This window comes from Pelorhabdus sp. sgz311001, assembly GCF_055901755.1.
This window is the reverse complement of record NZ_JBVXUT010000003.1, coordinates 1-57,671: the sequence shown is the minus strand read 5'-3', so window position 1 is coordinate 57,671 and position 57,671 is coordinate 1. Positions and strand designations below refer to the sequence as shown.

The 57,671-nt window shown below is 43.7% G+C and carries 54 protein-coding genes and 1 rRNA gene (1 of these 55 running past the window's edge); 51 read left to right on the top strand and 4 right to left on the bottom strand.

Annotated elements, in window-relative coordinates; genetic code table 11:
- The 4 genes from AC0MXB_RS09120 to AC0MXB_RS09105 all read left to right on the top strand — a co-directional run.
- Positions 1–827 carry the 3' portion of a sugar kinase gene (locus AC0MXB_RS09120; RefSeq protein ID WP_474039358.1) on the top strand. Its footprint begins 121 nt before the window's first position, so only the last 827 of its 948 coding nucleotides appear in the window; its start codon lies beyond the left edge, outside the window; its stop codon occupies positions 825–827.
- 41 nt (positions 828–868) lie between these two features.
- Positions 869–1,342, top strand: coding sequence for a NanQ anomerase/TabA/YiaL family protein (locus tag AC0MXB_RS09115; RefSeq protein ID WP_474039357.1), 474 nt, complete (start codon positions 869–871; stop codon positions 1,340–1,342).
- Between the two features lie 263 nt (positions 1,343–1,605).
- Entirely contained in the window at positions 1,606–2,997 is a 1,392-nt protein-coding gene (locus AC0MXB_RS09110) for a PhoH family protein (protein WP_474039356.1), read from the top strand.
- Between the two features lie 245 nt (positions 2,998–3,242).
- Positions 3,243–4,994 (top strand): methyl-accepting chemotaxis protein, encoded by a 1,752-nt coding sequence (locus AC0MXB_RS09105; protein ID WP_474039355.1) that lies wholly within the window; start codon positions 3,243–3,245, stop codon positions 4,992–4,994.
- Between the two features lie 48 nt (positions 4,995–5,042).
- Here AC0MXB_RS09105 and AC0MXB_RS09100 read toward each other — a convergent pair whose 3' ends face one another.
- Complete coding sequence (locus AC0MXB_RS09100; protein ID WP_474039354.1) at positions 5,043–5,303, bottom strand: hypothetical protein; 261 nt, start codon at positions 5,301–5,303, stop codon at positions 5,043–5,045.
- Positions 5,304–5,530: 227 nt separating this feature from the next.
- Here AC0MXB_RS09100 and AC0MXB_RS09095 point away from each other — a divergent pair, with 227 nt between their 5' ends.
- The 21 genes from AC0MXB_RS09095 (at position 5,531) to phoU (ending at position 25,785) form a co-directional block, all read left to right on the top strand.
- Positions 5,531–6,076 (top strand): YwiB family protein, encoded by a 546-nt coding sequence (locus AC0MXB_RS09095; RefSeq protein WP_474039353.1) that lies wholly within the window; start codon positions 5,531–5,533, stop codon positions 6,074–6,076.
- Positions 6,073–7,737, top strand: a complete 1,665-nt coding sequence (gene argS / locus AC0MXB_RS09090; RefSeq protein WP_474039352.1) for an arginine--tRNA ligase — start codon at positions 6,073–6,075, stop codon at positions 7,735–7,737. Before AC0MXB_RS09095 ends, argS begins: the two co-directional genes overlap by 4 nt.
- 32 nt (positions 7,738–7,769) lie before the next feature.
- On the top strand, positions 7,770–8,123 hold the full coding sequence (gene rpoE / locus AC0MXB_RS09085; protein WP_474039732.1) for a DNA-directed RNA polymerase subunit delta: 354 nt from the start codon (positions 7,770–7,772) through the stop codon (positions 8,121–8,123).
- 91 nt (positions 8,124–8,214) lie between these two features.
- Positions 8,215–9,828, top strand: coding sequence for a CTP synthase (locus AC0MXB_RS09080; RefSeq protein WP_474039351.1), 1,614 nt, complete (start codon positions 8,215–8,217; stop codon positions 9,826–9,828).
- Between the two features lie 71 nt (positions 9,829–9,899).
- Positions 9,900–10,841 (top strand): signal peptide peptidase SppA, encoded by a 942-nt coding sequence (gene sppA, locus AC0MXB_RS09075; RefSeq protein ID WP_474039350.1) that lies wholly within the window; start codon positions 9,900–9,902, stop codon positions 10,839–10,841.
- Positions 10,842–10,845: 4 nt separating this feature from the next.
- Complete coding sequence (locus AC0MXB_RS09070; RefSeq protein ID WP_474039349.1) at positions 10,846–11,430, top strand: YIP1 family protein; 585 nt, start codon at positions 10,846–10,848, stop codon at positions 11,428–11,430.
- A 103-nt stretch (positions 11,431–11,533) separates the two neighbouring features.
- On the top strand, positions 11,534–11,929 hold the full coding sequence (locus tag AC0MXB_RS09065; protein ID WP_474039348.1) for a response regulator: 396 nt from the start codon (positions 11,534–11,536) through the stop codon (positions 11,927–11,929).
- A gap of 84 nt (positions 11,930–12,013) precedes the next feature.
- Positions 12,014–12,655 carry a hypothetical protein gene (locus AC0MXB_RS09060; protein WP_474039347.1) on the top strand — a complete coding sequence of 214 codons (642 nt, stop codon included), beginning with the start codon at positions 12,014–12,016 and terminating at the stop codon, positions 12,653–12,655.
- A gap of 16 nt (positions 12,656–12,671) precedes the next feature.
- Positions 12,672–13,316, top strand: coding sequence for a fructose-6-phosphate aldolase (gene fsa, locus AC0MXB_RS09055; protein ID WP_474039346.1), 645 nt, complete (start codon positions 12,672–12,674; stop codon positions 13,314–13,316).
- 52 nt (positions 13,317–13,368) lie between these two features.
- Complete coding sequence (glpX, locus tag AC0MXB_RS09050; RefSeq protein ID WP_474039345.1) at positions 13,369–14,331, top strand: class II fructose-bisphosphatase; 963 nt, start codon at positions 13,369–13,371, stop codon at positions 14,329–14,331.
- Positions 14,332–14,451: 120 nt separating this feature from the next.
- The gene (locus AC0MXB_RS09045) at positions 14,452–15,168 is read left to right on the top strand and encodes a peptidoglycan DD-metalloendopeptidase family protein (protein ID WP_474039344.1); all 717 of its coding nucleotides are present in this window, start codon (positions 14,452–14,454) and stop codon (positions 15,166–15,168) included.
- Positions 15,169–15,180: 12 nt separating this feature from the next.
- The gene (locus AC0MXB_RS09040) at positions 15,181–15,594 is read left to right on the top strand and encodes a hypothetical protein (protein ID WP_474039343.1); all 414 of its coding nucleotides are present in this window, start codon (positions 15,181–15,183) and stop codon (positions 15,592–15,594) included.
- Position 15,595: 1 nt separating this feature from the next.
- Positions 15,596–15,835 carry an anti-sigma-F factor Fin gene (locus AC0MXB_RS09035; RefSeq protein WP_474039342.1) on the top strand — a complete coding sequence of 80 codons (240 nt, stop codon included), beginning with the start codon at positions 15,596–15,598 and terminating at the stop codon, positions 15,833–15,835.
- A gap of 96 nt (positions 15,836–15,931) precedes the next feature.
- Complete coding sequence (gene mfd / locus AC0MXB_RS09030; RefSeq protein ID WP_474039341.1) at positions 15,932–19,222, top strand: transcription-repair coupling factor; 3,291 nt, start codon at positions 15,932–15,934, stop codon at positions 19,220–19,222.
- Between the two features lie 70 nt (positions 19,223–19,292).
- Positions 19,293–19,862 carry a stage V sporulation protein T gene (gene spoVT / locus AC0MXB_RS09025; protein ID WP_474039340.1) on the top strand — a complete coding sequence of 190 codons (570 nt, stop codon included), beginning with the start codon at positions 19,293–19,295 and terminating at the stop codon, positions 19,860–19,862.
- A gap of 100 nt (positions 19,863–19,962) precedes the next feature.
- Positions 19,963–21,561, top strand: a complete 1,599-nt coding sequence (locus AC0MXB_RS09020; RefSeq protein ID WP_474039339.1) for a putative polysaccharide biosynthesis protein — start codon at positions 19,963–19,965, stop codon at positions 21,559–21,561.
- A gap of 7 nt (positions 21,562–21,568) precedes the next feature.
- Positions 21,569–23,050, top strand: coding sequence for a bifunctional methyltransferase/pyrophosphohydrolase YabN (gene yabN / locus AC0MXB_RS09015; RefSeq protein WP_474039338.1), 1,482 nt, complete (start codon positions 21,569–21,571; stop codon positions 23,048–23,050).
- Positions 23,051–23,151: 101 nt separating this feature from the next.
- Positions 23,152–23,427, top strand: a complete 276-nt coding sequence (locus tag AC0MXB_RS09010; protein WP_474039337.1) for an HU family DNA-binding protein — start codon at positions 23,152–23,154, stop codon at positions 23,425–23,427.
- 123 nt (positions 23,428–23,550) lie between these two features.
- On the top strand, positions 23,551–24,243 hold the full coding sequence (locus AC0MXB_RS09005; RefSeq protein WP_474039336.1) for a response regulator: 693 nt from the start codon (positions 23,551–23,553) through the stop codon (positions 24,241–24,243).
- Positions 24,244–24,346: 103 nt separating this feature from the next.
- Positions 24,347–25,102, top strand: a complete 756-nt coding sequence (pstB, locus tag AC0MXB_RS09000; RefSeq protein WP_474039731.1) for a phosphate ABC transporter ATP-binding protein PstB — start codon at positions 24,347–24,349, stop codon at positions 25,100–25,102.
- Positions 25,103–25,125: 23 nt separating this feature from the next.
- A complete protein-coding gene (gene phoU / locus AC0MXB_RS08995; RefSeq protein WP_474039335.1) occupies positions 25,126–25,785 on the top strand; it encodes a phosphate signaling complex protein PhoU in 660 nt (219 codons plus the stop codon).
- Between the two features lie 93 nt (positions 25,786–25,878).
- On the opposite strand, the gene pnpS is transcribed toward phoU, so the two are convergent.
- Positions 25,879–27,669 (bottom strand): two-component system histidine kinase PnpS, encoded by a 1,791-nt coding sequence (gene pnpS, locus AC0MXB_RS08990; protein WP_474039334.1) that lies wholly within the window; start codon positions 27,667–27,669, stop codon positions 25,879–25,881.
- A gap of 167 nt (positions 27,670–27,836) precedes the next feature.
- On the opposite strand from pnpS, the gene AC0MXB_RS08985 reads away from it, so the two are divergent.
- From AC0MXB_RS08985 to ftsH, 16 genes are all read left to right on the top strand, one after another.
- On the top strand, positions 27,837–29,699 hold the full coding sequence (locus AC0MXB_RS08985) for an EAL domain-containing protein (protein WP_474039333.1): 1,863 nt from the start codon (positions 27,837–27,839) through the stop codon (positions 29,697–29,699).
- A 79-nt stretch (positions 29,700–29,778) separates the two neighbouring features.
- Positions 29,779–30,642 (top strand): phosphate ABC transporter substrate-binding protein, encoded by an 864-nt coding sequence (locus tag AC0MXB_RS08980; protein ID WP_474039332.1) that lies wholly within the window; start codon positions 29,779–29,781, stop codon positions 30,640–30,642.
- Between the two features lie 165 nt (positions 30,643–30,807).
- A complete protein-coding gene (gene pstC, locus AC0MXB_RS08975) occupies positions 30,808–31,716 on the top strand; it encodes a phosphate ABC transporter permease subunit PstC (RefSeq protein WP_474039331.1) in 909 nt (302 codons plus the stop codon).
- Positions 31,716–32,576 carry a phosphate ABC transporter permease PstA gene (pstA, locus tag AC0MXB_RS08970; protein WP_474039330.1) on the top strand — a complete coding sequence of 287 codons (861 nt, stop codon included), beginning with the start codon at positions 31,716–31,718 and terminating at the stop codon, positions 32,574–32,576. The genes pstC and pstA overlap by 1 nt, the downstream gene beginning before the upstream one ends.
- A 265-nt stretch (positions 32,577–32,841) precedes the next feature.
- Positions 32,842–34,905 carry a methyl-accepting chemotaxis protein gene (locus AC0MXB_RS08965; RefSeq protein ID WP_474039329.1) on the top strand — a complete coding sequence of 688 codons (2,064 nt, stop codon included), beginning with the start codon at positions 32,842–32,844 and terminating at the stop codon, positions 34,903–34,905.
- Between the two features lie 46 nt (positions 34,906–34,951).
- Positions 34,952–35,905 (top strand): SpoIID/LytB domain-containing protein, encoded by a 954-nt coding sequence (locus AC0MXB_RS08960; RefSeq protein WP_474039328.1) that lies wholly within the window; start codon positions 34,952–34,954, stop codon positions 35,903–35,905.
- Between the two features lie 89 nt (positions 35,906–35,994).
- Complete coding sequence (yabP, locus tag AC0MXB_RS08955; RefSeq protein ID WP_474039327.1) at positions 35,995–36,276, top strand: sporulation protein YabP; 282 nt, start codon at positions 35,995–35,997, stop codon at positions 36,274–36,276.
- 31 nt (positions 36,277–36,307) lie between these two features.
- Positions 36,308–36,778, top strand: a complete 471-nt coding sequence (gene yabQ, locus AC0MXB_RS08950; RefSeq protein ID WP_474039730.1) for a spore cortex biosynthesis protein YabQ — start codon at positions 36,308–36,310, stop codon at positions 36,776–36,778.
- 59 nt (positions 36,779–36,837) lie between these two features.
- Complete coding sequence (locus AC0MXB_RS08945) at positions 36,838–37,119, top strand: FtsB family cell division protein (RefSeq protein ID WP_474039326.1); 282 nt, start codon at positions 36,838–36,840, stop codon at positions 37,117–37,119.
- Positions 37,120–37,218: 99 nt separating this feature from the next.
- Positions 37,219–37,647, top strand: coding sequence for a S1 domain-containing RNA-binding protein (locus AC0MXB_RS08940; RefSeq protein WP_474039729.1), 429 nt, complete (start codon positions 37,219–37,221; stop codon positions 37,645–37,647).
- A 195-nt stretch (positions 37,648–37,842) separates the two neighbouring features.
- On the top strand, positions 37,843–40,242 hold the full coding sequence (gene spoIIE / locus AC0MXB_RS08935) for a stage II sporulation protein E (RefSeq protein WP_474039325.1): 2,400 nt from the start codon (positions 37,843–37,845) through the stop codon (positions 40,240–40,242).
- Between the two features lie 149 nt (positions 40,243–40,391).
- Positions 40,392–41,144 carry a threonine/serine exporter family protein gene (locus AC0MXB_RS08930; protein WP_474039324.1) on the top strand — a complete coding sequence of 251 codons (753 nt, stop codon included), beginning with the start codon at positions 40,392–40,394 and terminating at the stop codon, positions 41,142–41,144.
- Between the two features lie 7 nt (positions 41,145–41,151).
- A complete protein-coding gene (locus tag AC0MXB_RS08925) occupies positions 41,152–41,610 on the top strand; it encodes a threonine/serine exporter family protein (RefSeq protein WP_474039323.1) in 459 nt (152 codons plus the stop codon).
- The gene (gene tilS, locus AC0MXB_RS08920; RefSeq protein ID WP_474039322.1) at positions 41,594–42,982 is read left to right on the top strand and encodes a tRNA lysidine(34) synthetase TilS; all 1,389 of its coding nucleotides are present in this window, start codon (positions 41,594–41,596) and stop codon (positions 42,980–42,982) included. The genes AC0MXB_RS08925 and tilS overlap by 17 nt, the downstream gene beginning before the upstream one ends.
- The gene (gene hpt, locus AC0MXB_RS08915) at positions 42,982–43,521 is read left to right on the top strand and encodes a hypoxanthine phosphoribosyltransferase (protein ID WP_474039321.1); all 540 of its coding nucleotides are present in this window, start codon (positions 42,982–42,984) and stop codon (positions 43,519–43,521) included. Before tilS ends, hpt begins: the two co-directional genes overlap by 1 nt.
- Before the next feature lie 133 nt (positions 43,522–43,654).
- A complete protein-coding gene (gene ftsH, locus AC0MXB_RS08910) occupies positions 43,655–45,604 on the top strand; it encodes an ATP-dependent zinc metalloprotease FtsH (RefSeq protein WP_474039320.1) in 1,950 nt (649 codons plus the stop codon).
- A gap of 81 nt (positions 45,605–45,685) precedes the next feature.
- Here ftsH and AC0MXB_RS08905 read toward each other — a convergent pair whose 3' ends face one another.
- Both AC0MXB_RS08905 and AC0MXB_RS08900 read right to left on the bottom strand, forming a co-directional pair.
- Positions 45,686–47,080 carry a sensor histidine kinase gene (locus AC0MXB_RS08905; RefSeq protein WP_474039319.1) on the bottom strand — a complete coding sequence of 465 codons (1,395 nt, stop codon included), beginning with the start codon at positions 47,078–47,080 and terminating at the stop codon, positions 45,686–45,688.
- The gene (locus AC0MXB_RS08900; RefSeq protein WP_474039318.1) at positions 47,077–47,748 is read right to left on the bottom strand and encodes a response regulator; all 672 of its coding nucleotides are present in this window, start codon (positions 47,746–47,748) and stop codon (positions 47,077–47,079) included. The genes AC0MXB_RS08905 and AC0MXB_RS08900 overlap by 4 nt, the downstream gene beginning before the upstream one ends.
- Positions 47,749–48,068: 320 nt before the next feature.
- Between AC0MXB_RS08900 and panC the strand changes: the two genes are divergently transcribed.
- The 10 genes from panC to AC0MXB_RS08850 all read left to right on the top strand — a co-directional run.
- Positions 48,069–48,959 (top strand): pantoate--beta-alanine ligase, encoded by an 891-nt coding sequence (panC, locus tag AC0MXB_RS08895; protein WP_474039317.1) that lies wholly within the window; start codon positions 48,069–48,071, stop codon positions 48,957–48,959.
- A gap of 53 nt (positions 48,960–49,012) precedes the next feature.
- Positions 49,013–49,990 carry a biotin--[acetyl-CoA-carboxylase] ligase gene (locus AC0MXB_RS08890; RefSeq protein WP_474039316.1) on the top strand — a complete coding sequence of 326 codons (978 nt, stop codon included), beginning with the start codon at positions 49,013–49,015 and terminating at the stop codon, positions 49,988–49,990.
- A 35-nt stretch (positions 49,991–50,025) separates the two neighbouring features.
- Entirely contained in the window at positions 50,026–50,790 is a 765-nt protein-coding gene (locus AC0MXB_RS08885; protein WP_474039315.1) for a type III pantothenate kinase, read from the top strand.
- Between the two features lie 126 nt (positions 50,791–50,916).
- Positions 50,917–51,876: a tRNA dihydrouridine synthase DusB gene (gene dusB, locus AC0MXB_RS08880; protein ID WP_474039314.1), complete on the top strand. Its 960-nt coding sequence runs from the start codon at positions 50,917–50,919 to the stop codon at positions 51,874–51,876.
- A gap of 89 nt (positions 51,877–51,965) precedes the next feature.
- A complete protein-coding gene (locus AC0MXB_RS08875) occupies positions 51,966–52,919 on the top strand; it encodes a quinate 5-dehydrogenase (RefSeq protein ID WP_474039313.1) in 954 nt (317 codons plus the stop codon).
- Between the two features lie 28 nt (positions 52,920–52,947).
- Positions 52,948–54,042 (top strand): shikimate dehydrogenase, encoded by a 1,095-nt coding sequence (locus AC0MXB_RS08870; RefSeq protein WP_474039312.1) that lies wholly within the window; start codon positions 52,948–52,950, stop codon positions 54,040–54,042.
- A 218-nt stretch (positions 54,043–54,260) separates the two neighbouring features.
- A complete protein-coding gene (greA, locus tag AC0MXB_RS08865; RefSeq protein ID WP_474039311.1) occupies positions 54,261–54,740 on the top strand; it encodes a transcription elongation factor GreA in 480 nt (159 codons plus the stop codon).
- A gap of 32 nt (positions 54,741–54,772) precedes the next feature.
- The gene (gene lysS, locus AC0MXB_RS08860) at positions 54,773–56,278 is read left to right on the top strand and encodes a lysine--tRNA ligase (RefSeq protein WP_474039310.1); all 1,506 of its coding nucleotides are present in this window, start codon (positions 54,773–54,775) and stop codon (positions 56,276–56,278) included.
- 127 nt (positions 56,279–56,405) lie between these two features.
- Positions 56,406–57,008 (top strand): LysE/ArgO family amino acid transporter, encoded by a 603-nt coding sequence (locus tag AC0MXB_RS08855; RefSeq protein WP_474039309.1) that lies wholly within the window; start codon positions 56,406–56,408, stop codon positions 57,006–57,008.
- A 359-nt stretch (positions 57,009–57,367) separates the two neighbouring features.
- Positions 57,368–57,671, top strand: a 16S ribosomal RNA gene (locus AC0MXB_RS08850); the annotation flags it as partial.

Sequence of the window (57,671 nt, the reverse complement as noted above, 5' to 3'; positions counted from 1 at the left end):
TTGCCGCCAGTCGACTTGGTCATACGGCAGGCTGGATTAGTCGTCTCGGTGATGATGAATTTGGTCTGTTTATTCGTAACTTTCTTCGCGGGGAAGGTGTTGATACAGAGCAAGTTGTGTTTGACGGACAGGCGCCTACGGCCGTCTTTTTTAAAGAACGTCGCGAAGGTGCCGAATCGCGCGTATATTATTATCGCAAGCTATCGGCAGCCAGCCGTTTGACACCGGCAGACCTTGATGAAGATTATATAAAGGCGGCTAAATTTCTCCATATAACGGGAATTACTCCAGCGCTTAGCGACAGTTGCCGAGAAACGGTTTTCGCTGCTGTGACGATTGCCAAAAAACATGGCGTACAGATATCTTTTGATCCAAATATTCGTCTGAAATTATGGTCTTTAGAAGAAGCGCGGCCGGTGCTGACGAAGTTAGCGGAACTATCTGATTATTTCTTCCCGGGCGAGAAGGAATTAGAGCAGCTTTATCCTGGACAAAAACTAGGCGATGTAGTTGCTGATCTTTTGGCAAAAGGCGTAAAAAAGGTAATTCTTAAAGAAGGAGAAACTGGTTGTACTATTTTTACGAAAGAAGAGCCGTTAAAGGTACCTGGCTGCCCAGTTACACTGGTAGATCCGATCGGTGCCGGCGATGGCTTTGCCGCCGGATTTTTAGCTGGGAAGTTACGTAATTTATCAGATTACGAGGCTGGTCGCCTTGGCAATGCTGTTGGCGCTATGGCCGTAACGGCTACAGGCGATATTGAAGGATATCCCACAGATCGCGAAGTACAGGCCTTTCTTTGCAATACGACGATTATTGAACGCTGAGAAGCGCAGTGCTTTTTATTATATGGAGGATGGTGGCAGCTATGATTATTGGCAGAGTAGATCAGACAGTAGAAGAAGTGAAGCGCTATGGCGAAGTTTTTCATTATGCTTTAAAGTATCTCAAAGATACGGACTTTTCTAGCTTACAGGAAGGACGCTATGAACTAGAAAAAGGCATTTTTGCTTTGCTGCAAAAGTATCAAGCAAAGTCCTTTGCTGAGAGTCGTCCCGAAAATCATGTAAAGTATATTGATATCCAATATATTGTAGCTGGTCAGGAACAGATCGGTTGGGCATTACTTACGCCAGCCGCCGTCGTGACTGAAGATTTGCTGCAGGATAAGGATCTCTGTTTTTACAGTACTGTCGAAACAGAAGTTATGACAACACTTACAGCTGGCATGTTCGCTATTTACTTTCCCGAAGATGTTCATCGGCCTGGGGTACGTGTTGGCGATCACGCTGATGTTGTGACAAAGGTCGTTGTTAAGATTCCGGTAGACTTAGTGAAATAACTGTTGCTTTGGAGCGATAAAAAGGAATTATTACGGTGAGACTGTCTTTTGATGAAGGCAGTCTCTTTTACTTATGTTAATTTTTTCTTAAGTCTTTTTGTCGGCAAAGGAGTTTTGTCCATAGAGCAATAAGAAGATAAGTGGTGACATTTACTTGGCTTTCTTGAATACATTATAGTAGGTGATGCTAGTTATTTGAGGGCTGTTTTGCTTGTCTTTAGCAGAATCATGACGGTGTGGGAAGACAAAAAGGAGGAAAAAAGTTGAGAAAATATTACGTTCTCGATACAAATGTGTTGCTGCATTCTCCTAACGCTATCTTTGCATTCAACGAACATTGCGTCATTATTCCTGAAGTTGTTTTTGAAGAACTGGATCGCTTTAAGAAAGAAGCGTCTGATCGTGGGGCAAACAGCCGCCAAGTCAGTCGATTGATTGATGAATTGCGTATGAGGGGCAATCTTTTAACAGGTGTCGCAATTAACGAAGAAGGCGGTATATTGCAGATAGAGACGAATCATCTTTCCACATCTGTCGGCCCCTATTGGGAAAAAGGAAAGCCCGATAATCGAATTTTGCAAGTATGTAAAGGTCTTGCCGACGAGCAAAAAGAGGTTATTTTAGTTTCCAAAGATACGAATATGCGAGTAAAAGCGGCGGTGCTTACAATCACAGCGGAAGATTTTCGTAATGAAAAAGTTGCTGTTATGGAAGAACAGTATACAGGCCGCGCTACTGTATATACATCATCTGAGCTACTCGACTATTTCCATGCTGGCGAAGAGCATTTTATTAGGCCAGAAGATGTTTTTACGTATGATGAAGGCGCACAACGTCTTGTAGCACAGGAACTTACGGTAAATCAATTCTTGGTGATTCGCTCAACCGAGAAGGAAAAGCACACAGCTTTAGGTCGTTTTGACGGCAAGAAGATTGTGCATCTTCGTTATAAGAACCATAATCCTTTTGGGATTGCGCCGCGCAGCGTTGGGCAGATTTTCATGCAGGAATGTCTCATGATGAGCGCCGATCAAGCTCCTTTGGTAATTATTAAGGGGCCGGCTGGCACAGCAAAAACTTTTTATTCTTTAGCTGTCGGCTTATATAAAACAATGGACTGTTGTCCCCGCGAATATAATCATCTGCTGATTTGTCGCCCTAATATTCCCATGGATGAGGAGATTGGTTTTCTTCCTGGGTCAGAAAGCGATAAGATCGGCGTGTTTATGCGAGGCATTCGTGATAATCTGTTTACTTTAATGAATGGGAATGCCGAAATGATCCAAGATACGAAAGATTTAGCTGCCGCCGAAGATACGGTTCAGATGCTCTTTGATAAACGGATTATTCAGACGGAAGCGTTGGCTTATCAACGCGGCCGTTCGCTGCAACGGTATTGGATGCTGCTTGATGAAATGCAAAATTCGACGCCGCGGCAGGCGAAAGGCGTAATCACTCGACCGGGGCTTGGTACCAAAATCATATTAATTGGTGACCCGGCTCAGATCGATCATCCGTATCTAGACAGTCGATCAAATGGACTTGTCTACGCTAGTGAAAAAATGCGCGGCTCAGCGCTTTGCTATCAGGTAACCCTGAGTCATGATGAATGTGAACGTTCGCCTTTAGCGGCGGAAGCGTCTTTGCGTTTATAATGGGATTGATTGCAGGAAAAGCCGGTGTTTTGACGCTGGCTTTTTTTATTTCCCCAATTCGCCCTTTGACGCTAATTTTTTACATGATAAGAGGGTTTTACCAGTAAGTGGCGAATAATATTTGACAATAGATTTGCTTTATCGCGATACATAGAGGTTTTACAGAGGCTTTTTTGGGGAGCTTAACGCAAGGAAATGACCGCTTTGTATAGTAATTGTAGTGAATTTTTTAGATTGATAGGAGGGTGGTTGGCGGCATGGCCAATATGGGGAAAATGACAATCGGTAAAAAAATTGCCGGAGTAATGGCTTTTATTCTTATTTTAATCGTAATTATGGCGGGGACTTCGTTTTATTCGCTGACGAACTCGAAAGAATTGCTAGCGGCAGTGAATGGGGCAAACGAGCGGGTTATGGTGTCTGATGATATTGTCAGTCAGTATAAAGAAGCTGTTTTAGCAATTCGCAGTTATGTGGCTTATGGTGATGAAAGCTCTTATCAAAAGGTTGAGCCTGAAATGGATAAGACGATTGCCTTGGAGCAAAAGCTGCTGGCTATGGCTCGTGCGGATAAACGGCAGGAAGTGCAAGCTGTAATTGATAAAACTACAACCTATAAGAAAATTATTGTAAGTCAATATATGCCGCTGGCGCAGCAGTATCAAACGAATCTTTCGGCAGGAAATTTGAGTGAAGCTTTAGCAGCAAAACAAAAAATGGATAATGTAGCGCAGCAGGCACGGGCGCTAGCGAAAGAAGTTGACGAATCGGTTAATTTTTTCTCTGATGCCAATAAAGCTCATGCTGATTCTTTGGTGCAAGAAAGTATGACAAATGCAAATCGCGTGATTTATGTCTCCGTTATTTTGAGTCTTATTTCACTGCTTTTTGCTGTTTTTGCCGCGATTGTTCTTACACGGGTTATTAAAAAGCCGGTGATTGAAATTGTTGGGATAGCCAATGCTTATGCCGATGGCGATTTGCGTGATGAAGTTCATTGGCAATCAAATGACGAATTTGGCGATTTGGCCGATTCGTTGCGGTTAATGCATAAGAATTTTGTGGAAATGATTAGCAATATTCGAATCTCATCGGAACAACTTGCAGCGGCTTCGGAAGAAACGGCTGCTTCGACGGAGGAAGTTACTGCAAGCAGTGAAGAAATTTCTCGCAACATGGAAAATCTCGCTAAGGAAGCAGATTCCGGCAATAAATCGATGTTGGAAGCATCGCAGTCGCTAGTGCAATTATCAAGTTTGATTCAAATTGCTAAGTCTAAATCGCAGACTTCCATGGAATCAGCCGTTTCTACAATGGCTGTAGCGGAAAAAGGCCGCAATAAAGTCAATGAATCTGTTCATAACATGGAAAATATCAAAAATCAATCGGAGCACACGAGTCAAGTTATTGCCGATTTAGATCAGTACTCACAACAGATTGGCGCCATTGTTGATATGATTACATCTATAGCGAATCAAACCAACTTACTGGCACTAAATGCGGCCATTGAAGCTGCTAGAGCTGGCGAGGCTGGTAAAGGCTTTGCTGTTGTAGCTGAGGAAGTACGAAAATTGGCGGAACAATCCAACGACGGGGCTCAGGAAATTACGGCACTTGTGAAGAAGGTCACGGAAAAAACCCAGATGGCTGTGTCTACGATGCAGCAAAATTCAGTAGAGATCGCTACAGGGGTTTTAACAGTGAATGAAGCGGGACAAGCCCTTGATCAAATCTTAGAAGCGTTTGAACATGCCAAGGAAAATACGCAGGAAATTTTCCAAATTACTTCAGAAGAAGTAGCAAATTCGGAAAAAATTGTTCGCGTGATCGATGCTTTGGCATCTGTTATTGAAGTAGTGGCATCTCATTGTTTAGAAGTTATGGCGGCAGCGCAGCAGCAGTCGGCTGCGATGGAAACCGTTGCTTCTGCGTCGGAAGAAACAAGCGCGATGGCCAATGAGTTAGAAGGTTCGATTGAACAGTTTAAAGTGAAATAAAATATTTTATAGAAAAAAAGCTGCCCCTTGAAAAGGGCAGCTTTTTTCTTATTCACCGTAATCGTTATTGCTGTCATACTTGGCGGTTAAAGTTCCGTAGGTGTCTTTGCTTTGTTTGTTTTTCGTAGTTGATGTTTGTTGTGAAGATGTGGTATTTGTTCCAGCGCCTGATGCCATGCTGCTTGTTGATGATGCGGCGGAAGAGGAGGAATAATCATTGTTGGCGTCTTGCTTGGCAGTCATTGTACCATACTCGTTTTTGCTTTGCATAGTACTGGTGTTTTTAGATTGACTGGTTTTGTTTGTCATATAGTTACCTCCTGCAGAACTTATTTTGGAACCGTTATTATTATGTGTCGAAGAATTTTTGCGATACGTGGCAAAATTTTATTTTGTCAGACTTTGCTAGCTCATGGCTGAAGTTTACAAAAAATATAGTTAGAGGAAAATAAAATCATTTTGTTGTATAATTTAGCAACTGAGGCATAGACTAAAAGCAGGAAGATATAGTTTTTATATCTTCCGGGCAGGCGCCGTTGCTTTGTGGATTTTACGCAAAGGGCGGCGCTACGGTTTTTTTTGCCTGTGAATCCGTTTTGGCTATGGAAAATCAATACGCTTTAGGCTATAATAGATTCAGTTATGAAGGAGATGCTATGGGCAAAGTAATTATTTCCGTGATCGGAACCCAAAAAGATCATTCTGGCGAAGAAAATAAAATTGAATTTGTCAGCGTAGGAACTCATTATCAAAAAAACAATAAGGACTTTTTTCGGTATGAAGAAAGCGGACTCAGCGGTTTAAAAGCCGGTCATACGGTACTAAAAGTCGATCCAGCTGAGGTTATTATTCTCCGCATGGGGCAGGTCGAACAAAAACTGATATTTCAAGAAGGGAAAATCAGAGAAAGTTTGTATCAGACTCCTTACGGAGCTTTTGCATTGTCAATTGAGACTCGATCTTTGTCGATAAATCTAGAACAAGGTTGCGGCGAGATCAAAATTCATTATGACTTGACAATGGAAGGCCAATGGCAAAGTGAAAACCGATTAGCCATTGTTATACAGGAGGAAAAATCGTGAATATTAAGGAGTCATTAACAAACCTTATTTATGAAGCTGCTAAACAGGCTGTAGCTGATAAGGTTTTTACAGCAGAAACATTCCCAGATATTATTTTAGAAGTACCACCCCAAAAAGAATTTGGCGATTTTGCTACGAATTTTGCCATGCAGTTAGCGAGAACAGCGCGTATGAATCCGCGTCAAGTTGCTGTAGCTTTGACGGAGCGTATGAAAGGCTCTTTTTTGGAAAAGACGGAAATTGCTGGACCGGGATTTATTAATTTTTACTTAAAAAAGAATTGGCTGTACGATTTGTTGGCAGAAGCTTTAGCTGCTGGAGAAAATTACGGCAACACAACAAAAGGACAAGGCCAAAAAGTGCAGGTGGAATTTGTTAGTGCGAATCCGACAGGACCGCTTCATGTCGGTCATGGCCGTGGCGCTGCAGTAGGCAGTGCTTTAGTCAATCTATTACGCGCTGCTGGTTATAATGCACAGGCTGAATATTATATTAATGATGCTGGTAATCAAATTGATAATTTAGCGGCTTCCGTTAATGCTCGTTATTTAGAGCTTTTAGGAAAAAACGCTGAGTTTCCTGAAAATGGTTACCATGGTGAAGATATTATTGCAACAGCCAAGCAGATTATTGCTGCCGAAGGCGACCGCTATCTTAGTGTTTCCCTGGAAGAACGGTTAGCAGTTTTTAAAGAATTGGCTTTAACGGAAAAACTGAATCATTTAAAAGAGGATCTAGCTGCGTTTAATGTGGCTTTTGACGTATGGTTCAGTGAGCGTACTTTGCATAACGAAAAAGCCATTGAAGCAGCCTGTGAAGTTTTAAAAGAACAAAGTATGCTTTACGAACAAGATGGCGCTTTATGGCTCAAGTCAACGGCTTATGGCGATGATAAAGACCGGGTTGTTATTCGTGACAATAAAGTGCCTACTTACTTGGCTGCCGATATTGCCTACCATCATAACAAATTTTTACGGGGCTTTGATAAGGTCATCAATATTTGGGGCGCTGACCATCATGGCTATATTTGTCGTGTAAAAGCTGCTGTAGCGGCTCTGGGGCATAATGCCGAGAACTTGGAAGTATTGATTGTTCAGATGGTCAATTTGTTTCGTGATGGCGAGCTTGTCAAGATGTCTAAACGGACTGGGCAAAGCGTAACCTTAACGGAATTGATTGAGGAAGTTGGCACAGATGCAGCTCGCTTTTTCTTTATTATGCGATCCATTGATAGCCAACTTGATTTTGATTTGAATTTGGCCAAAGAACGGTCTAATGAAAATCCTGTGTTCTATATTCAGTATGCCCATGCTAGAATAAAGAGCATTTTCCATCAAGTTGCTGAAGCGGGAATCTCTTTGCCGGACTTGGCTAAAGTAGATTTGACAGTTCTTCAGCAGGAGCAAGAAATTGATTTGATTAAGAAAATTGGCGAATATCCCGAGGAAATTTCCTGGGCTGCAGCCGAACGAGCACCTCATCGGATTGCTCGCTATACTCATGAACTTGCTGCTTTATTCCATTCTTTTTATAACCAGTGCCGTATTATTGGTGTAGAGGCGCCAGTGCAGCAAGCGCGACTGGCTCTTGTTACAGCGGTTCTGCAAGTGCTGACTCATGCTTTAAAAATCTTAGGAATTACAGCACCTGATAAAATGTAATTTGTTTCGGGAGGAAAAGAAACGTGCAACAAATGAACAAAGATATTGCGGAAATTGATATTGCCTGCCAGATTCTGCGGGAAACGGGCGAAGGAATGTATTTTAAAGACTTAATTGCTAAGGTTTTGGAAATTAAGCCGAAGCGCTCGGTTTCAATGGGGCAGGCTATGGCTGAAATTCATACCCAGATTAATATGGACAGTCGTTTCGTCTATTTAGGCAATGGTCGCTGGGGCTTAAATCAATGGGGGCCTCGGTTGGCAAAACAGGATGAAAGTGACTTAGAAGAGCTTGAAGAGTATGATGAAGAGTATGATGAAGAAGTAGATGAGGAAGCAAGCGACAGTGACGATGATCTTTTGCTGCGCGATAGAGAAGAAGCGTAGTAAACCTTGAAACTGCCTTGACAGCTGCTTTTGCTGGCGATACAATTATGAACATATTGGCTGAGTGGTCAAATATTTAGGAGGAAATTTTATGGCAAAGTATATATTTGTAACCGGGGGGGTTGTCTCATCCTTAGGTAAAGGGATTACGGCTGCATCTCTTGGTCGGCTCCTGAAAAGCCGAGGTCTGAGTGTAACAATTCAAAAATTTGATCCTTATATTAATATTGATCCGGGAACGATGAGTCCTTATCAACATGGTGAAGTATTCGTTACGGAAGACGGCGGCGAAACGGACCTTGATTTAGGTCATTACGAACGGTTTATTGATATCAATCTGAGTAAGAGTTCGAATGTAACAGCAGGGAAAATTTACTGGTCTGTCATTAATAAAGAACGCAAGGGCGATTATTTGGGCAGTACTGTTCAGGTTATCCCTCATATTACGAATGAGATAAAAGAAAGAATCTATCGTCTGGGTAAAGAAGAACAGGCTGATGTCGTCATTACCGAAATCGGCGGCACTGTAGGTGATATTGAAAGTCTGCCTTTTCTAGAAGCAATTCGTCAAGTGAAGAAAGAAGTTGGCCGTAACGGCGTTCTTTACCTTCATGTAACGCTAGTTCCTTACATTCAAGCCGCTGGCGAACTGAAAACCAAACCGACGCAGCATAGTGTTAAAGAACTTCGCAGCATCGGGATTCATCCGGATATTATTGTTTGTCGGACAGAACATGAAATTTCGCCAGATATGCGCGATAAATTGGCTCTGTTCTGTGATATTGATTCTGATGCGGTTATTCAAAATAAAACAGCTTCATCCATTTACGATGTCCCGCAAATGTTAGCTGAAGAAGGTTTAGATCGTATTGTTATGGAAAAACTGAACCTTTCAGCGGCTGAGCCAGATATGACGGAATGGTATCAGATGGTCAATAAAATTCATGGTTCGAAAGAACAGGTTGAAATTGCTGTTGTTGGTAAATATGTGGCGCTTCATGATGCTTATATGAGTGTGACTGAATCGTTATATCATGCTGGTATTGCTAATGATGCCAAGATCTCGATTAAATGGGTTGATGCAGAAGAAATTGAAGCGCCTGCAACTGACTTAGAAGAAGTATTTGCTGGTGTGAGTGGTATCCTCGTTCCTGGTGGTTTTGGCGATCGCGGTATCGAAGGAAAAATCAAAGCAATTCGTTATGCTCGGGAAAATAAAATTCCATTCTTCGGTCTTTGCCTTGGCATGCAGACGGCTGTTATTGAATTTGCCCGTAATGTATGCCACTTGACTGGCGCTCATAGTACCGAATTTGATGCTGACACGGCGCATCCAGTTATTGACCTTATGCCTGATCAAATGGAAGTTGTCGATAAAGGCGGTACAATGCGACTCGGCGTATATCCTTGTAAGGTCATGGAAAACACTTTGACTCACAAGGCGTATCAAGATGAAATTATTTATGAACGTCATCGTCATCGTTTTGAATTTAATAATGCCTATAGACAGACTTTGACAGATTGCGGTTTGGTTATTGGCGGAACTCTGCCGAATGGCCGTCTTGTCGAAATTGTGGAACTGAAACAAGAAGTTCATCCTTGGTTTGTAGCAACGCAGTTCCATCCTGAATTTAAATCTCGTCCGACAACGCCGCATCCGTTATTCCGCGATTTTGTTACGGCAAGCTTACAATATAAGAAATAATGCAATGAAGAAACTGTTGGCATGCCAACAGTTTCTTTTGCCAAAAGCAGTTAACCAAAGCGAGGGAGTCCATGATGTATAAAAAATCAGTTGTCTATGTTTTGATCGCTGTTTTTACTTTATCAGCGCTTGCTCTTATGGTGATTCCCAGTCTAAAAAAACAAGCGAAAGAGGAAAAAGCAAAAATCGCTGTTATTTACGTAGAAGGAGTGATTAATGGCGGCCGTTCGCAAATGGGTATGTTCAGTGAGCAAGGGGGAACGGACGAGGTCATCAAACAGCTTCATGAAGCACGAGATGATAAAAGCGTAAAAGCTGTTGTACTTAGAATTAATAGTCCTGGCGGCAGTGCGCCAGCGGCGCAGGAAGTGGGCGAGGAAATCAAAAAATTGCGCGCTTCCGGTAAGCTTGTTGTTGCTTCTATGGGAGATATGGCCGCTTCGGGCGGATATTGGCTAGCTGCTGTATCGGATAAAATTTATGCCAATCCAGCTACTCTTACCGGCAGTATTGGCGTATATATTCCCTATACAAATTTAGAAGAGCTTTATAAAAAGATCGGCTTGCATCAAGAAAAAATAAAAAGCGGTGTTTATAAAGATATTTTATCGCCGGAACGAACCATGACAGCCAAGGAACGGGAGTTAATTCAGGTTATGGTTGATGATTTATATGAGCAGTTTGTGGCCGTTGTTGCTGAGGGCCGCCATATGGATCCGGCGAAAGTCCGTTCTTTGGCTGACGGCCGTGTTTATACGGGGCATCAGGCTAAGGATTTGGGACTCGTTGATGAATATGGCAATCTCTATGATGCAATTGATGGCGCGGCAGCACTTGCTGGATTCAAAGGAAAGCCGGAAATTGTGGAATATGGCAAAAAGAATCCCTTGGCAGTTTTAGTTGGCGCTGATAGCAAACTGTCTTTTGAAAAGCTCATTATGAAACAGTTAGCTGATGGACAGGCGACATTGCTGCAGGGGCCATTGGCTTTGCCGTTATCAGAGAGCAGGTGAGAGGATGCAATCAACCTGGGAAATTTTATATGATGTGATTTTTCAGCCCCGTGAAGCCTTTCGTTCCTTCCAATTTGGGGCGCCGATCGCTTTGGCGCTATTGCTTGTGATTCTTGCAGCAACAGCCCCCTCGTTGCTTTTCGCTAAAATGCTGACAGAGTCGCCAGAAGGGTACTTTTTTTCTTTCTTCTTGTTTCATGAAACGCTATTTACGTTTCTTATTTGGATTATTGGCACAGGTTTGTATCATTTGATAGCGGAATTAAGCGGTGGTAAGGGCAAAGTTACTGCCTTATTTGCCGCTTTAGGTATGGCGCACTTACCTCGCCTAGTTCTTTTGCCTTGTTCGGTGTTAAGCTATTTGCTTAGCGGAACACTTTTGACTCTCTGGAATATGGCAGTTGCCATAGGAATTGCGATTTGGACCGTTTATCTGCTTTACTGTGCGCTGATATCGGTTTATCAATTGACTAGGGCCAAGGCGATTTTGTTGCTTCTTTCGCCGCTGCTAGCTGGACTTTTGCTAGTTTTATTGGGGAGCACTTTTCTTGTGTTTTGGTTTAGCCAATTTATTGGTGGATATTTGTAATTTTTGGTAATTAAAGCAGGACTTTTTCTTTTTCGTGCGAATAACCGTAATAGATAACAGCAACAAGAACACTATGCAGCTAAGGCGCAAAATAAGAAAGCAGGTGGAGAGTTTGTCCTACACAGTACTGGTGATCGATGATCAGCCTGGAATTCGGCGGCTTCTGGTAGAGGTGTTAACAGAGGAAGGTCACCTTGTGGTAGCTGCCTCTAACGGTTACGAAGGATTGCAAAAAGCGAAAGAATGTCAGCCGCAGCTTATTCTCATGGATATGAAAATGCCGGGTATGGATGGGATTGAAACATTGCGGGAATTAAAAAAAGCGGGCCTAGGCGATAAGGTAATTATGATGACTGCCTATGGCGAGCTTGACCTTGTCAATCAGGCTAGAGAAATTGGTGCCTACGATTATATTACTAAGCCTTTTGATATTATTGCACTTTGCGAACGGATTCAGCAGTTAGCGCAAGAAGAAGGTTCACAAGCGAAAATTGGGTAGGAAAATGCTCCGGCTAGCCGGAGCATTTTCTTTGCAGGACTTTTATCTTGGGTGGCGAAAAGAATAGATAAGGAGGGAGAGATAATGGTAATTGGCACTCAAACTACACTGGCCTTATATTGTCAAAAATGCGGGAGTTTAATCACCCATGATTTGTCACGGTTTGCTGTAGGCAAAAATCTGCCGAAATCGCTTTATTGCAGCTGTGGACACTGTCAGGGAAGTGTAATCAGTGTTGGTGTGCGTCAATCTCTATTACAAATCCCTTGTGTGGTCTGTGAAACAGACCATCTTATCGTGATGGAAAATCGGCAGTTTTGGCAGGAACAGGTAAGTAAGGTTTATTGCGTGGAAGAAAATTTAGAGCTTGGCTTTGTTGGAAGCCGCCAAGCGATTGAAGAAATGCTTGCCGCCCATAAACGGGAGCTTGATAATATTTTTCCAGAAAATTCGTATGCCGATCATGAAGAGGCTGTAGCCAATTCGCAGGTCATGTTAGAAATCATTAATTTGGTTCATGATATTGCGGAGCGGGGCGGTGTTTATTGCCGTTGCGGCGGCACGGCCATTGAAGCAGATATTTTACCTGATCATGTCGAGCTGCTATGCGGTCAATGCGGCGGGCGTCAGATTATCCCGGCATTAACCGAAGAGGATGTTCTGTTGCTTAAGGCCCGCGACTCGATCGAAATTGTGCCATTGCGCCGTTCCCGGCGCAAACATTGAAGGCAGGAGGTTGAATATGAAGTTTTTCTTAGATACGGCCAATCTGAATGAAATTAAGGAAGCGGTTAAACTCGGTGTTGTTGCTGGTGTGACGACAAATCCTTCGCTGATTGCCAAGGAAAAAAGAAATATACATGAGGTCATTAAAGAAATTGCAGCGATTGTTCCTGGTCCAATTAGTGCTGAAGTAATTGGAACAACTTATGAAGAAATGCTACCTGAAGCGAGAGTGCTGGCGAAACTTGCGGCTAATGTCGTAGTTAAGGTTCCCATGACGGCGGAAGGTTTGAAAACCGTTGCTGCACTGACGGCGGAAGGAATCAAAACGAATGTAACGCTGGTTTTTTCGGCGAATCAGGCACTTTTGGCCGCTCGAGCTGGGGCAACTTATGTGAGCCCTTTTTTAGGTCGCCTTGACGATATTAGCCAAGATGGCGTAGAATTAGTGCAGACGATTACGAATATATTTGCTTTACATGATATTGACACAGAAGTAATTGCTGCAAGTGTGCGGCATCCTTTGCATGTCACACAGGCGGCGTTGGCTGGTTCGCATATTGCGACAGTTCCTTATAAAGTACTGTTGTCTCTATTGAACCATCCTTTAACGGACGCGGGTATTGCTCGTTTCTTAGAGGACTGGAAACAAGCGAATATGTAATGAGTTTAGCGCCAGCAAATGGCGCTTGAAGAAATGACAGGGAGATGCAAACATGGATCGTGAATTAGCCTTAGAATTTGTTCGGGTAACTGAAGCAGCAGCGATTGCTTCCGCACGTTTAATGGGACGGGGAGACAAGATCGGAGCTGACCAAGCTGCTGTTGATGCAATGCGTCGCGCTTTTGATAGTGTATCGATCAGCGGTCGCGTCGTAATTGGTGAAGGCGAAATGGACGAAGCTCCAATGCTGTACATTGGGGAACAAGTTGGTGCTGGTGGAATTGAAGTCGATATAGCTGTAGATCCGCTAGAAGGAACAAATCTTGTAGCGAAAGGACTTCCTGGTGCTATCGCTGTTTTGGCTATTGCCCCGAAAGGCGGTTTACTGCATGCACCTGATATGTACATGCAGAAAATCTGCGTTGGTCCAAAGGCGGCAGGCAAAATTCATTTAGATGCACCTGTTGCTGAAAATTTACGGGTTGTTGCTGAATCCTTAGACCGTAAGATTGAGGATTTAACAGTTGTTACTTTAGATCGTGAACGTCATGCGAAAATCATTAAAGATGTACGTGATGCTGGCGCTCGCATTAAACTAATTTCCGATGGCGATGTATCGCCAGCAATTAATGCAGCCATTGAAGGAACTGGTGTTCATATGCTTCTCGGCATTGGTGGCGCGCCAGAAGGCGTTGTTGCAGCAGCTGCTTTAAAATGCTTAGGCGGCGATATGCAGGCGCGGCTTGTGCCTGAAAATGACGAAGAAATTGCCAGAGCTCACAAAATGGGCATTAGTGATTTGAATAAAGTGATGACAATTGATGATTTAGTTCATGGCGAAGATGTTATGTTTGCTGGTACGGCAATTACGGAAGGCGATTTGCTTCGTGGTGTTCATTATTTTGGCGGCGGCGTAAGAACTCATTCGATTGTGATGCGTTATAAACGCGGTACCGTTCGCTTTGTTGATGCGATTCATAAACTCGATGACAAAAATATTGCTCTGAAACGATAATCAATTTAGTGAGTTTATAAACAGAGAATGCTACGGCATTCTCTGTTTTTTTGTATAAAAGAACATGTTTGGTGCAAACTAAGAGTAGCTTTTATTTTTGCAAATAGAAAGGGCGAGTGCATGAAAGGTTTCCTGCTTTTGCTCTGTTTTCTGCTCAGCCTTTTTTGGCAAGGGCCGAACTTGTTTTGGGAGAACAGAGAAGCCCCTGTTCTGAATGATTATGTTGCTGATGTGAAAAATGCCGAAGAAAAACAAGAAGACCGAGATATTTCAGATGAAAATGATCTGCTCCATGAAGTGCAAAATGGGGAAACTCTCTGGTCCATTTCCGAGCACTATGGCGTATCCTTAGAGGCTCTTTGCAGTCGCAACAATAAACGAACGATTCAATTGCGTTCCGGCGAGCTTTTAATTATTCCACAAGGCCGTAAATGGCGGAACGAAAGCGTTTCCCGTGGCCGAAACGGTCGGTTTTTGTGGCCTATTATTGGCGAGATTTCTTCGCCTTTTGGCCTACGCTGGGGAAGAATTCATGAAGGAATTGATATAGCGAGTGAATCAGGGACGCTTGTACAGGCAGCCAAAGATGGTAAGGTTACTTTAGCTGGCTGGAACGGCGGTTATGGCTATGCTGTAATGCTTGAACACAGTCAAAATTTTCAGAGCCTTTATGGTCATCTATCAGCAGTGTATGTTCAGCCTGGAGAGTTTATTCACAGCGGTCAAGTAATTGGCGCTGTAGGGTCTACGGGGAATTCAACAGGACCGCATCTTCATTTTGAAATACGGTGCGCTGGTGAGCCGCTAGACCCACTGTCACTTTTGCCGGCGCTGTAAGGGTGAATGAAAATGTTTGATTACGGCGAGCCACTTTTATTAGGTTTTCTAACTGCTGTAATGAGTTATTTTGGCAATACAGCCATGGTAAAAAGATTGGGAAATTGGCATTTGATTACAGTCGGGCCTGTGGCCGAGGAGGTCCTAAAAAGTAGCGTTGCATGGTACTTTGGTGTCTCACTTTTCGTTGTTCATATGACCTTTGGTAGCGTAGAAGGTTTGTGTGAACTTTTCCAGGCCAAGGGCGGCAAGCAAAGCGCGCTGCTCAGTTTATTGGGACATAGCGCTTTTGGTTGGATTACAAATCTTATCTTTAGTCAGACGAATCAAATCGAACTGGGAATTTTAGCTGGTACGATTAGCCATGTGGGCTATAACTTATGGGTTTTTCTTTATTTTACTAAGCGACATTCAAGGAGGTCCTAGCATGGAGGTAAGCTATTACTGCTCTCATTGTCAGCAGTGGATTACTAGCTTTTTCGTGGAAAGCCTTGATGAAACAAAATTAGGGTTTGATTGCTTGACTGAAAAAGAGTGGCGGGATATAATTGAATTTGATTCTGAGAAAAATTCTGTGACTGTACAGACAATTTGTGATCTTTGCTACAAAGAGCAAGAACAAGCGGGGCTTTTTTTGTCTGCTTTTACGAATCATTTCATACAATAATAAAAAGAGCGCCAAAAAGGGCTTTAGCATTGCTAAAGCCCTTTTTGGGCCTGCCGCAAAACAGGCTTCGGCGTCTTAATAAGACGAGGTGTAAGAATGCATTATTTTTATGAACTTCTGCGAAAAGATCCATCGATAGAACAAGCTTTGGCTGTGTTTAAAGTCAAACAGAGCCAGAGTTTGCTCTACGGTCTGACTGGTGCGCCCAAACATTTGTTAGCGGCGTTAGCTTATGAAGAAGCGCCTAAACCGACAGTGATTGTTTGTGCGAGTCAAGAAGCGCTAGAGCAGTTTCGTAGTGATCTGTCGGTAATTATAGCGGATCAGGAAATTCAGATTCTCCCGCCTTCTGATATGGCGAATTTTACGGCAACAGCCAGGGGTCTAGAGCTTTCTGCCCGCCGCAATCAAGTACTTAGCCATTTGCTTACAGGACAAAAAGGCATCATTTTGACGACAGCAGAAGCAGCAATACAAGGTGTTACGGCGCGAGCCGATTTTGAGGCGAGCCGATTTTCTCTAAAGCTAGGAGAACGGATTGATCGGAAAGCGTTATTACAAAAGCTTGTGCAAATCGGCTACGAGCGAGTTGATAGTATTAGTGGTCTCGGGCAGTTTAGCAGTCGCGGCGGTATTATTGATCTTTTTCCAATTACCGCCCAAGACCCAGTGCGGCTCGAGTTGTTCGACGATGAGATTGATTCACTGCGTACTTTTTCATTAGAAACGCAGCGGTCCATAGAAAGTATTACAGAGCTTATTATTTTGCCTGTCCATGAAACGGTGCAGATTGGTCGCGGCGATTCCTTTTTCTCCTATCTGCCGTCTGATGCGAATGTCATTTTTGATGAACCGATGCGGTTGCGTGAAGCAATGACTAAGGTAGTGAAAGAAAATCCTGAATATAAAAAACGAGTTTTTTCCTGGAGTGAACTCATTCAAGCGGCCAAGTCGGCAAACTTGGTCTATTTGACGTTACTGCTCCAAAAAAATCCTCATACAGATCCTAGCACGATTATTAGTCTATCATCGAAGGGCGTTACGCCGTTTCATCGCCAGATTGACTTATTTATGAAAGAACTGGCTTTATGGCAAGAACGGAAAAATACGGTTTTGCTACTCTTTAGTTCAGAAGAGAAGGCCAAGCATTTTTATCAGCATTTACGTCAGGAAAATGTGCAGGCTCATTTTGAGGCTCAGCCGGTAACGGTTGCTTCTGGTAGTATTCTTGTTACCTTTGGCGCGTTGTCTTCCGGTTTTGAAATGCCGCATGCGAAGCTTGTTGTTGTCAATGAAATTGATATTTGGGGGCGACAGAAACGCAAAATGCGGTCACGTCCCTCAAAAGAAAAGAAAATTACCTATTTTCGCGATATTAATTTAGGCGATTATGTCGTTCATGTGAATCATGGTATTGGTAAATATGTAGGCGTCGAAACGCTTGATGTCGGCGGAATTCATAAAGATTATCTCTTGATTCGTTACGCCGGTCATGACAAACTCTATGTACCGACTGATCAGGTTCATTTGCTGCAGAAATATATTGGTTCTGAAGGCGAAACGCCAAAACTAAGTAAGATGGGCGGCAGTGAATGGCTGAAAGCAACTTCCAAAGCTAAAGCATCTGTTGCTGATTTGGCCAAAGAACTTGTAGAACTCTATGCTCGCCGCCAAATGGCGCAAGGTTTTGCCGCAGAGCCTGATACACCTTGGCAGGCTGAGTTTGAAGAAGCCTTTCCTTTTGAAGAGACCCCCGATCAGCTTGCGGCGATTGCTGAGATTAAAAAAGATATGGAGTCGACGCGGACGATGGATCGTCTGCTATGTGGTGATGTGGGCTTTGGTAAAACGGAAGTGGCGATTCGGGCGGCTTTTAAGGCGGTTATGAGTGGCAAGCAAGTGGCTGTTCTTGTACCGACTACCGTTTTGGCACAGCAGCATTTTCGAACTTTTAGTGCTCGTTTTGCAGGGTTTGGTCCTGTGGTTGACGTGATCAGTCGTTTTCGTAGTACTAAAGAGCAGAAACAGACGTTGGCATTACTCAAAGAAGGAAAAGTCGACGTGTTGATTGGAACGCATCGGATTTTACAGTCTGATGTAAAATTTAAAGACATTGGCCTTTTAATTGTGGACGAGGAGCAGCGCTTTGGCGTAGCTCAGAAAGAAAAATATAAAAAATGGCGTAATCAGATTGATGTGCTTACTTTAAGTGCTACGCCAATCCCGCGAACGCTGCATATGTCACTAGTGGGAGCGCGCGATATTAGTATTATCGAAACACCGCCGGAAGAACGCTTTCCTGTACAGACTTATGTTGTAGAGTATGATGAAGAAATTATTCGTGATGCCATTCGCCGCGAACTGCGGCGGGGCGGGCAGGTTTATTTTGTCTACAATAAAGTACAGACGATTGATAAAATCAGCCGTGAAATTAGTGAAATGATGCCTGATGCGAAAATTCAAACTGCTCATGGTCAGCTGGCGGAAGAGCTATTAGAGCAGGTGATGCTTGATTACTATGAAGGGGAATATGATGTTCTTGTCTGTACAAGTATCATTGAAAATGGGCTAGATGTTGTAAATGCCAATACGATTATCGTCTACGACGCCGATCACTTCGGCTTATCACAACTGTATCAGATGCGTGGCCGTGTGGGCCGTTCCCATCGGTTAGCGTTTGCTTACTTTACCTATCGCCGTGACAAAGTATTGACAGAGGTAGCGGAAAAACGCTTGCAGGCTATTAAGGAGTTCGCGGAACTCGGCGCTGGCTTTAAAATTGCTATGCGTGATTTGGAAATTCGTGGAGCCGGAAATATATTGGGCGCTCAGCAGCATGGTCATATTGTGAGCGTTGGTTTTGAAATGTACTGCCGACTTCTTGATGAAGCTGTGCAGGAACTGAAAACAGGAAAGGTCATTGAAGCTGTACCGGAACCTGTATTGGAATTGCAGAGTGAAGCCTATTTGAGTGGCGACTATATTGCAGAGCCAGCGCATAAGATTGAAATATATCAACGCATTGCCGCGATTCGCAACGAAGGCGAAATCAAGGAACTGCTTGATGAATTGATTGATCGTTTTGGTGAGCCGACGCAGCCTGTACTAAATCTTTTAGCTGTGGCTAGGCTGAAAAATCTGGCTCGTGCTTTAAAAGTCAAAGCCGTTACCGAAAAGGCTCTTGTGGCCGAAGTTCATTTTTTTGAGCAGCCGAATCTACAAGTAGAAACGCTGCTAAATGTAAAGCAGCAGTTCCCGAATCGGATTACCCTTTTGCAAGGACCGCCACCTAGCCTCAAAATTCGAACCAAGGATTTAGCGAAAGAGCCGCTTTACTGGCTTTGTGACTTGTTTTCTTGTTTACTGCCTAAAGACGATCATGAATAAAAAGAACTGGAAAGATATATACTATCACTGCAGTCAATTGTAAAAAAAATGTAGAATAGGAGGGATACGCGTGAAGGCGACTGGAATCGTGAGAAGAATAGATGATCTAGGCAGAGTAGTGATTCCGAAAGAAATCCGTCGCACCTTACGAATCCGCGAGGGAGATCCATTAGAGATTTATGTTGATCGCGAAGGCGAGGTTATCCTAAAAAAGTACTCCCCAGTAGGAGAATTAGGAGACTTTGCGAAAGAATATGCCGAAGCTTTGCATGAAGCAATTTCTCACATGGTGCTTATTGCTGATCGCGATACGATAGTTGCTGTCGCCGGCGCTTCGAAAAAGGAGTTTCTCGGTAAGCCTCTGCGACTTGTAGTTGAAAAAGTGATGGAAGATCGCAAAACAGTAGTCATTAATGATCCAGAAGAATATACACATTATTATGATAAAAATAGCGATGTCGAAGCAGAGACCCTAGCGAACGTGTTTACAGCTGAGGTGATCTCACCGATTATTGTCGAGGGCGATGCCATTGGCGCTGTGATAATTTGCACGAAGCAGCCTGGTGTGGTCATGGGGGAAATGGAACATAAGCTGGCAGAAACAGCTGCTGGATTTCTAGCAAAACAGATGGCGCAATAGTTTTCCCTCTTCTTGTACGTATCTAAGTAGCGAGCCAATTGTTCGCTACTTTTTATATGGGGAAAGAGCGGCCGAAATGGGTCTGAAAGGATGACGCGTTATGAGGGAGGAGTCGTTTTTTAAAGGGGCCTTTTATTTAACAGCGGCAGGAATCCTGGTAAAGTTGATGGGCTCAGCAAATCGCATTGTTCTTTCCAGACTGCTTGGCGGCGAAGGGATTGGCTTATATCAAATGGCCTATCCGATTTATTTGCTGTTTCTAGGGCTTTCATCAGCAGGACTACCTGTAGCGATTTCTGTTCTTGTAGCCGAACGGACAGCGCTTAGTGATTATGGGGGCGCTCGGAAAATTTTTCGCTTATCGTTTATTTTGCTTACCATTACTGGTTGTCTTTTCTCATTGCTCTTATACTATGGGGCTTCTTGGCTGATTTCGTGGCAAATTATTCGCGATCAGCGGGCCTATTATGCAATTATTGTCTTAGCTCCTGCTGTATTTCTCGTTACAGTCATGTCAAGCTACCGCGGCTATTTTCAAGGCTGTCAAACCATGGTTCCCACAGCCTTGTCGCAGGTCGTTGAACAATTTGTGCGGATTGTGACAATGTTGGGGCTCGTTTTTTTGCTTTTGCCGCAAGGTCTTGCTTATGCGGCAGCTGGCGCTAGTTTTGGCGCTGTTCCGGGAGCGGCGGCAGGCCTTTGCTTGCTTATCTATTATGATTATCGCTATAAGCATTTTTTTTTACGCGGGCGGATTGGTTTAGGTTGGAAAAGTAAGGAGCGTTTTACTAGCGTCATGGCTCGCTTGATTCGTCTTGCGCTGCCTGTATCGCTAGCTCATATTATTATGCCCATTGTGGCGAGTATTGATTTAATGATTGTGCCGTTACGTTTGGAAATGGCAGGCTATACGATTCAACAGGCTACAGAACTGTTTGGGTATTTGGCAGGCATGGCCGTAACGCTAATGAACGTGCCAACGATTCTCACGGGAGCTTTAGCGGCAAGTCTGGTGCCTGATGTGGCAAGGACAGCAGCGCTTCAGCAAAAAGAGGCGCTAATCGAAAAGTTGGAATTGGCGCTGCGATTGGCTAACTGGATCACTATACCTGCCTCGATGGGCTTGTACTTACTAGCGGGGCCGCTTTCACTGCTGCTTTACGGTACGAATCATGCCGGTCCGGTTACGAGTATCTTGGCTTGCGGCATTGTGTTTCTTGGCATGCAGCAAGTGACCACTGGAATTTTACAAGGATTAGGTCATACGTTGATTCCTGTGGTCAGTCTTGCCATTGCCGCCGTAGTAAAAATTTTCTTAAACTACACTCTGACAGCCTTACCTGACTGGGGAATTACCGGTGCAGCTTGGGCTACCGTTGTTGATTTTTTTGTGGCGTCTATGCTTAATTTGACAGCGTTGCGCCTGTCCCTCCATAGCGCTTGGCCGCTAAAAGGACTTGGCCCTGTTTTGGGAGCTACGCTGTGTATGGGAGGGACTGTCTTATTTATTTATCATACTGCGATGACAGCACTCTACCATAATGGAGCTGCTGTTGGCGGGGCCATTATGGGCGGAATCGTTGTCTATGTGGTGACTTTCTTGATTTTGGGAGGATTTTGCCAGACCGATATGGAAAGAATCCCTAAAATCGGTTTACCCCTAAGCCGTATTTTGCACCAATTTACCATAAGGAGATAAAAACAAATTGCAAAAATTAAGTATACCTTCAGGCACGATCACAGTAGTCGGTTTAGGCGCCGGGCCTTTTGAATATTTAACAGTAGAAACCTTGGACTATTTGACGCAGGCTACTTCGCTGTATCTTCGTACTGCCATTCATCCGTCCGTGGCTGGATTAAGAAGTCGGGGAATTTCTTTTGAAACTTTTGATTCTGCCTATCATACTGGCAGTTCCTTCGAAGCGGTGTACGACAGCATTGTCGCTGCTTGTATTGCTAAGGCCCAGGCCGGAGAAGCTGTTGTCTACGCTGTACCAGGCAGCCCGCTGGTTGCTGAGCAGACTGTTGTCTTATTGCGTCAGGCGGCAGTTGAGGCTAATATTCCTCTTACTATTTTGCCTGGCATGAGCTTTTTAGAAGTCTTATACGCCAAACTGGAAATCGACCCATTGGCAGGGCTAGCAATTTTAGATGGAGCAAAACTTGATCTAAATGTTGCCGCAAGCGGGGCGGCATTAGTTATCTCGCAGGTCTACAATCAGCAAATTGCTTCTGACGTAAAGCTTTCTCTAATGGATTTTTATCCTGACGAGCATCAAGTTATATTTATCAGAAATCTTGGACTGCCTGACGAAGAAATTCGTCCTATTTTTCTCTATGAATTGGACAGGCAGCCAGTCATTGATCATTTAACAAGTCTTTATGTTCCGGCGATTGCCTCGCGGCAGAAGGATTTTTCTCTGACGCCGCTTGTCGATATTATGACAAAATTACGAGCGCAAGATGGTTGTCCCTGGGATATTGAGCAAACTCATAGCAGCCTCAGACGTTATATGGTCGAAGAAGTTTATGAAGTGCTGGAAGCGATTGATCAGGAAGATGCCGAACTGTTGTGCGAAGAACTCGGCGATTTGCTATTGCAAATTGTCTTTCACGCTCGCGTTGCCGAAGAGTCAGGGGCTTTCTCTATGCAGGATGTAATTGATCAGGTGACAGAGAAAATGGTACGACGTCATCCGCATGTATTCGGATCCATATCGGTACAGGATGCCGCTGAGGTTGTATTGAATTGGGATCAAATTAAAAAACTAGAGAAACAAGGCGAACGTCCATCGCAACTTGACGGCATTCCCGGCGATCTTCCTTCGCTCCTAAAGGCTTATAAATTGCAAGGAAAAGCGAAAAAGGTCGGTTTCGATTGGCCCCATATTGATTTTGTTTGGCAGAAAGTGCAGGAAGAATTAGCGGAACTTAAAGAAGCGGTTGCTATGGGCGCTCAGCAGGCCATCGAGGCTGAATTGGGCGATGTTTTATTTTCGCTAGTCAACTTAGCTCGCTTTTTACAGGTCGAACCTGAGACTGCTTTGAACCGAACGAATCAAAAATTTAAAAGTCGTTTTCAATTTATTGAAAAAAGACTTGCCGAATCACAGGTTTTATGGGAAAATGTAACACTAGATGAGCTTGATTTGCTTTGGGAAGAAGCTAAGAAGAAAGAAAAACGCTAAAAACCAGGACTTATCGGCACTTTTTTTATTTTAAAGAAGGAATAAAAACAGAAAGAGCGAATAATGCTAGACGTAAGCTCTACGTTAAGGAGGAAGATTTTGTGAATAAAACTGAACTTGTAGCGAGTGTAGCGGAAAAAGCCGGTATAACAAAAAAAGATGCGGAGAAAGCTTTGAATGCAGTATTTGAAAGTATTGAAGGTGCTCTGCAGGCTAACGACAAAGTACAAATTATCGGTTTTGGTACTTTCGAAGTAAAAGCAAGAGAAGAAAGAAAAGGCCGTAACCCGCAGACTGGTGATGAAATTACGATCCCTGCTTCGAAAACTCCGGTATTTAAAGCTGGTAAAGGCTTAAAAGATCTGGTAAATCAATAAGAATAGTTTTCCCTGCTACATAGAAAACCAGGTTGCTAAAAACCTGGTTTTTATTTATTCTAATAGTAAAGCAGTTTGAAATGAAATCAAACTGAAGAAAAGAATGCTGCAGGAGCGTGGAATATGGCCGGTAAAATTCTAATTGTTGATGATGAAGAAAATATTCGGGAATTGGTAAAGTATAATTTGGAGCGATCTGGTTTTTTAACGGTGGAATGCGGCGATGGTTTAGCGGCTTTAGAACTCGTTAAAAAAGAAAAACCAAATTTAGTGCTACTCGATTTGATGTTGCCAAGCCTAGACGGCTTGGAGGTCTGTCGTGCCTTAAAACAAAATCAAGATACAACGGCGATTCCGATTATTATGCTGACAGCAAAAGACGAAGAAGTCGATAAGGTATTGGGACTGGAACTCGGGGCCGACGATTATTTGACGAAGCCCTTTAGCGCTCGCGAACTAATAGCGCGGATTAAGGCGGTATTGCGTCGCAGCGGGAAAGAGCCCGCCGCATCAGGCGAACTAGCTGTTGGTAAGCTACGGCTTAATTTTACGCGCTATGAAGCGTTTTTAGGTGATGAAAAACTGGAGCTTACGCCGAAAGAATACGAGCTCTTAAAATTGTTTATTACGAATATCGGCAAGGTCTATACAAGAGAGCAATTGCTCGAAAAAGTATGGGGCTATGAATATTTTGGCGATACGCGGACCGTCGATGTGCATGTGCGTCACTTGCGGGCGAAACTAGTAAAAGAGCCAGAAGTGGCTGAGGCTATTGAAACGGTACGAGGCGTAGGCTACCGTCTAAGTGAACTTTAACAAAAGTTAATCTTTTCTTAACAATAAACGGACCCTTTCTGTGGTATAGTGCTAAACAGATACGACAGGAGGTCTGACTATGGAATTCACGAATGAATCAGGCATTCAAAAGAAAATACAAGTCAATAAATTGAAATTATATTATGGGCAGTCGCTGGCGTTAAAAAAAGTTTCGCTCGACGTTCAAGCAAACAGTGTAGTGGCTTTGATTGGTCCTTCCGGCTGTGGTAAGTCCACTTTTCTGAAAACCTTGAACCGAATGAATGATTTAGTCAGTGGCGTACGCATCGAAGGCGATATTCTGCTTGATGGCGAGAATATTTTTCATCCCAGCGTCGATGTGGTTATGCTAAGAAAACGCGTGGGGATGGTTTTTCAACGTCCCAATCCTTTTCCTATGTCGATTTATGAAAATATTGCCTATGGACCACGGATTCATGGTATTAATGATAAAGCACGACTTGATGAACTTGTAGAACGCAGCTTAAAAGGCGCTGCTCTTTGGGAAGAAGTAAAAGATCGTCTCGATCAGTCCGCCATGGGCATGTCTGGCGGTCAGCAGCAACGTCTTTGTATTGCTAGACTTCTCGCAGTAGAACCAGAAGTTCTGCTTATGGATGAACCTTGTTCCGCCCTTGATCCGATTTCCACAATGAAAATTGAGGAACTTGTCACTGAGCTGAAAGCGAAATATACGATTGTTATGGTCACCCATAACATGCAGCAGGCTGCTAGGGTATCTGATTATACTGCTTTCTTTTTAAACGGAGAGTTAGTAGAACATGAGCAGACTGACGCGATCTTTACACGGCCTCAGGATAAGCGGACAGAAGACTATATTACGGGCCGGTTCGGTTAAGCCAGGAGAAGGGAGAGTTACAAATGACTACAAGAGAAAATTACAGTCATGCTTTAGAGGATTTGCGCCAAGATATTATGGATATGGGCAATAAAGTACAGGATTCAATTATCCGTTCGGTGGAAGCTTTGTCTAAACAGGATCTTGCTTTGGCGCGTCAAGTGATTGACAGCGATGATATCATTGACGAATTGGAAGAGAAGATTGAAGATAAATGCATGGTGCTGATTGCCAGGCAACAGCCATTAGCCAAAGATCTACGGGTGATTGGTACTGGCTTGAAAATCGTAACTGATTTGGAGCGAATGGGAGACCACGCCACAGATATTGCTGAGATTGCGCTTCGAATTGGCGATCAAGAACTGATTAAACCGCTTGTCGATATTCCGTTTATGGCGGAAGTCGCGGAAAAAATGCTACAGGACTCGCTAACCTCTTATGTGAATTTAGATATTACCTTAGCAGAAAAAGTATGTATGGACGATGATGAAGTCGATCATATTTATAATCGACTCTTTCGGGAACTGCTAACCTATATGATGGAAGATCCTCATACGATTTCTCAGGCGACGCAGTTGCTCTTTGTAGCTCGCTACATTGAACGAATTGCGGACCATGCAACAAATATTGCTGAATGGACAATCTATTTGGCTACAGGCCAGCGGTGCCGAAAGTTTGAATAAATAAGTTGTTTATAACAACTAAAAACAAAAAGGAATGTACTTTCGAAAGGGGAATCGAAAGTACATTCCTTTTTTATTTTTATAAAACTTTATTTAGCCAAAATGAATGGCTGTGGGAATGGTAACAGTAAATGTGGTACCTTTATCGATTTCACTTGTCACGGTAATGGTACCGCCAATCATTTCTACAATCATTTTTACAATGGAAAGACCCAATCCAGTGCCACCAGCTGTACGAGCTCTGGCCCGGTCAACGCGATAAAAGCGGTCAAAAATATAAGGCAGGTCTTTGGCGGGGATGCCAATTCCAGTATCCTTCACGGTAATAATGGCAGACTTGCCTTGTTCGCTGCAAGTAAGATAGACTTTGCCGCCTTCAGGTGTATATTTTGCGCTGTTTTCTAGCAGGTTTGTCACGATTTGCTTGATCCAATCGGCTGAGGCGGTTACAAAGATGGGATGGGGTGGCAGCGTTACAGTAAAGTCAATTTTCTTATCTTGCCAGTAAGGCAGGAGATTTTCGGCAGTACTTTTTAAAATTGGCGATAAGGCGACAGGATCAGAGACGGTTTTAGGCTGATCTGGCTGGCGGTTTAATCTGGCTAGTTGTAGCAGATCTTTTATGAGACGAGTCATTCGCTCTGATTCGTTAAAAATGATTGTAAGAAACTTTTGTCGTAAGCTGGGACTTTCCATGGCGCCATCCAGGAGTGTTTCGGCAAAGCCTTTTATTGCTGTAAGCGGCGTAGCCAGTTCGTGAGAGGCATTGGCGACAAAATCAGCTTGGCGGTCATTGAGTTCCTGTAGGGTCGTAATATCATGGAATACAGCCAGTACTGCTGTAATATCTTGATGATTTTCCTGAATCGGTACAAGCGAGACTTGATAAATTTGTCGGGAGACATCACTTTGCCGCTTTAGGTCAATGATCTGGTTTTCGCCAGAAGAAATGCTTTTTTGCAAGGCTTTATCAAGCTGGCTTTTACCGATGACATTCATGTTATGTTGACCAATCATTTTTTCCGTGATCGAAAAGTTAAGTGTAGCCATTTTATTGGCTGATACCACTTTGCCATATTTATCAAACATGATCACACCGTTGTCCATGTGTTCTAAAATCAGTTCTAACTTATTTTTTTCTGCAATCGTTTCAGTGATTTTATCCTCTAGATTCGAAGTGAGATGATTAATTGCATGAGCGAGTACTTCAAGCTCGTCGCCTGTCTTTAAATATACGCGGGCCTCCAGTTTTCCATCGGCAATTTCCCGAGCTGTTTCCGCAATTTCTTCTAAGGGTTCAGTATATTTACGGGCCAGTCGTAGACTCAAAGCGATTGCGAGAAGAAAGGCAAAGAAAAAGGCTGCCAGCATAGCGTTACGAATTTTTTGAAAGCCTTCTTCAATGTGCGATAAACTCGTAGCGATGCGAATGGCTGCAATGAGCTCACGATCATTATAGACGGGGATTGCCATATAGAGGAGATTTTCTTCTGTTGTATCACTGAAGCGAATTGACATGCCAGCCGCTCCTGATAGAGCAGACTGAACTTCTGGTCGATTCAGATGATTCTCCATTAACACGGGATTAGCGGAAGAGTCGGCAAGGGGAGCTCCCTGCTGGTCAATGACGGTAATCCGCATCTTAATTTTACTGCCTAGGTCTTTTACTTTATTGTCGATATTGTTGCGGCGCAAGGCGTCGGAAAGCTCGTCATGGAGCAATTCCTCAATAATTTGACACTCTACTTGCATAGTAGCCTTCAGCGCATTGAGATCATGATTATAAAAATACCATAAAACATAACTGCCAGTGAGAAAGAGCGATAAAAAAATCATAATAAAAAAAGCAAAGATGAGGCGAGTGCGAATGCCTAAGCGAAACATGAGAATCCCCCTCGGTATACTCTTATTCTTTTTTCATTATACAGGATGCCTTTTCTTCTTAGTAGCGATCTTAATTAAATTTTAATGATTCATTAACAATAAGAGCTGAAAAACACAGTATGATGAAACAAATAGAGCCATAAGGGAAAATAATGAGGTGGAAAAGGATGTCTGCTTTGGTTCAAAGCTTTAATGCCTGGAATGGTGAACCGAAAAGTAATGAGAAGAACTATTTTAAAGCGTTTCAGGAGATTCTTGAAAAACAACAAATCCGTGCAGTGATGCAGCCCATTGTATCTCTCTCTGATGGAACTGTCATTGGTTATGAAGCGCTTAGTCGCGGTCCTAAGGGATCCTTTTTAGAAAGTCCTGATATGCTCTTTTCTTTGGCTAGACGCTTTCAATGCGTATGGGAACTGGAAATGATCTGTCGGGAAAAGGCTTTAGCTAAGAGTGCGCTGCTGCAAAAACAGGAACTTTTATTTTTGAATATTGACCCGCTCGTGTTAAGCGATGAACGTTTTAATAGTAGCTTATTTCAGCAAAGTATGACTGCTTTGCCAGGAGCTTCGCGGCGAATCGTTTTTGAAATTAACGAAGGGACAGCTATTGAGGATTATGAAAATTTTCGCCGGATCTTAAAACAGTTTCGACAGCAGGGCTATAAAATTGCCATTGACGATGCTGGCGCTGGCTATGCAGGGTTAAATACACTGGCGCAAACCAATCCTCACTTTATTAAGATTGATATGGCGCTAGTTCGTCATATTGATAAAGATCCTTTCAAGCAGGCCCTAATGAAGGCTTTCCATGACTTCTCGCTTTTAACAAATATTAAAATGATTGCCGAAGGGATTGAAACGATTGCTGAGCTCAATGAGTTGATTCAAATTGGCATTCCCTATGGGCAAGGCTATTTTTTGCAAAAGCCTTCAGAGAATATTACTCCGCTCGCCAGTGAGGTGCGCGGCTATATTGCCGAACGGGTAAGGCGCAAAAAACGAGAAACGTTCTATACGCCAGTAACAATGCCGATTGGTGAAATTACTCGTCGTGATCCTTGTATTACGCCAACAACGCTGGGACATGAAGTCATCGAGTATTTCAACAATAATCCGAAAAGTATGGGCGTATGTGTTGTAGAAGGAAAAAAGCCTGTGGGTTTATTGATGAAAGATCGTTTTTTTAGCAATTTGGGAACTCAGTACGGTGTCGCTTTGTATATGAATCGTAAAATTTCTTTAGTGATGGATAAGGACCCCATTGTTGTGGATTATGCCATGCCCTTAGAGCAAGTGTCTAAAATGGCTATTTCTCGTTCTGATGAGACACTGTATGACTATATTATCATCACAAAAAATGGCGAGTATTACGGTGTCATTACGGTCAGGCGTTTACTAGAAAAAACAACACAACTGGAAGTAAATCGAGCGAAACATTCTAATCCATTGACAGGTCTTCCTGGTAATATTTTAATTGAAAGCACGATTAAAGAGGTACTAGCTCAAAACGAACCCTATACGATTTTATATTTTGATTTAGATAATTTCAAACCTTACAATGATGTGTACGGCTTTGAAAGCGGTGATAAAATCATTGATCTAACAGCTACCGTTATTCAGCAAGAATTGACGCGCGGCCTTGACGAGATACCCTTTGTGGGACATATTGGCGGCGATGATTTTATTGCTGTTTTGAGGCGCTGGAATGTAGAAGATATTTGCGGCCAGTTATCAGCCGCGTTTGATCGGCAGATTAGCTCTTTATATAGCGAAAGCGATTTAGCCAGAGGCTATATTTTGGCGAAAAACCGTCATGGTAAAGAGGAACGTTTTCCTTTGGTATCGCTTAGTATTGCGATTGTCACAAATAAGCAGCGCCAATATCCATCAGCCCAAGCTGTGGCTGAAGCAGCCAGCCTGTTAAAGAAAAAATGTAAGCTTTACTGGCAAAGCTGCTATTTCAGTGAAGAAATGGTAGAGCCTGTTTGCAATTTGCGTCCGGTCCCGTCGGATTTAACAGAAACGTAACATGGCTTTAACACAGTGGGAAAAGCATTGTTTTATAATAAAGCAAGAATGAAACTCAAACTTTCGAGGAGGAAATGAAATGAAATTTCTCGGGAAATCCAAATTTTTAACGGCAGCTATTACATTAATGCTGGGAGCAAGCTTGATTGCTGGCTGTGGCGGCGGAAGCGACAAAGCCAAAGCGGCAACAGATGAAATTCAAGGAACGGTTACGGCGTCTGGTTCGACAGCTCTTTTGCCGCTCTTGAAACCAGCTCAGGAAGAATTCCAGAAAAAATATAGTAAGGTAACAGTAAATATTGCTGGCGGCGGTTCTTTCACAGGCTTAAATCAAGTCGCAGCAGGCTCAGTCAATATTGGGAACTCTGACGTAGTTTTTACAGCAGAGTATAAAGATAAAGGTTTAGTCGATCATCAGGTTGCTGTTGCTCCTTTCGTATTTATTGCCAATACGGATGTGTCGGTTGAGAATCTGACAGCACAGCAATATATCGATATTATGACTGGTAAGGTTACTAACTGGAAAGACGTTGGCGGTAAAGATGCCAAAATTACACTGATTCATAGAGCTAAATCTTCCGGTTCTCGTGCTACCATTAGCGAAGTTGTGTTGAAAGGCGCTGAATTTACTGATAACGCAGTTATTCAAGATTCTAACGGAGCTGTACGTAGCGCTATAGCTAGTACGCCTGGTTCTATCGGTTATGTGGATGCCGCTTATGTTGATCAGACGGTCAAAGCACTTTCTTTCAATGGCACAAAATATTCACCTGATGCTGTTATCAATGGTCAGTATCCTGTATTTGCTTATGAGCATATGTATACAAAGGGCGAAGCTACTGGTGCAGTAAAAGCTTTCCTTGACTATGTACTGAGCAAAGAGTTCCAAGATACGTATATTGAAAAGAACGGTTTCATCCCTATGACCAAAATGAAGAAGTAAACTTTTTAAATAAGGACAGAGGAGCTATAGCGTTTTCGCTATAGCTCCTCTGTTTGGTTTTAACAAAGAATTAACAATCCATTAACAGATCGCTCAGGGCAATGCTTTATAATGAATTTAACAACTTAAACGAATGGTTTAGGAAAGGTAGAGGGATGTGGGACTATGGAATTGGCCAGAACTTTAGTTGAATCGAAAGATAACAGGCATAAATTTAAATTAACTTGTGATAAGTATATTCGTTATTTATTTATTGCTTGTGCCTGTCTCATGACATTGATTATTTTATCAATTATTATTTTTGTTGGACAGCAGGGGCTTATGACATTTCAAGAAGTAAGTCCGATAGATTTTTTTACGCAATCAAAATGGAGTCCTTCTGATGGGAAGTTTGGTGCTTTCAGTTTTATTTCTGGATCAATTCTAGTTACCTTACTGGCGGTAATTATTGGCGCACCGCTTGGTTTGGCCGGTGCCGTATTTATGGCTAAGATTGCTCCCTCTTGGCTTCGGGAAATTATGCGCCCAGCGACGGATCTCTATGTGGCTGTACCATCCGTTGTCTATGGCTTTGTCGGAATGACGATTCTAGTACCAGCAATTCGAACTTATTTTCATACAAACACAGGCTTTGGTCTGTTGGCAGCGGCGCTGATTTTAGCTGTTATGATTTTACCGACGATTATTAGTATTTCCGAAGACGCGATTCGTGCTGTTCCAACTGCTTTAGAAGAAGCCTCTTTAGCATTAGGCGCTACACGTTGGCAAACTTTGTGGCGGGTGCTGATTCCTGCTGCTGTACCAGGCATTCTTACTTCAATTATTTTGGCTATGGCCAGAGCGGTTGGTGAGACAATGGCTGTGCAAATGGTTATCGGTAATACGCCGCAGTTGGCAAAGTCCTTGTTTATGCCTACAGCAACATTGCCAAGTGAAATTGTTGTAGAAATGGGAAATACTCCGTTTGGTTCTGCCTGGGGGAATTCTCTCTTTTTGATGGCGCTGGTGCTGCTATTGCTATCACTTGCCATGATTTTAATTATGCGCCGTGTGGCGAAAGGACGGATGGCTTGATGTCTGCAAAGTTAACTGATAAAATTGCTACTTTCTTGATGTGGGTGGCGGGATTTCTCATTTTGGCGATTCTTGCCGCCTTCTTACTGTATATGTTAGTGAAAGGACTACCTGTTCTTTCCTGGAACTTTATTACTAGCCCGTCAAGTGATATTCGCGCTGGCGGCGGTGTGGCCGGACAATTATTCAACTCTTTCTATATTTTATTTTTATCGTTACTGTTTTCCGTTCCCGTCGCACTCGGTGCTGGAATTTATCTAGCGGAATATGCGAAACAAAATAAGCTTACTGATATGATTCGCCTAAGTACAGAAAGCTTGGCCACAGTTCCTTCGATTGTTTTGGGGCTATTTGGTATGATTATTTTTGTAAATATGCTCGGAATGGGCTTTAGCATTGTAGGCGGCGCTTTGACACTGTCGCTCTTGAACCTGCCTGTGCTTGTGCGGGTTACAGAGGAAAGTATTCGAACTGTACCGGCCTATTACCGTGAGGCCAGTTTGGCGCTTGGTGCTACAAAGTGGCAGACGATCTGGAATGTTGTATTGCCAAATGCATTACCTGGTATTATTACGGGACTTACCTTGACGGCGGGGCGTGCTTTGGGGGAGACAGCTATATTGATTTTTACAGCAGGAACGACCGTATCGCGCCATATTGGTGATATTGACCCTACGGCCGCTGGTGAAACGCTGGCTGTGCACATGTGGTATGTCATGGCTGTGGGGCTGGTCCCTGACCGAATGGATATAGCCAATGGCACGGGTGCTTTGCTTATTGTCATGATTTTGATCTTCAATTTACTCTTTGCTATCCCGGGCAGGATTATAAAAAGGCGGACGGCGGCAGCAAAGCATTAAAAACCGATAGTACAGTTTTGACTGTTGGAAAATGGGGTTAGCGTATTCGGCATTTCTACTTGTAGGGTGTGGTTTTTTGGCAGTAATCACGCTATAGAGTAGGATTGGTTTGAACTACGATAGCTCCATTTTTGTGTTTGATCAGCACTGATTTTGTATTTGGAAGGTTTGGTTATCTAAATGTTAAGAAATGGGAAAGTCACTAGGAAGACTGCGGCGGCAATGATACCATGGACATGCACAAAAGAACTGATGGAGGGGTATCATGTTCAAAGGTCTGGCTTGGGTTTGGCATAAAGGTCGTACGTATTGGCAAAAGGGGAAAGGGTTTCGTGGGTTTAATAGGCAAAACTGGTGTGAAAGTTGGCAACAAAAGTGTTCTTCTTTAGCTTTTTTATTTATTTTGGTTATGGTTCTTGCCTGTTCAGTTCCGGTGGCTTTGATTGGTTCTTATTTTGCAAGTCAAACGATGAATGGACTGATTCAGACTGATGTTGATAAGAATAGTAAAGTGGCGGAGCGGGTGGCCAGTGAACTAGGAAATTATATGCTTACTAAGCGTAATTTTTTGCTTGCTACTGCTTCACGACCAGAGATACGTTCCCTTCAGGCCGATGATGCCAAGCAATTTTTAGCGTCCGTAAAACCTTATTATGGTACGGATAATTTAGCCGTGATTCGATCAGATGGTCAAGAATTAGTACGCACAGATGCTTCTCCTGTCACAAATGTAGCAAAAGAAGCGTATTTTTCGCAAATTCATACCGAAAAAGTTGCTTTTTCGAATGTTGTAAAAGATCATGGGAAGCTGGCGGTCTTGGGGTCGATTCCGCTACAAGGGGCGAGCCAGAATATACAAGGTATTTTAGTTGGTCAAATTTCCTTAGCGACGATTCAAGGAATTGTTGAGACGATCTTAGCGCAAAATCCCGGCTATAATATGATTGTCATTGATCGAAATCGTGTTCCTTTGTTTTATCAGTCTGATGTTAGTGCTGTAGAGGAGCAGCGTCAACTCAATGAATCTTACTACAATGAAGCTGTAGCGCAAGAAAGCGGCGATACAACAGCTATCGTACGCGGGCAGGATTATTTGATTTCCTATCGTTCTGTAGCGAATACGAACTGGGTTGTAATGACTTTTTATCCCAAGACTGCGGCGCTCCAAGGGGCTTATGACAGTGTCTATCAAAGTATCAAAGCGGCTTTTATTGTCGTGGCGATATTTATCATTGGCGGTCTCTTTTTTACACGTCGCCTCTTGGCCCCGCTTAAAACGCTTGTTACAAAAGTAAATCTTGCTGCAGAAGGCGATTTGCGGCAAGATTTGGCAAGTACAAGTCAAAATGAGTTTGGTCAGGTAGCTCGTTCCTTTGGGTTCATGATGGAGAGTCTTAGAAAAATTGTTTTGGCTGTAAAGAAAGCGACGCACTTTGTAACAACTGCCGCCGAGCAGGTTGCTGTAAGCGCTGAAGGCTCGACCCAGGCAAGCGAACAGGTAAGTCAAGCGGTGCAGATTATTGCTGTTTCCATGGAAAACCAACGCGAACGAGTGAAAGAGACGACAGAAGCGATTGAAGGGCTTTCCGAATTAAGTCGACGGGTGGCTGACAGCATTAGCCATATTGCCTTGCAAGCGGCCAGTTGCTCTGATACGGCCATAGACGGACAAAGCACAGTGCAGAAAACAGTAGGCTATATGGAAGCAGTAAAAGAAACTATGAGTGGTACTGCTGATCAAATGGCTTTATTAGAAAACAATGCTAAGCAAGTCGGTCAAATTACCGATATGATTCGCGGTATTGCCAAGCAGACCAATTTGTTGGCGCTAAATGCCGCCATTGAGGCGGCAAGAGCAGGACAGGCAGGACGTGGTTTTGCCGTTGTTGCTGATGAGGTCCGCAAGCTAGCCGATCAGTCCCTTGCTTCTGTTCAAGAAATTTCTCAGGTGGTTCAACGAATTGATGACGAAACCAAAGCGGTCTCCGTTACAATGCGCCAAAGTTTTGATAAGGTTTGCGATGGAGTAGCCGCAGCTCAGTCCTTAGGACCTGCCTTTGAGAAAATTGTTGCTTCTGTCGCTTCCATGCACGAAAATACAGTAGTTGTACGCCAAGAGACGGATGAACAGGTAGAGCTTTGTCAGTCGGCGGTGAAGACCGTGCAATCGGTGATGGATTTAGTGTCGGCCAATAGTGAAAGCGTTCAGGAAATTGTGGCAGTTAGCGAAGAACAAGCCGATGCCTCGCGGCAAATTCATGAAGCTGTTGCTGAAGTGAAAATCCTAGCGGATGACTTAGCAGAGCTTATCAGTCGCTTCAAAGTATAAATTGTACTGCAGGCGGCATACTACAGGCAAAGGAGGACGAATTAAAATGAAACAGAAAAAATTCGTGATTTTTCTTTGCAGTATTATGGTGATTGCTATGTTAAGCGCCTGTACACTTTTTTCACCGCAGAAAAAGCCGGAAACGGAGCCGACGCCGCCTTCCAGTAGTCAGAATGAGCCAGAAATTACGGTTTATATGCACGAAACTGGACAAACGAAGAAAATGTCGTTGGAAGATTATATTGCTGGTGTCGTAGCGGGAGAAATGAAAGCCGATTGGCCAGTAGAAGCCCTAGCCGCTCAGGCGATTTTAGCCAGGACCTTTACGTTACAGGCGATAGAGAGCAAAGGCGGTGTGCCAGCGCGCGGTACCCAGGCGTCAACAGATATTAAGGAGTTCCAGGCTTATGATGCGAAGTCCATCAATGACAATGTTCGCGAAGCAATTCGAATGTCGCGCGGCAAGGTTGTTACATATCAAGGCAAGCTGATTACGGCTTGGTTTCACGCTAGCGCCGGCGGTATGACGGCTACTGCCAAAGAAGGCCTTAATTATAAGGATGCGGAACCGCCTTATATTTCCCCTGTTGCCTCGCCTGATGAGCAAGCGCCGCCCGAGGTGCGCAACTGGAAAGCAACAGTTTCAACCGAGGCCATGCTGACAGCTTTAGCCCAAATCGGTCAAAAGGTAAATACAGTTGATGCTGTGGAGATTACGCAAAAAGGACCTTCCGGTCGAGCCGAAGAATTGACTGTGAATCATTCCGTAAAAGTAAGTGGCCCGGAACTTCGCATTGCTTTGGGCAGTGATGTGGTCAAATCGATGTTGCTTGATACAGTGGAAGTAAGTGGCGGTAAGGTTATTTTTAGTGGACGCGGTTTCGGCCATGGCGTGGGAATGTCGCAATGGGGCGCTTACGCTTTAGCTAAGTCGGGTACAAGTGCAACAGACATTATTGCTCACTATTTTCAAGGCGTAGCAATTGAACAAAGATATTGAAAGAGCTGGCGACAGCTCTTTTTTTATTCTATTTTTACGGCATAGCTCATATATTGATAGCGGAGGACAACAGGAGGGAGAGAGGGGTTATGGCAAGCGAAGAAAAAACAGCGCGTTGGCGCCATCAGTTTTGTGTGACAGAACGGGAAGAAATGTCTGTTGACGGTGTAATTAATTTAGCTAGTTTTGATGAGCGAGAAGTGATTATGGAAACGGAACAGGGAATTTTAACAGTCAAGGGAAGCGGACTCAATATAAAACAACTTAATTTAGAAGATGGCAATCTTGTTTTTGAAGGAATGATTCATTCTATTGCCTATGATGAAGAAATGAAAGTGAAAAAAGGGTTGTTGCAGCGACTGCTTAAGTAATTGTTTGATCAGGGAGGACGAACAGATCGTGATGAGAGAAGATCTAGCGACTTTTTTGTGGCTGGGCCTTACCGGAGCGCTGCTGGCTTTTTGTTTTGACTGGTATCGTGTGTTTCGTCGTCGTAGTCGTCCCCGCTCAGTTATTGCAGGAATTGCTGATCTTATTTTTTGGCTTTTTTCTGCTATTGTTGTATTTTTGGTACTTGTCTGGAATAATGGCGGTGAGCTGAGATTTTATATTTTCATCAGTTTATTAGGTGGAGTTCTTGCCTACTATCAATTTTTGAGCAGACAGGCTGTCAAAGGGATCGAACAAAGTTTGCGCTTATTTCAGTTTCTTTGGCAAAAGCTTCTGAAGCTTGTCTATTTTTTACTGATCGGGCCCTGCCTGTTTCTCGTACGAAAAAGTCTAGCGCCGTTTTACGGCTTTACTAAGCTCGCCCAACAGGGGCGGCGACGCTGGAAAAAATTTTTTAATAAGCAGGATTGTAATAAGCTTTAGGCGAATAAATAAAACAAATGTAAGTGAATTTGCGAAACGAAAAGCTGGCGGTGTAAAAAATGCGTGGAAAAGCAATGAGATTTAATTGGTATCGAAGTGTAATCCTGTTAATTGGGGTTGGCTTTGTATATTTATTTATTTCCCAAGGCATATCAATGTGGACCATCCACAAAGAAGTGCTTGCCAATCAGCAGCGTTTGGCGGAAGTACAGCAAATTCATGATCAGCTTCTTGAGGAAAAAGCCAAGCTGGAAACTCCCGAATATATTGAAAAGGTAGCCCGCGAAGATTTGGGGCTGGTTCGACCCGGAGAAGTTCCTTACCGTGCTGCTAAGAAGTGATAGTTTTTTATATTTTTGCGGCATTCCTTGACACTCTTTTGTTGTCAAGGCTATAATATGATTGCAAATATTGTTTTTTAAGGAGGAAGTTTGATTAGTATGTCCATTGAAGTTGGCAGCGTGGTAGAAGGCGTTGTGACAGGAATCACGAATTTTGGTGCTTTCGTGGAACTGCCAGGAGGTAAAGTCGGTCTTATTCACATTTCAGAGGTTGCCGATGTTTATGTTCGTGATGTTAAGGATTTTTTGAAAGAGAGAGATACCGTAAAGGTAAAAGTTCTTTCGATTGATGAACGCGGCAAAATAGGATTATCTATTAAGCAATTGCAAGCGCCAAAAGAAGTACCCGCACAGCAACCTTATAGAAAGCCACATGTCAATGAGAACAGGCGTCCGCGTTTTAATGCGCCGTCCTTTGAAGACAAGTTAAGTAAGTTTTTAAAAGACAGCGATGAACGTTTATCTGACTTAAAACGCAATACGGAATCAAAGCGCGGCGGTCGTGGTGCTGCTCGCCGGGCCGAGTAATGTATCAGCTGTTTCTATAATGATATAAATGAAACAAACAAGTCTAGTTGTTAGACTTGTTTTTTTTATGTGTTTTTATTTACAATTTTGGGATAAAATGCCGGTTTTTTTGCGTGATCTCCTTCTTTATTCAGACAAAAAAATGTATGGTAATTTTTGTAAAATATAAGAAGCTGACAAAAGGAGGAATCATCCATGCCGAAAGTTACCGTTATTTCAGTACCGCGGGAATTAGTAAAAGAAATCGACAATTTTTCATTACTACGAAAAGGATTAACCTTTTGTAACAAAGGGGTTATGGCGTTGCAGCGGCAACTAACCTTGCAGCAAAGTAGAGTAGGAGAAATTCTTTTTCAGGGTATTGTTGCTTTTTTATTGAGTCGCATTGTCATACTGGGAGAATTGGACGCTTGCGGCATCGCTTTTTACGGTGCTTTAGCGTACCGATTTGCCCCAGGCCGGTTTTTAGCAGCCGTTGGCGTAGTGCTTGGAGCTTTGTCGTTAGGACGCTGGGAAGCTGCTTGCGCTTATGGCGTTGCTATGGCAATTTATCATCATTATGGGCTGAAGAAGAAAGGCGTAGCGACTTGGTTTTTTTGGCAAATGTTATTTTGGTTTACTCTGCTAATAGCGAGTAAATTAAGTTTACTCTTTTTTTCTACTTTCTCGCTCTATGATGTGATGCTCGCCTTCTTAAACGGTTTTTTTGGTTTTCTTTTGTACTATGTTTTTACGATTGCTTTAGGCGAATCAGGGGATTTTTTTCAGGCTCAGATTGCTAAAGAAGTCTTATTAGCAAAACTTGTTCTCGTATCGCTGGCGCTTAGCGGGATTGGCGCTACCGTTGTTTATGGTTGGGAGCTTCGTCACATATTAGGCAGCTTTTTTGTTTTAATGTTGGCTTTTAGCGGCGGATCTGGAATCGGAGCCGTTGTTGGCCTTTGTACAGGTATGATTTTAGGTTTTGTCAGTGAGGATGCACTTTCGTTTATGATGCTTTTTGCTATGGCTGGTATGCTGGGTGGCGCTGTACGGCAAAACGGCAAATACGCTTCTGCTCTTGCCTATCTTATGGGGTTTTGCTTAGTGCTTTTGCTTTTAGGACAAGGCGTTTCTCCCAGTTGGCTGGCTGAAGGAGCAATAAGTTGTGGCGCCTTTTTATTCTGTCCGTTAAAATACATTTCGCTCACAAGTCGTTTGGTAGGACCTGAAAAAAAGACTGATTATGCTGTAAAAGCCGCTTCCAGCCAAAAACTTGCTGAGCTCGCTGCTTTATTTTCCGATTTAGGACAAGCTATGGGAAGTAGGGAGGGGCAAAAGCAAGCAGACGTGGAAGAATATGAGGCGCAGCTGTTGCTTGTTGAAGTTGGACAGCAGGTTTGTGAATGTTGTACAAAGCGCGAAGAATGCTGGGGGAGCGCTTTTTATCAGAGTTACGAAGCTTTGATTATCTTGGCCGGACGAGCGGAGCAAGGGAATAAAACCATTTCGCGGTACTTTAAAGATATTTGTTTAAAACCAGAAGAGCTAATGGCGCAAGTTTTGAAAGTAACGGAAGAAAAACTGGCTAGATCTTACTGGCAGCTGCAACTCAATGAGACGCGTCATTTGGCATGCGAACAAATGCTGGCCTTAAGCGATATTTTGCAAAATTTGCGGCAGGAACTTGTCAAAAAGCCGCGGCAAGATACTGTATTGGCGACGAGGCTCCAGGAGGAAGCTGCTGCTTTAGCCTGTCCCTTGCAATTTGCTACTGTTTTTTGTGAGAGCCAGGCAAAGGTGCTTCAAATCGAAAAAGCGCCTTGCTCTAAAAATCAAGAATGTCGCCATACGTTGTTGCCTTTGGCTGAGAGCCTAACTGGTGATGTATTGGAAATGGCGACAGAGTGCGGTTCGGCGGAAAAAGGTAGCTTATGTGAAATTACGTTTAAAACGGCAGCAAAAATGATGCTGCAAGTAGGATATGCCTGCGCAGCGCAGCAGCCAGGAGCGGAATTGGGCGATACATGCTCCTATCTTTCTCTGGCGGAAGGCAAGTTTATTATGATTTTGAGTGACGGCATGGGAACAGGTAGTGAGGCCGCACAAGAAAGTACGAAAGCTGTAAAGTTTTTGGAAAGACTCCTTAAGGCCGGTTTTTCCGTGGAAACAGCGGTGAAAACAGTAAATGCGCTGCTGATTGCACAAAAGTCGGGAGAAAGTTTTCCTACACTTGATCTTGCTGTTATCAATGCCTACTCTGGTGAAACCGATTTTATTAAAATCGGCGCAGCTCCCAGCTATGTCAAGCGCGTGAAGGAAGTTATGACCATCGAGTATTGTTCCGCACCCGCAGGGATTGTTCCTCAGCGGCTTGAACCTGTTTCCGTTCAGTTAACGGTAGGCGATCTTGTGGTGCTAGTTAGCGACGGCGTGAGTGATAGTGGCAAAACAGAACGAGGTAACTGGCTAGCCAATTATTTACGGTGCCTTTCCTCAGAAGAACCGCAACAGATTGCTGAAGCGTTGCTACAAGAAGCGCAGCGGCGGTCTTGCAGTAAGACAGTCGATGATATGACCGTATTGGTAGGACGTCTTAACAAGGTAAATCGTTAAAAAAATAAGCAATGGCGGCAGAGGATGACCTTTGCCGTTTTCTTTTTCATGAAACCTTTCATGCTAGGGTATTCTAAAACGAGCGGGTTGTAAAAAAAGAGCAGGAATGTTTTTGAACGAAGAGAAAATAAAAAGGAGGGTCTGTTTTTATGATGACAGAAACAGGCAGTCTCGTACTACTCGCCGGTGAAATCATGCTAAAAAATGGCGCGGAAACATCGCGCGTGGAAGAAACGATGCGCCGTATGGGCAAAGCATTAGGCGCAGCGTCTGTCGATAGCTTTGTTATACCGACTGGCGTATTTGTAACCTTAGTGAGTCATAATAATGAGAGTATTACGCTGCTTAGGCGGGTAGCGGCCCGAACGATTAATCTAGATCGCATTGATAAGGTGAACGAACTATCGCACCGTTTAGTCGATAACCGAATCGGGTCAGAAAGTGTACAGCCCTTGTTGCTTAGAATCGCTAGAGAACGGACTGGGTTTTCCTTGTTACCTTCGATGATGGCTTCCGGCATAGTAGGCGGCGGTTTTGCTGTATTGCAGCATGGGGCTTTTTTAGACGTGGTCGCCGCTTTTGTTGCTGCTTTTTTGGTACGCCTCTTGGCTCATCTTGTTTCACGGTTTCACGGCGTTACTTTTACCCATGAATTTCTTGGCGCGGTATTGGCCGCCGCTATTGGTCTTTTTTGCAGTTCTGCTTGGCCCGGTTTGCACAGTGATATTATGATTAGCGGCGGCATTATGCCGCTTGTTCCGGGTGTGGCAGTGACTAATGGAATTCGCGATGTCATTGCGGGCGATCTTTTAAGCGGTATTTCTCGCAGTCTGGAAGCCGCATTGACGTCTGGAGCTGTTGCCATGGGCGTGATTTTAGTTGTGGCCATGGCAGCTGAGTGAGGTCTTCATGGACTTGTATTCGCTGCTAACTGTTTTTATAATGTCCGTTTCTATTGGCATTTTATATCGTATTCCTAGGGCTTCGTTGTTTTATGCTAGCTTTGTAGGCACAGGCGCCTATTTTACGCAGCAACTTTCGATATTAGTGTCCATACACTGGGTTGCAGCAAGTTTTTTTGGTTCGGTAGCTGCGGCATTTCTCTCGGAAGTTTTTGCGCGAAGGTGGAAAAAACCAGCGACGATTTACTTAATTCCGGGATTTATTCCCCTTGTTCCCGGTCGGGAAGCTTATTTGGCTATGACTTACTTAGTAAAAGGCCAGTATGAACAAGGGGCGGCGATGGCTATGCGCGCCTTGCTTACTGCCAGTGCGATTGCTTTTGGGATTTTTGTTTGTGTAAGCTTTTTTCGTTTCATGATAAACCGTAAAATAGGGAGTCATACTAAGAATGTTAGAAAAAATTAAAACGTTTATTGATAGTCACGAACTGATTTTGCAAGGCGATAAGATTATTATCGCTTGTTCTGGCGGCAGTGACTCTGTGGCGTTAACTTGTATTTTGAAAGAGTTAGAGAAAACATATCATCATCAACTATATCTTGCTCACTTGCATCATGGTCTCAGAGGAACGGAGGCCGATCGAGATGAAGCCTATGTTAAGCAACTTAGTGATAACCTTCAGATTCCTTTTTTTGTAGCACGCTGTGAAGTCAGTTCTTATGCCAAGCAGCAAGGGTTCTCGTTGGAAGAAGCCGGGCGGATCTTGCGCTATCGTTTTTTAGAGGAAACGGCAAAACAAGTTGGCGCGGAAAAAATTGCTACCGGTCATCATCAAGATGATCAGGCCGAAACAGTCTTGATGAATTTGCTGCGCGGTAGCGGCAGTTCTGGACTCAAAGGCATTCTGCCGAAGAATGGCAATCGAATTAGGCCGCTGCTTGCGGTAAATAAGGAAATGATTCAGCAATATTTGACGAAGCTTGGTATTGAGACTTGTTATGACAGTACGAACACGGATCAGAAAATTCTTCGTAATCGTTTACGCTTATCTCTTTTACCAACTCTGCAACTAGAGTATAATAACCATATTAAGGAGTCGCTTTGCCGTACGGCATTAATCGCACAGCAAGAGCATGATTTTCTTTTGCAGGCGGCTTATGAGGCCTATGAGAATACGGTGTGGGAAGAAGCGGATGGGGTTTTTGTTTCGCAGCGTCTTCAGTCATATCATAAAGCAGTGCAGCGAGAAGTTTTTCGTTTAGCCATTGAAAAAAAACAGGGGCATTTAAGAGGAATCAGCTTTCATCATGTTGAACAGTTGTCAAAGATGCTTTTTTCCTGGACGGTAGGGACCTATTATCCTTTACCGCAGAAGCTGATTGCCTATAAAGGGTATGATACTGTCAAGCTTATGCGGCAGGGGACTAAAAGGGAAGCGATAGCTTCCACTGCGCCACAGGCGCTGTCTATTCCCGGGAAAACGATTCTTTTTTCTTTTGCCGCAGCGATCGAGGCCGTGGTGACGACAGAAGCCCCGTTAAAAGCTGACAAAAACGAAGCTTGGTTTGACTATGACGCACTGACGCCGCCGCTTTTCATACGATCTCGGCAACCAGGAGATCGTTTTACACCGTCTCAGATGCAGGGAACGCAAAAGATTAAAAAATATCTGATTGACCATAAGGTGCCGCAGGAAAGTCGTGACAAAGTTCCGATCTTATACAATGATCAAGGAATTTTGTGGCTTTGTGGTTTGCGGCAATCTGCTCTTGCCGCCGTAAGCGCTGCAACAAGACGTTTCTTAAAATTATCCCTAGTATATCAGGAGGATTTGTAATGGTAGAAGACATGGAAAAAATCTTAATCAGTCAGGAAGGGCTGGCAAAGCGGGTAAAAGAGCTGGGCGAGAAAATTTCAGCTGATTATGCGGGCGAAGAAATTTTAATGATAGGCGTATTGCGCGGCGCCGTTATTTTTATGGCCGATTTGTCACGGGCGATAAAAATTCCTGTAGCTATTGATTTTATGGCTGTTTCAAGTTATGGTATGTCCACTTCGTCTAGCGGCGTTGTGCGTATCTTAAAAGATCTTGACGAGGATGTAGAAGGAAAGCATGTACTTATTGTTGAGGATATTATTGATTCCGGCCTTACTTTAAATTATCTGATTGATTACATTAAGTCGCGCAATCCAAAGAGCGTTAAAATCTGCACTCTTTTAAATAAACCGGAAAGACGCAAAGTAGCCGTGCCAATTGCTTATAACGGCTTTGATGTACCTGATGAGTTTGTTGTCGGCTACGGTCTCGATTATGCAGAAAAATATCGCAATCTGCCCTTTATCGGTATTTTGAAACCAGAAATATACAGTAAATAGAGATCACTGGCATAAAAAAGCGCATGGAAAGTTTCAATAAGTTTCTTTGTAAATTATTGATCACTTATGATATAATAATCTACTGTGGATATGAGTATTCTTTTCCATGTACTCCAGTGAGAGGAGGGCTATTTTGAACAAGTTTTTTCGCAATGTCAGTTTTTATTTGTTGATCATCATCATTGCTATTTCCATTATTGATTATTATTCATCCCGAACGGTGACGAAGCAGGAGGTTAGCTACACGCAGTTTTTAAAACAAGTGAGCGACCAGAATGTGGACCGCGTGACGATTGTGGATAATACGATCAAGGGAAAATTAAAAGATGGTCAAGAGTTTACGACAGTCGCGCCGAATGATCCTACTTTAATCAACTCCCTGCGCGATAAAGGGGTCGATATTAAAGCGGAACAGCCGCCGCAGCCGCCATGGTGGACGACGATTTTCTCGTCAATCCTGCCTATGCTGCTTTTGATTGGCGTATGGTTCTTTATTATGCAACAGACTCAAGGCGGGGGAAATCGCGTAATGAGTTTCGGCAAGAGCCGGGCAAAGCTGCATAGTGAAGATAAAATTAAGGTTACTTTTGAAGATGTAGCCGGGGCTGATGAAGCCAAACAAGAACTCGAGGAAGTTGTTGAGTTCTTGAAACATCCTAAGAAATTTAATGATTTAGGTGCTCGTATTCCGAAAGGCGTTCTCCTGTTTGGACCTCCAGGCACAGGGAAAACTCTTTTGGCTAGAGCGGTTGCTGGCGAGGCAGGCGTTCCCTTTTTCAGTATCAGTGGTTCTGACTTTGTGGAAATGTTTGTCGGTGTTGGCGCATCGCGTGTGCGCGATCTTTTTGAACAGGCTAAGAAAAATGCTCCCTGTATCGTTTTTATTGACGAAATTGATGCCGTAGGGCGTCAAAGAGGAGCGGGTCTTGGCGGCGGCCATGATGAACGCGAACAGACGTTAAATCAGCTGCTAGTCGAAATGGATGGTTTTGGCGTTAATGAAGGCATTATTATTATTGCCGCAACCAACCGACCGGATATTTTAGATCCGGCACTACTGCGTCCTGGTCGTTTTGACCGCCAGGTTGTTGTAGATCGTCCTGATGTAAAAGGCCGTAAGGAAATCTTAAAGGTTCATACCAAAGGAAAGCCCTTAACAAAAGAGGTAGATCTTGATGTACTAGCAAGACGCACGCCTGGTTTTACTGGTGCCGATCTAAGTAATCTTGTGAATGAGGCGGCGCTTCTCGCAGCTCGCCGCAATAAACGCCGTGTCGACATGATGGAAATGGAAGAAGCGGTGGAACGGGTAGTAGCTGGTCCGGAACGTAAGAGCCGTGTGATTAGCGATAAAGAGAAGAAGCTGACTGCGTATCACGAAGCAGGGCATGCTCTGATCGGAATGTTGCTCACTCATACCGATCCTGTTCATAAAGTTTCGATTATTCCTCGCGGTCGCGCTGGCGGTTATACGCTGATGTTGCCAAAAGAAGATCGCTATTATGCTACTAGGTCGGAACTGCTTGATCAGTTAAAAACCTTGTTAGGCGGCCGTGTAGCGGAAGCTGTCATTTTAGATGAAATCAGCACCGGGGCGCAAAACGATTTGGAACGAGCTACAGAACTTGTTCGTAAGATGATTACAGAATACGGCATGAGCGATGTACTTGGACCGATTACTTTTGGTCGTAAACAAGAGCAGGTCTTCTTGGGACGCGATATTTCTCGCGACCGCAATTACAGTGAAGAAGTGGCTTACTCCATTGATAAGGAAACGCGTCGCTTAATTGAAGACGCTTACGAAAAAACGGAGCAAATGCTGCGTGATAATATTGACAAACTTCATTTGATTGCTCAGGCTCTGATGGAAAAAGAAACTCTTGAAGGCGCTGAATTGGCGGAACTTCTGGAAAAGGGTTCCTTGTCGGAAAAACCTGCGACAGAAAATACCAGTGAAAGTTCAGCTGCTATTTCCCCTGTGGTAGAACCGGCCAAAGAGCAGACGAGTGATATGTCGCAATCAAGCGATTCACCGAAAGTCGTCTATATTAAAAAATCAGATTCTGACAGTAAAGACGATTAAAAATTTAATGTTTAAAATTGCGAAGGTCCGCAGCACAGAATCGTGCTGCGGACCTTTTTTATTAAGTCGTTATTTTAGCGGCTAAGACGATAGGGGTAATTCAATTGTGAAGGTAGATCCTTGGCCTAGGGTACTTTGCGCATAAATACGACCATTCATTAACTCTACAAGATATTTGGTAATGGCAAGACCGAGACCAGTGCCGCCATCTTCACGGGAGCGGGCCTTATCCACACGATAAAAACGATCCCAAATATAGGGCAAATCCTTTTCTGCAATTCCTTTGCCTTGGTCTACTACCGTAATAAGGACTTTTTTTCCCTGACGTTTTGCCGCTACTGTGACTAGTGTGTTTGGTGGGGAATATCGTCTAGCATTACTTAGTAGATTTGTCAGGACTTGGGCTAAGCGACAGGAATCTGCTAAAACATAGAGGCCTTCTGTTACATCAAGTTCTAAGCGAACTCCTTTTTCTTGAAAGAGAATAGACTCTAGTTTGATTTGATTTTTTAAAAATCCAGCCAGCTCAATGACTTCCTGAATCGCTGGCATTTCACCTGCTTCTAGTTTCGACAAATCTAATAAATCATTTGTCAGTCGATCCATGCGGCGGCTTGCCTGCAAAATGGCCGTTAAGAAGGCGCGCTCTTGTTGCGGCGGAACCATATTATCAAGGAGTGCTTCCGTCATAGCTTGAATGGAAGTCGTTGGAGTTTTTAATTCATGGGTTACATTTGCTAGAAATTCTCGTCGGTTTTGTTCAATTGCCGCAAAGGATTTAGCCATGGAATTGAAGGTTTGACCAAGGCGGCCGATTTCACTATTTCCTGTAGCCGTTGTTCTGGCATTAAAATCACCGGAAGCAAAACGGCGGGCGGCGTTACTAATGTTTGCCAACGGCCAGGTGAGCGAGCGAGAAATGAAAAAGGCAAAGGTTGCGGCAACAAGTAAACCGGCAATAGCGCCGTATAAAAGCAAGGGCTGGGCGCGATCGGCCTGTTTATTGACTCGCGGCGTGGAAGCGTGCATCACAAGGATACGTGGCTGATTGATTTCTGGAATGGTTAACGCTAACAGAATGGAACGATCACCGCGGCGTGACGATCGATATAACCAAGACTCGCCCTTTTCTCTTGCCAGCTTGGCAATCGCTCCTTGGGCTTCGGGATAATCGACCAGCCAATTTTCGGGGGGGATGCCTGTAACGGTTTGACTGTTTTCGTCGACGATCCAGCAAGTGGCGCCGACGAGTTCATTGATTTTATCAATATTTTGTTGCAGTTGTTTGTGGCCATGACGATTTTCTGCAATGATTAAATTCAGGGCGGCTTGGCCTTTCATGAGAATATCATTTTTTTGGCCTTCCACAAAATGGCTATGTAAGAGATAGCCTGTCAGTAGTAGACATGTTACGGCAGTAATTAGGATAACAACGCAATTGGAAAGAAGAATACGGCCGAAAATAGAACGGATCATGACTCTGGCACCTCAAATTTATAGCCTTTACCCCAGACTGTATGAATATAGTTTGCTGCAGGTTCAGCAAGCTTATGACGAAGCCGCTTTACAGTAGCGTCAACGGTGCGGTCATCGCCGTCGAAATCATAGCCCCACACATTTGTTAGAACTTGATCGCGATCAAATACTTGCGACGGATGGCGTACCAAAAAGAGTAGTAATTCATATTCTTTCGGGGAGAGCGCCACGGTCTGTTCATTACTTTTCACTACATGTGAGGTCGGATTGATCGTGAGGCCTGGGAAAGTTAGAATCGATTCCGCAAAGAGCAGATTGCTGCGACGCAATACTGCTTTGACGCGGGCGATCAATTCTTTGGGGCTGAAAGGCTTCGTGATATAATCATCAGCACCGAGAGAAAAACCGGTAATCTTATCTTGCTCTGCCGTTTTGGCTGTTAAAAAGATGACCGGTACGTCGCGCGTAATGGCCTGGCAGATTTCCAAACCGGAATAGCCTGGCAGCATAATGTCAAGCAGGAGAAGGTCTGGTTTATATTGTTCCTCCATTTCCAGTGCTGTCGTTCCGTTATAGGCGCAGTAAACCTCAAAGTTTTCTTGTAGAAGATAGAGTTTCACTACTTCTACAATGCTGGGTTCATCGTCAGCAATGAGGATTTTAATCATGAAAGTTCCTCCTTAAACAAGTCTCACTCTATGCTATCATAAATTAATCTCATCTAACAGGGGGACTGGGGTCATACCTGTTAAAATCCATCAATTGCCTTGCTCCGAGGAAAAAGACATGCTATGATTAAGCTGGTAGCAAGCAGCAGGCATCCTTGGGGGAGTCTGACTGGCCGTTAGAACAAGTGATTAAGACAGTTTTATAGATTTGCCGCTTAGATCTTTGCGACTGAGACGGAAAGCGCTTGCTGCGATACTTTATGCCTTTCCGTCGGGAAAGGCTTTTTATTTTAGAAAAATTTAACTTTAGGGGGATGGACATGGAAATTATTACAACTGTTGCAGCTTTACGGGAAAAAGTTAAACAAGCGCATCGCGAAGGAAAGAGTCTGGGACTTGTTCCGACCATGGGGTATTTACATGATGGGCATCTAACACTGGCCCAAACAGCTCGATCGGAAAATGATATTGTTGTGCTAAGTATCTTTGTGAATCCGCTGCAGTTTGGTCAAGGCGAAGATTATGCCGCCTATCCGCGCGATTTGGCTTGTGATAGTCAAAAGGCCGCAACAGCTGGCGTGGATTTCGTTTTTGCACCTAGCGTGGAAGAAATGTACCCGTTTGGTTATGAGAATATGATGACCTTTGTGGAAGTAAAAGGTCTTACCGAAGGCCTCTGCGGTCAGTCGCGCCCCGGACATTTTCGTGGTGTAGCCACAGTAGTTACTAAATTGTTTCAGATTGCTCAGCCCGATAAGGCTTATTTTGGTCAAAAAGACGCCCAGCAAGTGGCTGTTATTAAAAAGCTGGTGGCAGACTTAAATATGGACATTACGATTGTTACTGTGCCAATCGTGCGCGAAAAAGACGGCTTAGCTTTGTCGTCGCGTAATGTTTATTTAAATCAAGCGGAGCGTAGCGCGGCTCTCGTATTAAGTAAATCGCTTGCCTTAGCAAAACGACGCTTACAAGCGGGCGAAAGAAACAGTGAGAAACTTCTTGGCGCTATGCGCGCTTTGATTGAAGCGGAACCTTTGGCGCAGATTGATTATGCTGTGATTGTAGACAATCAAACCTTGGCGCCACTGCCTAAAGTGCAAGACAGCGCACTGATCGCTTTAGCTGTTCGCATTGGACGGACAAGACTCATTGATAATATTGTTTGGGAAAGAGCTGATATTCCCGCGGCTTTAGCTGGCGGAATTGATTGACAGATAGTTAACGAGCGGTTATCATAAAGCTAACAATTGTGGGAGGAATTTCTGTGCGTAACTCCATATTGGAATTACTTCGCGCTCATAGCAGCGACTATTTATCAGGCGAAGAAATTTCTAGACAGCTTTCTGTTTCCCGAACGGCAGTTTGGAAGCATATCCAGGCATTAAAACAGGCTGGCTATGAAATTGAGTCTCATACAAGACTCGGCTATCGATTGCTGTTGGCACCAGATCGGTTGCGGCCAGAAGAAATCATTCCGCATTTGACCACAGAATGGCTCGGTAAAAAAATTTTTTACTTTGATGAAGTGGAGTCGACGAATGCCATTGGCAGGGATGCTGCGTTAAAAGGCGCCCCGGAAGGAACCATTGTTCTTGCCGAAAGTCAATGTGCCGGCAAAGGTCGCCTGGCTCGAGGCTGGTATTCCCCGAAATATCAAGGAATTTGGCTTTCCATTGTATTACGACCGACAACATTTCGTCCTTATGATGCGCCGAAATGCAATTTAATGGCAGCTGTAGCCTTGGAACGGGCCATCTTTCGCGAAACCCAGATTCACTGTGGCATCAAATGGCCGAATGATTTGCTCTATGAAGGTAAGAAACTTGTTGGAATCTTGACGGAAATGAATGCTGACCTTGATATGATTAATTATATTGTGATCGGCATGGGGATTAATGTGAATTTTAATGAAGCAGAAATTCCGGACGAGCTCAAAGACATAGTGACTTTCCTTGCTAAACTGAAGGGATCCCCTGTGGATCGCAAGCAGCTTCTTGGTAAAGTATTAGAAGAGCTTGAAAGAGCTTATGATCAGATTAATGAACGAGGCTTTGCACCACTACTTGATGAATGGCGAAAAAAATCGATTACTTTAGGCAAAGTTGTTGATGTGATTGGCTTTGATCAGCGTTTTTCCGGCAAGGCCGTTGATATTGATTCAGACGGCGCTTTGTTGATTGAACGGGAAAGCGGCATTGAGCGAGTTCTTGCTGGTGATGTGTCAATTCGTGCTAAGTACTAAGAAAATTCACAATTTAAGTGGCAGGAGGATTTTTCATGCTTTTGGTTTTTGATGTGGGGAATACCAATATTGTACTCGGAGTCTATGATAAGAAAGAACTACGTGTGAACTGGCGGGTTTCGACAGACAGACAAAAAACAGCTGATGAATATGGCATGCTGATTTGTAATTTGTTTGCCTATGGGAAAATTGACGTAAAAAATATTGATGCCGTCATTATTTCTTCCGTTGTACCGCCCTTAACGGTACCGCTTACTCGCATGTCCCAGCGGTATTTTGGCGTTGAACCCATTGTTGTGGGGCCGGGAATTAAAACAGGTATTTTTATACGGTATGAAAACCCCCGCGATGTGGGAGCTGACCGGATTGTCAATGCCGTTGGCGCTCATGAAAAATACGGCGGTCCTTTAATTGTTGTTGATTTTGGTACGGCTACTACCTTCTGTGCGATTGCGCAAAACGGTGATTATTTAGGCGGCGCGATTGCCCCTGGTATTGGCATTTCTTCTGAGGCTTTGTTCCAACGTGCTGCCAAGCTGCCGCGTATTGAACTGATTAAACCGAAAAATGTAATTTGCCGCAGTACAGTCAGCAGTATGCAATCAGGTATTATCTATGGTTTTGTCGGACAAGTCAATGAACTGGTAAAACGGATGAGAGAAGAACTAGGCCATAAAGCCTATGTTGTTGCTACAGGCGGTCTGGCCAATCTGATTGCTCAGGAAACGGATGCGATTGATGTAGTAGAGCCTTTTTTAACGTTAGAAGGCTTGCGGATTATTTACGAAAGAAACTGTTAATGCGAATTGGTAAATCAAAGAAACTGTCGTCAAGGTACGGCGGTTTCTTTTTTTGTTGCTCTTTTCCCAGTCTTTCGGCTATACTACTAAAGGTATTATTATGTTACAAGGCAAGGAGGCTGATTTATGCAAATCGGGCCGATCAATTTACCTTATCCTGTGATTTTAGCGCCTATGGCTGGTGTTTGTGATCTGCCATTTCGATTGTTGGCGAAAGAAATGGGGTGTCCTCTAGTCGTCGCTGAAATGGTTAGTGATAAAGGTCTTATTTATAATAATAAACATACTCACGAAATGCTTAGGATTGAACCGGCCGAACGGCCAATTTCTATTCAGATTTTTGGCGCCGAACCAGCGGAAATGGCTCAGGCGGCTAAAATGGTGGAAGCCGCTGGTGCCGATATTCTTGATATTAATATGGGCTGTCCCGCGCCGAAAATTGTTAAAAATGGTGAAGGTTCTGCTTTGATGCGTCAACCAGCATTAGCCTATGAAGTGATTGCGGCGGTGGTTGCTGCAGTGAAGATTCCTGTCACCGTGAAATTTCGTAAAGGCTGGAACGATGCGGAAGTGAATGCGGTAGAAATTGCCCAGTTGGCGCAGCAGGCTGGAGCGGCGGCTATTGCGGTTCATGGCCGTACGCGTGAACAGTTTTATGCTGGCGAGGCTGATTGGTCCATTATTAAAGCCGTGAAGGATGCTGTGACGATTCCGGTTATTGGTAATGGCGATATTAGATCACCTGAAGATGGTTGCCGCATGATGCAAGAAACGGGTTGCGATGGAATTATGATTGGCCGTGCCGCCCAAGGGAACCCTTGGATTTTCCAGCAGACGATCGCCTATATGAAAACAGGTCGAAAAATGGCAAAACCGTCGCGGCAAGAACGGATAGCGATGCTATTAAAACACTTTGAATTGATGATGTATTATAAAGGCGCTCATATTGGTATTCGGGAAATGCGTAAGCATGCAGCCTGGTATACGAAGGGGCTTCCCGGCTCGGCAGAACTTCGCCGCCTGTTTAATCAGGCCGAAAGTGAAGCTGATTTTCGTGCTGTAGCTGCAAAGATTGAGACTTATTAAAGCGCTAAGAAAGCAACTCGAGGTATTTCGCTTCGAGTTGCTTTCTTTTTTGGTATGGGAGGGAAAGCGGTAACATATACTAGCAGGAGATGGAAATTTTCACCGGAGCTGACTTAAAGGGGAATGAAGCAGGCATTATGACAAACAACCATATTTTAAGTGTCAGTCTAGGTTCTTCAGAGCGTAATCATTGTACAACAGAATGGTTGGAAGGAAAAAAGTATACAGTAGAGCGGCGCGGGGTTGATGGCGATAAAAAAAGAGCGATTGAGCTGATTCAGGCTATGGATGGCCGTGTCGCCGCGTTTGGTCTAGGGGGGACTGATCTTTATATTTATGCTGGAAACAAACGGTATTGCTTTTATGAAGCGGCGCAGATCGCGAAAGCAGCTGTCAAATCGCCCCTTGTAGACGGCAGCGGCATAAAAAACACCTTAGAACGCAGAGTACTTACTTATTTGGAGCAAACGGGATTTTCCTTTCAAGGCAAAAAAGTTCTGCTTGTCTGCGCAGTAGATCGCTTTGGCTTGGCGGAAGCTTTTGTACAGGCAGGCTGCCAAGTGGTTTTTGGCGACCTATTATTTGGCCTGGGCTGGCCTGTTCCGATTCGCAGCCTCAAAACGTTAGCAAGGCTGGCATTTTTTTTAGCGCCTGTTATTACGAAATTGCCTGTCGGCTGGTTCTACCCTATGGGCAAAGCGCAGATCGAGTCAAAGCCACGATATTCCCGATTCTTTGAAGAAGCCGATATTATTGCCGGTGATTTTCATTTTATTAGACGGTATATGCCACTAAAGCTTGCGGGGAAATTAATTTTGACCAATACAGTAACGCAGGATGATCTTGCTCTGCTTGCGGCAAGAGGGGCAGCTACCGTTGTCACAACGACTCCGAGCATGGGGGGGCGTTCTTTTGGCACCAATATTCTTGAAGCGCTGCTAGTTGCTCATAGTGGGCGTTGGCCAAAAGCGCTTACGCCCCTAGAATATCTAGAATTGATGGAACGGCTTCAGATTCAGCCGCGCATTGTTCATTTGTCCTGAAGAAGGCAAGTCGCAGGGAGGAATTGGGATGGAGAAATTTGCTTTTATTGTTCACCCGCTCACCGCAAAAGATTTTTCACGCAAATTTTCGTTTACAAAGACGTGGCCGGATCGTTGGGTTGAAGGCATGATCAAATATATTCCGCCGTTAAAAGTTTCATCAATACAGGGGATATCATCTCCTTATGGTCAAGCAGAAGGTTGGTTTATCGGCTGTCCGCTCACCGCTCGTCAAATGATGGAATTGCCGGAAGAAGTCGTATTGAAAAAGATTATTGGGGCAGGGAAGATTGCAGAAAAACTTGGGGCTGAGATGTTGGGGCTCGGCGCCTTTACTTCGGTTGTTGGCGATGCAGGCATTACGATAGCGAAAAATTTAACGATACCTGTTACGACTGGCAATAGCTATACTGTTGCGATGGCTTTAGCTGGAACGCGTGAAGCGGCGAATAAGATGGGGATTTGTTTAGAAGAAGCTAGAGTCGTTATTCTGGGAGCTACTGGATCCATTGGCGCAGCTTGTGCACAACTTTTGTCACGGGAAGTTTCTGATCTTATCTTAGTGGCCCGTGATGAAAGTCGGTTGGAAAAACTTTCTGGGCAGATCTTAAAAAGCACAGGTTTAGCTGTGCAGGTAACGGCAAATACTAAGGCTGCTTTAAAAGCAGCTGATATTATTATTGCCGTAACGAGTTCTGTGGAAAGCTTAATTGAACCAACTGACTTAAAGAGTGGGGCCGTCGTCTGCGATGTAGCAAGACCGCGCAATGTAGCGAAAGCTGTAGCTTCTGTTCGTAAGGATGTGTTAGTGATTGATGGAGGAATTGTGAAAATTCCAGGGGAAGTGGATTTTGGCATTGATTTCGGCTTTCCGCCAGGGACTGCTTATGCTTGTATGGCTGAAACAATCTTGCTTTGTTTAGAAAAGTATCAAAAAAACTTTACGCTTGGGCGTCATATTTCGGTAAAACAAATTGAATGGATTAGCGCTATGGCGAAAAAACATCACTTTCGGTTGGCTGGTCTGCGCAGCTTCGATAAACCTTTGACCGATCAAGACATTGAAAAAATTCGTCTACAAGTACAGGGCGATAGCGGGTATCTGGCAAAGGGGATAGGCTAGTAATGATTGACAAACCACTGCTTTATGCCTATAATAGTGCATAAAACTAAGGGGAATTATGTGTTGTGATTCATTCGCTTTAGTTTAGGTAGAAAGTGTCAAGTTTATGGCTTGGCACTATTTATATTATTCTGCCCATTTTTAGGAAAAAGTCAGAACGCAGTAATCTCGGTAATGTGTCAGCAAGAAGTGAAGTTAGGGTTAAAGGAGACAGACATATGGCTGAAAAAGAGGTAATTTTAACCGGAGAAGGCTTAAAAAAGCTGGAAGACAAACTAGAACATTTAAAATCAGTGCGCCGCTTAGAAGTAGCTGAGCGCATAAAACAGGCAATCGAATTTGGCGATATTAGCGAAAACTCCGAGTATGAAGACGCCAAAAATGAGCAAGCCTTTATCGAAGGCGAAATCCTTACATTAGAAAAATCCCTGCGCAATGCGAAACTCATTGATCAGAGTACAGTCGGTATTGACACCGTTTCTATTGGGTCTACTGTCATTTTAAAAGATCTTGAATTTAATGATGAACTGGAATATACCATTGTCGGTTCTGCCGAAGCTGATCCCAGTGAACTCAAAATCTCCAACGAATCACCTGTAGGGCAAGCTATTTTAGGGTGTAAGATTGGCGAAGTGGTCGAAGTGAATGTTCCAGCAGGCATTTTAAAATATGAAATTTTAACTATTAAACGCAGCTAATTGGTGTGCTGTTATCGGGGGCAAGAGGAAAGATGAGTAAGAATAAAGCAGCCGGTGATCAACAGGTTGCCGCTACGGAAGATCTAAATGAATTAATGAAAGTTCGCCGGGAGAAGTTAGCTGCCATTACCGACAAAGGGATTGAGCCCTTTGGTCGAAATTATGACGCTACGCATCACGCGCAAGCGATTCTAGACAATTTTGACAGCTTAGAAGGTCAGACTGTAAAAGTCAGTGGTCGGCTTGTTGCCGTAAGAGGCCATGGCAAAGCAAGTTTTGCTCATGTAACGGATATGAGTGGGAAAATCCAAATTTATTTTCGCCAAGATACGATGGGAGAAGCAAAGTATGAAGAGCTTCACCTTGCAGATATCGGCGATATTATTGGCGTAGAAGGCACGGTATTTCGCACACAACGCGGCGAAATCAGCGTAAAAGCAGCTACGTTTACTTTTTTGGCCAAAGCCCTGCGTCCGTTGCCGGAAAAATTCCATGGCTTAAAAGATGTAGAAATGCGCTATCGCCAAAGATATCTTGATTTAATTATGAATCCAGAAGTTAAAGATACTTTTGTTAAGCGTAGCCGGATTATTTCTACATTACGGCAATTGCTTGATGAAAAAGACTTTCTGGAAGTAGAAACTCCAATGATGCATGGAATTCCCGGCGGTGCAGCAGCAAAACCGTTTATTACCCACCATAATGCACTTGACGTGGATCTTTATATGCGTATTGCGCCGGAGCTTTACTTGAAACGTCTTATTGTCGGCGGCTTCGAAAAAGTCTATGAAGTAGGCCGCGTATTCCGTAACGAAGGCGTATCAGTAAAACATAACCCGGAATTTACGCTGGTAGAAATCTATCAAGCCTTCGGCGATTACAATACAGTAATGAACTTGACCGAAGAGTTAGTATCGCAGATTGCGCAACGCGTTCTCGGAACTATGAAAATTACTTATCAAGGCCAGGAGATCGATTTAACTCCACCTTGGAATCGCATGACAATGGCAGATGCTGTAAAGCAGCAGACTGGCATTGATTTTCTCGCGGCTGCATCAATCGAAGAAGCTAGAGCGTGGGCTGATTCTATTCATGTAGAATACACTTCGGGTGACGGGATTGGCGGTATCTTAAACAAGGCCTTTGAAGAAAAAGTAGAAGAAACTTTGATTCAACCGACCTTTATTATTGGCCATCCGACTGAAATTTCGCCGCTAGCGAAACGCAATAAAGACAATGGAACGATTACCGACCGCTTTGAAGCCTTTATTTTTGGCCGTGAAATGGCGAATGGCTTCTCTGAGCTGAATGATCCGATTGATCAGGAAGGTCGTTTCTTAAAGCAAGTGGAACAACGCGAATCAGGCGATGATGAAGCTCATATGATGGATAAAGACTATGTAACCGCCTTAGAATATGGCATGCCGCCAACAGGTGGTTTGGGCATTGGTATTGACCGCTTGGTTATGCTATTAACTGACAGTTCTTCTATTCGTGATGTGTTATTATTCCCTTATATGCGTCCGCAAAAAGGGTAATCAAATGCTTTAACTAGATAAGAGAAAAAGACCGATAGAATTCTTTTGTAGAGGATTCTTCGGTCTTTTTGCTATTTTGAATTTAAGGTGCAACAATTTTTGAGTGCAAGAAGCAGGAGGCTTACAGATGATACTCGCTTTTTTTCATGGTTTTTTACTCGCTTTTAGTTTGATTTTGCCACTGGGGGTGCAAAATGTCTTCGTGTTTACGCAGGGAGCTGTTCAGCCGCGGTTTAGCGGGGCTATACCAGTCATTATTACAGCAAGCTTGTGTGACACGCTCCTCATTACCTTGGCAGTAACAGGCGTGTCTGTTCTTGTTCTTACCTTTCAATTTGTAAAACTGCTGCTTATGGCTGGCGGTGTTGTTTTTCTCCTCTATATGGGCTGGGTGTACTGGCATATGAAAACACAGGCTCTTAATAGCGATCAAGAAGCGGTAACGATTAAAAAGAGTATCTTGTTTGCTATGAGTGTATCGCTGTTAAATCCCCATGCTATTTTGGATACGGTCGGTGTTATTGGAACAAGTTCTTTGGCTTATCAAGGCATGGAAAAGATCGGATTTACTTTAGCCTGTATTGGCGTTTCTTGGTTTTGGTTTTTTTTACTAGCTTTACTCGGGCGTATTGTCCGTCGTCTTGACACAGCGCCGCTTATTTTGAAATGGCTGCAAAAGGGATCGGCTATTGTCATGTGGCTGAGTGCTGCTTTTCTTGCGACGCTTTAAGCAAAATCATAATATATTATAGGGCTGAAAAGGATCTTAAAAATACTTTGCGAAAAAGTGTTGACATAAGTGAATCTGCTGTGCTATTATATACAAGTCGCCGTTGAGCGACACGAAAACAGAAAAGAATCATCGCTTCTAAAAACGAAGGCGAAACGGTTTCGGAAAAAAACTTTGAAAAAAGTACTTGACAAACTGGTTCGAAAAATGATAAACTATCTAAGCTGCTTCGGTAGCGGCTCTCTGAAAACTAAACGATGGATAAGTAACAACAAGCCAGATGTGCGGGTTTCGCAAGAAACCAACTTAAATAATTTCTTTATTTGATATTTAGAGCCTTATCGGTTCTTCATAAAACTTTTATGGAGAGTTTGATCCTGGCTCAGGACGAACGCTGGCGGCGTGCCTAACACATGCAAGTCGAACGGAGATTCAGCAATGGATCTTAGTGGCGAACGGGTGAGTAACACGTAGACAACCTGCCTTTTAGATGGGGACAACATCCCGAAAGGGTTGCTAATACCGAATGAGCTCTTTATCTCGCATGGGAGAAAGAGGAAAGGTGGCCTCTATTTATAAGCTACCGCTAAAAGATGGGTCTGCGTCTGATTAGCTAGTTGGTGAGGTAAGAGCTCACCAAGGCGACGATCAGTAGCCGGTCTG

Bases quoted from the DNA above. Each gene is read 5' to 3' on its own strand.
- AC0MXB_RS09115 (WP_474039357.1), top strand. From the start codon at position 869: ATGATTATTGGCAGAGTAGATCAGACAGTAGAAGAAGTGAAGCGCTAT.
- AC0MXB_RS09100 (WP_474039354.1), bottom strand. From the start codon at position 5,303: ATGACAAACAAAACCAGTCAATCTAAAAACACCAGTACTATGCAAAGC.
- rpoE (WP_474039732.1), top strand. From the start codon at position 7,770: ATGAACAAAGATATTGCGGAAATTGATATTGCCTGCCAGATTCTGCGG.
- AC0MXB_RS09080 (WP_474039351.1), top strand. From the start codon at position 8,215: ATGGCAAAGTATATATTTGTAACCGGGGGGGTTGTCTCATCCTTAGGT.
- sppA (WP_474039350.1), top strand. From the start codon at position 9,900: ATGATGTATAAAAAATCAGTTGTCTATGTTTTGATCGCTGTTTTTACT.
- AC0MXB_RS09070 (WP_474039349.1), top strand. From the start codon at position 10,846: ATGCAATCAACCTGGGAAATTTTATATGATGTGATTTTTCAGCCCCGT.
- AC0MXB_RS09060 (WP_474039347.1), top strand. From the start codon at position 12,014: ATGGTAATTGGCACTCAAACTACACTGGCCTTATATTGTCAAAAATGC.
- fsa (WP_474039346.1), top strand. From the start codon at position 12,672: ATGAAGTTTTTCTTAGATACGGCCAATCTGAATGAAATTAAGGAAGCG.
- glpX (WP_474039345.1), top strand. From the start codon at position 13,369: ATGGATCGTGAATTAGCCTTAGAATTTGTTCGGGTAACTGAAGCAGCA.
- AC0MXB_RS09045 (WP_474039344.1), top strand. From the start codon at position 14,452: ATGAAAGGTTTCCTGCTTTTGCTCTGTTTTCTGCTCAGCCTTTTTTGG.
- AC0MXB_RS09040 (WP_474039343.1), top strand. From the start codon at position 15,181: ATGTTTGATTACGGCGAGCCACTTTTATTAGGTTTTCTAACTGCTGTA.
- AC0MXB_RS09035 (WP_474039342.1), top strand. From the start codon at position 15,596: ATGGAGGTAAGCTATTACTGCTCTCATTGTCAGCAGTGGATTACTAGC.
- mfd (WP_474039341.1), top strand. From the start codon at position 15,932: ATGCATTATTTTTATGAACTTCTGCGAAAAGATCCATCGATAGAACAA.
- AC0MXB_RS09020 (WP_474039339.1), top strand. From the start codon at position 19,963: ATGAGGGAGGAGTCGTTTTTTAAAGGGGCCTTTTATTTAACAGCGGCA.
- AC0MXB_RS09005 (WP_474039336.1), top strand. From the start codon at position 23,551: ATGGCCGGTAAAATTCTAATTGTTGATGATGAAGAAAATATTCGGGAA.
- phoU (WP_474039335.1), top strand. From the start codon at position 25,126: ATGACTACAAGAGAAAATTACAGTCATGCTTTAGAGGATTTGCGCCAA.
- pnpS (WP_474039334.1), bottom strand. From the start codon at position 27,669: ATGTTTCGCTTAGGCATTCGCACTCGCCTCATCTTTGCTTTTTTTATT.
- AC0MXB_RS08985 (WP_474039333.1), top strand. From the start codon at position 27,837: ATGTCTGCTTTGGTTCAAAGCTTTAATGCCTGGAATGGTGAACCGAAA.
- AC0MXB_RS08980 (WP_474039332.1), top strand. From the start codon at position 29,779: ATGAAATTTCTCGGGAAATCCAAATTTTTAACGGCAGCTATTACATTA.
- pstC (WP_474039331.1), top strand. From the start codon at position 30,808: ATGGAATTGGCCAGAACTTTAGTTGAATCGAAAGATAACAGGCATAAA.
- pstA (WP_474039330.1), top strand. From the start codon at position 31,716: ATGTCTGCAAAGTTAACTGATAAAATTGCTACTTTCTTGATGTGGGTG.
- AC0MXB_RS08965 (WP_474039329.1), top strand. From the start codon at position 32,842: ATGTTCAAAGGTCTGGCTTGGGTTTGGCATAAAGGTCGTACGTATTGG.
- AC0MXB_RS08960 (WP_474039328.1), top strand. From the start codon at position 34,952: ATGAAACAGAAAAAATTCGTGATTTTTCTTTGCAGTATTATGGTGATT.
- yabP (WP_474039327.1), top strand. From the start codon at position 35,995: ATGGCAAGCGAAGAAAAAACAGCGCGTTGGCGCCATCAGTTTTGTGTG.
- yabQ (WP_474039730.1), top strand. From the start codon at position 36,308: ATGAGAGAAGATCTAGCGACTTTTTTGTGGCTGGGCCTTACCGGAGCG.
- AC0MXB_RS08945 (WP_474039326.1), top strand. From the start codon at position 36,838: ATGCGTGGAAAAGCAATGAGATTTAATTGGTATCGAAGTGTAATCCTG.
- AC0MXB_RS08940 (WP_474039729.1), top strand. From the start codon at position 37,219: ATGTCCATTGAAGTTGGCAGCGTGGTAGAAGGCGTTGTGACAGGAATC.
- spoIIE (WP_474039325.1), top strand. From the start codon at position 37,843: ATGCCGAAAGTTACCGTTATTTCAGTACCGCGGGAATTAGTAAAAGAA.
- AC0MXB_RS08930 (WP_474039324.1), top strand. From the start codon at position 40,392: ATGATGACAGAAACAGGCAGTCTCGTACTACTCGCCGGTGAAATCATG.
- AC0MXB_RS08925 (WP_474039323.1), top strand. From the start codon at position 41,152: ATGGACTTGTATTCGCTGCTAACTGTTTTTATAATGTCCGTTTCTATT.
- tilS (WP_474039322.1), top strand. From the start codon at position 41,594: ATGTTAGAAAAAATTAAAACGTTTATTGATAGTCACGAACTGATTTTG.
- hpt (WP_474039321.1), top strand. From the start codon at position 42,982: ATGGTAGAAGACATGGAAAAAATCTTAATCAGTCAGGAAGGGCTGGCA.
- AC0MXB_RS08905 (WP_474039319.1), bottom strand. From the start codon at position 47,080: ATGATCCGTTCTATTTTCGGCCGTATTCTTCTTTCCAATTGCGTTGTT.
- AC0MXB_RS08900 (WP_474039318.1), bottom strand. From the start codon at position 47,748: ATGATTAAAATCCTCATTGCTGACGATGAACCCAGCATTGTAGAAGTA.
- panC (WP_474039317.1), top strand. From the start codon at position 48,069: ATGGAAATTATTACAACTGTTGCAGCTTTACGGGAAAAAGTTAAACAA.
- AC0MXB_RS08885 (WP_474039315.1), top strand. From the start codon at position 50,026: ATGCTTTTGGTTTTTGATGTGGGGAATACCAATATTGTACTCGGAGTC.
- dusB (WP_474039314.1), top strand. From the start codon at position 50,917: ATGCAAATCGGGCCGATCAATTTACCTTATCCTGTGATTTTAGCGCCT.
- AC0MXB_RS08875 (WP_474039313.1), top strand. From the start codon at position 51,966: ATGGAAATTTTCACCGGAGCTGACTTAAAGGGGAATGAAGCAGGCATT.
- AC0MXB_RS08870 (WP_474039312.1), top strand. From the start codon at position 52,948: ATGGAGAAATTTGCTTTTATTGTTCACCCGCTCACCGCAAAAGATTTT.
- greA (WP_474039311.1), top strand. From the start codon at position 54,261: ATGGCTGAAAAAGAGGTAATTTTAACCGGAGAAGGCTTAAAAAAGCTG.
- lysS (WP_474039310.1), top strand. From the start codon at position 54,773: ATGAGTAAGAATAAAGCAGCCGGTGATCAACAGGTTGCCGCTACGGAA.
- AC0MXB_RS08855 (WP_474039309.1), top strand. From the start codon at position 56,406: ATGATACTCGCTTTTTTTCATGGTTTTTTACTCGCTTTTAGTTTGATT.